Raw genomic sequence first — 56,747 nt, forward strand, 5'->3', positions numbered from 1 at the left:
CGGCCGCTCTTCCCAGCCCAGCTCGATGTAGCACTCGTCGGAGGCCACGATCGCGCCCCGCTCGCGCGCCCAGGCGACGACCTTGCGGAGATGCTCGGCGGGCAGCACGCGGCCCGTCGGGTTCGACGGGGAGTTCACCCAGACCAGCGGCACCCGCTCGGGGCCGAGCCCCAGCAGGCCGTCGGAGGTGTACGGCGTGGCGCCCGCGAGCCGCGCGCCGACGTCGTAGGTGGGGTAGGCGAGGGAAGGGATGACCACGCGGTCGCCCTGCCCGAGGCCGAGCAGCGTGGGCAGCCAGGCGACCAGCTCCTTGGAGCCGATCGTCGGCAGGACGTCGGCGGGGTCGACCGTGACGCCGAGGCGGCGGTCCAGCCAGCCGGCGACCGCGCGGCGGAGCCGCTCGGTGCCATGGGTGAGGGGGTATCCAGGGCTGTCGGCCGCGCCCGCGAGCGCCTCCTGGACCACGGCGGGCACCGGGTCGACGGGAGTGCCGACCGAGAGGTCGACGATGCCGTCCGGGTGCGCGAGCGCCCGTTCCTTGTACGGCACCAGCCGGTCCCACGGGAAGTCGGGCAGCCCGATCATCGATTACCCCCAGGGTCGATCTTGAATGTCGACGTCCGAGCATGACGGCGGCCGGTACCGCGACCAGGCGGTCACGGTACCCGGCGGCCTCTCGTTGCCACGAACGGCCACGAACGGAAGGTCAGTGCTCCTCGGCCTGCGGCGGGAGCGCGGCCACGATCGGGTGATCCTTGTCGATCTTGCCGACCTTGGAGGCACCGCCGGGCGAGCCGAGGTCGTCGAAGAACTCGACGTTCGCCTTGTAGAAATCCTTCCACTGGTCGGGCGTGTCGTCCTCGTAGAAGATCGCCTCGACCGGGCAGACGGGTTCGCACGCGCCGCAGTCCACGCACTCGTCTGGGTGGATGTAGAGCATGCGGTTGCCCTCGTAGATGCAATCGACGGGGCATTCTTCGATGCACGCCTTGTCCAGGACATCAACGCAAGGCTGCGCGATGACGTAGGTCACCTCGGGCTCCTTCTTCTCCGCGCCTTCGCACGACTCGTCCGCGGGTTGCTAGACCTAGTATTGCCGTGCTGGCCACATGTCTGAAACGGGAGGGGGGCGAACCGCGTGACACCGCACTTTGGCGGAAGGCTGGTGATCGCCGTCTCCCCCTCTGACGTGGGCCGCAGGGTCACCGTCCGGCGCCGCGACCCCGACGGCTTCCGCGACACCGTAGGCGTCCTCGAGTCCTGGGAGGGGGGCCTGCTCCAGGTCCGCAAGCGCGACGGCACACTGGTAGCCGTCCGCGAGGAGACCGTGGTCGCCGCCAAGGTGGTCCCAGAGCGCTGACCCGGGCCCCGCCCCGGCCTCCCGCCGCTCCGGCCCGCTCGCCCGGACCCGCACCCCTGCTGTGCTGTGCTGTGCCAACGCTGGCCCAAACATCCGCGTGCCTCCTCGACGCGGGAGGATATGACGCTGAGTATTCGTTTCGTGACATCACGCGCCGCAGTCGCCACAGTGATCCTCGCCACAGCCGTGGCCGGGTGCTCATCCTCGACCACCACCGACAAGAAGCCGCCTCCGGTCAACCCGCGGGCCGCGAGCCTGGCCCAAGGGTTCGGCACGATGGACCGGCTCGTCGAGGCCGCGAGACGAGAAGGCGCCCTGAACCTCGTCGGGATCCCGCGCGACTGGGTGAACTACGGCGCCGTCATGGACCGCTTCTCCGGCGAGTACGGGGTGCGGATCAACGTGACCGAGCCGGGCGCGAGCAGCCAGCGCGAGATCGACCTGGCGAAGTCCGCCAAGCCCGGCCAGGCGCCGGATGTGTTCGACCTCGGCATGGACGTCGCGATCACCAACGCCCAGCGCTTCGCCCCGTACAAGGTGGCCGCCTGGCAGGACATCCCCGACAACGTCAAGGATCTCAAGGGCCACTGGTACGCCGGCTACGGCGGCTACATGTCCATCGGGTACGACCCGCGCAAGGTCCCCGCCCCGGCGACGTTCACGGACCTGCTCAAGCCCGGGTACGCCGTCGCGCTGCCGGGCGATCCGCTGCAGACCGCGGCCGCGTTCAACGGCGTCATGGCGGCGTCGCTGCAGGACGGCCGGCCGCAGGCCGAGCGGGGGCTCGCCTTGTTCGCGCGGCTGAAGAAGGACGGCCGTTTCAGCCTCCCCTCCCAGGCCAACACCCTGGTCGACTGGGACTACGTGAACGCCGCCAAGGCCGCGCAGACCGCCGGGGACGACAAGCCCGCCTGGAAGGTCGTGGTGCCCGCGAACGCGGCGCTCGCCTCGTACTACGTCCAGGCGATCAACAGGAAGGCCCCGCACCCCGCCGCCGCCCGGCTCTGGCAGGAGTTCCTCTACAGCGACGAGGTCCAGAACCTCTTCCTCAAGGGCTTCGCCCGGCCGGCGCGCATGGAGGCGCTGGAGATGTCGGGCAAGCTCGACAGGCAGGCCGCGGCCAAGCTGCCCCCGGTTCCCCGCACCCCCGTCCTGCTGACGATCCCGCAGACGGACGAGGGCAAGACCTACCTCAAGGCCAACTGGTCGAAATCGATGGGCTGAGCCCACCGGGAGGCAAGCCTCCGGACAGATGTGTCGCTGAGACATCAAGGCTCTAAAGTGTCTGTACTTACGGACACGGGAAGCGATGTCTGAGAATGCGAGCTGATGGCCTTGCGACACGAAACGCCGAGCTTGATGCGGTGGAACGCGCGCGCCTATGACAGCTCGTTCGGCTACGTCTCGGCACACGGAGAGCCGCTGATCGAGCTGCTCGACCCCCGGCCGGACGAGCGCATCCTCGATCTCGGCTGCGGCACCGGAGTGCTGACCGCCGACATCGCGGCCAGGGGCACCACCGTGCTCGGCATGGACGGCTCGGCCGCGATGATCGAGGTCGCGGTCGCCCACCACCCCGGGCTGGACTTCATGGTCGGCGACGGGGCGAACTTCGGCGTCCCCGTGCCCTACGACGCGGTGTTCTCCAACGCCGCCCTGCACTGGATGGGCCGCGACCCCGACGCGGTGATCCACTGCGTGCGCATGGCCCTGACCCCCGGGGGCCGTTTCGTCGCCGAGATGGGCGGCGCCGGCAACTGCGCCGCGCTCACCTCCGCGATGCTCACCGCCTGGCGGGAGTACGGGCTGCCCGAGCCGGAGCTGCCGTGGTACTTCCCCTCCCCCGCCGAGTACGCGCTCCGCCTGGAGAAGGGCGGGTTCACCGTGCGGCTGCTCGAGTACTTCGACCGGCCGACCCCCCTCGACGAGTGCCCCAACGGCGCGGCCGACTGGGTCCGGATGTTCGCGGGCTCCCTGCTCGACGGGGTGCCGCCCGCCACCGTGGAGCCGTTACTGAGAAGGCTCAACGAGCTGGCCGCCCCGGCGTTACGCCGGGAATCGGGGTGGATGGCCGACTACGTGAGGCTGCGATTCGCGGCTGTGCGGGCCTAAGGGCCGTCTACGATCGAGCGATTTGCCAGACTATGGTCTGGTCAACGGAATCACCGGAGAGGAAACGGGATGAACTTCTGCCTGAGTGATCTCGTGCCTCCGCTTCGTTGGAGTGACGCGACCGGGTTCTCGCAGCTACGCGACGCGCCCGGCCTGCCGGACGCCTGGTGGCGGTCCGTGCCGCTCAGCCGGGTCTTCGCCGTGCTCGGCCCCGAGGCCCTCGGTGAGCTCATCACGGAGCTGGCGACCGAGCACTGGCCGGCCGCGGCCGTGGGCGACGTCCTGCCCGCCCTGCACGTCATGGACCCCGACGAGGCCGACGAACCGCAGGTCTCGATCGCCCTCGATCGCGTCGGCTCGTGGTTCGGGCTGCTGTCGCTGACCGGCCGCGAGCTCGCCGACCAGCCGTTCATCCGCGCCAAGCCGGTCTTGACCGCGCTGTTCACGGCGGTGTTCGCCCGGCTGGCCCCGGCCGGCGACCAGAGCGCCCACCCCGAGACCGCCGCCGGAGCCTCCGCGGCCGCCGCCGAGCAGCAGACGCCCGTCAAGGCCGAATCGCCCGCGCCCGCCGGCGAGCCGCAGGCGCCGGCCGCGCGCCGCGGCGCCGCGGCGAACCCCCCGCAGGCGGATCCGCTCCCCGTGCGACCCGCCGCGCCGCCGCTGCCCAAGAGGCGCACCTCGAGGATCGACAACAGCGACCCCCTCGGCCTCGCCGCGGCGCGCCTGACCGCGGCGGCCCTGGAACAGCAGGCGTCCAGGGAGTCCTCCAGCGGCTCGCGGGACCGCGCCTCCCTGTTCACGCCGCCACCGCGCACCGAGCGCCCCTTCCCAGCGGCCTCCGACGGCCCCGTACCAGGCCCGGACATCCCCGCCCTAGGGAAACCCGACCTCCCCGGCCTCGGCACGCCGAACGGCTCCGGCACGACGGACGGTTTCGGCACGACGGACGGTTTCGGCCGCGGCAGACCGGAGATTCCCGGCCTGGCCAAGGACGCCCCCGCCTTCGGTCCCGACGACGCCGGGTTCGCGCCCGCTGCCCGCCCTTTCGTGCCCGAGCCGGAGCCGTTCGACGCGGCCTCCTTCCCGGCCGAGCCGGGGCCGTTCACCCCGGACGCCGGGCCGTTCGGCCCCGACGCCGCCCTCACCCCCGACACGGGGCCGTTCGGCGCCTCCCCCGGCCCGCACGGCACCGGCCCGCGCCCCATCGTGGCCGACCCCCTGGGAGCCACCGGCGGGCCTTCCGAGGCGGCGCCGGACGCCGCCCGGGACCCGGAAGGCACTGACCCCGGCGAAGGGGCGGAGACCCCGGCGGGCGTGGGCACCGGCACCGACGACCTCGGCACCGGCCGCACCGAGAGGGACATGGCCTCGCTCATCGACGCGGCGTTCGCCGACCTGGACGACAAGACCTGGGCGGTGGCGCAGAACCACGTGTTCACCGACGCCCCCGCCGCCCCCGAGGAACTGGCCAAGCTGTTCGCCGTCCCCGCCGAGGACATCGTCGCCCTGGAGGAGGAGCTGCGCGCGCGGCTCACCGCCTGGCTGGAGAGCGCCGAGGCCGCGCCCTACACCCAGCACCTGGAGAAGCTCCCCGGCACGCTCGGCGTCGCGGCCCCCAAGTCGCGCCTGATGACCGCCGCCGAGTGGCACACCAAGGAGCTGCGCTCGCTGGACGTCCCCGCCTGGCAGTTCGTGCTCGCCACGCTTCCCGGTTACACCGTCCAGGACGACTGGCTGGTCGAGGGGGACATCGCCGACCTGCGCGAGCAGACCTGCGCCCTGATACTCAACGCCGACCGGCCGCCGACGGTGGCCCGCGCGCTGGAACTGGTCTCGACCCTCGGCATCCACCCGGAGGTCGCCAAGGAGTGGCTGGAGAACGTCCCGCAGCTCCGCATCCAGAGCACCAAGAAGGGCGGCGGCAAGAAGGACCCGGCCGGCGAGACGGCGGAGGCCGCGCCCGGCGAAGCCGACGCGTCCACGCCGACCGGCCAGCTCAAGGACGTGTCCATGACCCGAAGATGCTTCCGGCATCCGGACGGCCTGTGGTGGCTCAGGGTCGACATCGCCCCCGAGCAGCTCACCGGCGGGGAGTGCCCGCTGCCCAGCGGGTTCGCGGCCTACCTCGGGATGGCCCCCGGCGACAGCCACACGGTGATGAGCGCCGCCGGCGAGGTCACGCTGAGCTGGCAGGCCCGTCCGGTCATCGAGTCGCTGGGGCAGCTGCTCCACGACATGGGCGCCCAGCCGGGAGCCCACCTGTTCCTGACCGTCGCCGAGGAGGACAAGGTCCTGCGGGCCAGGCTGGTGCCGGCGGCGACCGGCGACCTCGACAAGAGCGCCGCGGCGCTGCGGCTGGCCGGGCACACCGCCAAGGGCAAGGCCGAGTCGCTGGAGGAGACGATCCGCGTGCTGGCGACCCGCATCGGCATGACGGGCCCGGTCGGCCTGCCCGAACTGATGAACAGGCTGCGCGAGCGTGGGGACCGCGACCTGCTGTCCCTGATGGTCTGACGGTAGCCGCATGCCCCGGCTCGCGATCGCCCCTGAGGTCCCAAGGGACCTCGGCGCACTGGCCCAGCCCGTGCGCCGGGACGTCGTGACCGCCATGCGCCGGTTCCTGCAGAACACCACCTCCGCCCCGCATCCCGAACGGGTGCGCAACACCCGGGACTCCCGGGTCGCGACGCTGCGGCTCTCGGACCGCCACCGCGGGGTGGTGGTGCGCCAGCGGGACGTGTTCTGGATGCTGACCGTGCTGCCGGACGCCGAGGCCTGGTCGTACGCGCAACGGCACCGGTTCGCGGTCAACGCCGCCATCGGGATCGCCGAGGTCTGGAACGCCGAGGCCCTCGAACGGGTGGAGCCCGCGCTGCGCCGGTCCGCCGACTCGACCGAGGAACGGCTGTTCGCCCACGTCTGCGACACCGACCTGATCGCACTCGGCATCGACGTCCAGCTCATCCCGCTGGTGCGCCTCATCACGACCGACGCGAACCTCGACGCGCTCGAACCGCTGCTGCCCGAGAGCCAGTTCGCGCCGCTGTCGGTGCTGGGCCAGGGCGGGTCGATGGCCGAGGCGTGGCGGGCGCTGGACTCGCGGGTGGCCGTCCCGGTGACGGAGGTGGACGTCACCGACCTGCCCGCCGCCCTGAAACGGACCCCCGACCGGGCGGCCTTCGTGCCCGACCCGAGCACGCTCGACCGGATCCTCGCCAAGCCGCACTGGTGCACGTTCCTCTACCCGACCCAGTACCGGCTCAGCCATCAGGCGGGTTTCGAGGGACCGGTGCTGGTCACCGGCGGCGCCGGGACCGGCAAGACCCTGGTGGCCCTGCACCGCGCCGCGCACCTCGCGCGGGCCGGCGACGGCAGGGTCCTGCTGGTGACCTTCTCCCAGGGTGTGGCGGCCGACGTTGCGGCGAAGCTCGACCTGCTGGTCGACGAGGAGGAGGTGCGCGGGCGCATCGAGGTGGGCAACGTCGAGCGCCTCGCCCACCGCATCGTCTCCGAGGCGGAGGGCCGGACTCCGCTGCTGGTCGGCGCTCCCGACCTCGCCACGCTGTGGCAGGAGGCGTCGGAGATCTCCGGCGACCTGCACAGCGCGGCGTTCCTGCTGCGCGAGTGGGAGCAGGTCATCCTGGCGCAGAACCTGTGCACCGTGCAGGAGTACCTGGCGGCCGAGCGTCCCGGCCGCAGCGTGGAGCTCGGCCACGACGAGCGCACCGCCGTCTGGAAGGCCATCGAGCACGTGACCGAGCAGCTGCGCGCCTCCGGCAGGCGCACGCTGCTCCAGCTCGCCTCCCGGGCCTCCACGCTGCTCGGCCGGACCACCGGCGACCTGCTCGGCGACAACGCGCCCCTGCGGGAGCCGTACCGGCACATCGTGGTGGACGAGGCCCAGGACCTGCACCCGGCTCAGTGGCGGCTGCTGCGGGCCGCCGTGCCGCCCGGGCCCGACGACCTCTTCATCGTCGGCGACCCCCACCAGCGCGTCTTCGACACCCGGGTGGCGCTCAGCACGCTCGGCATCAAGACCGAGAGCCAGCGCCTGTCGATCTCCCATCGCCTGCCGCAGGACATCCTGTCGTGGGCGGTGCGGCTGCGCGGCGGCGGGCCGGTCGACGGCCTGGTGGACGGCATCACCGAGCTGGTGGGCTATCGTGCCACGCATCCCGGCGACCGCCCGGCGGTGCGGGAGTACACCTCCCGCGCGGCGGAGCTGGCCGGCCTGGTGACCCAGGTCACGGGGTGGCTGGAGGAGGAGGGTGTGGCGGCCGAGGACATCGCCGTGGCCGCCCGCACGGGCGAGCTGGTCAAGGGCGCCAAGGCGGCGCTCGGAGCGTCGGGCGCGGGTATGCGGGTCACCACCTTCCACGGGCTGAAAGGTCTTGAGTTCCGCCGGGTCGCCCTCGTCGGCGTGGCCGACGGCGTCGTGCCCGCGCCGGACACGCTCACCCCCGCCGCCGAGGATCCGACGGCACGCGCGCACGACCTGCAACGGGAACGGGGGCTGCTCTACATGGCCTGCACACGGGCCGCCGAGCGGCTCTACGTGTCCTACTCCGGCCGGGCAAGTCCCTTCCTGCCGCCGTGACCCAATAACCTGAACTGCGGATAAGAGCGAGTCTCATCCCGACTCAAGCCCCATGCCGGTTGGACCCCCATGAATCTGAGCCTTAGCGACATCGTGCCTCCCCTGCGCTGGACAGCACCCGGCCAGGTCGAGCCGATCGCGAGCGACACCCGTCTCCCGGACGCGTGGTGGCAGGCGCTCCCCCTGGACCGGGCCTGCCTGATCGCCGGAACCGCTCAGGTGGCGGGACGGCTGGCCGATCTGGCCATGGCCTGCTGGGGGCACCTCCCGCTCGGCGACATCCTGCCCCTGCTCCGGATGACCGACCCGGAGAAGAGCCTGCGCACCCCACAGGCCAGGGAGGAGGTGTACGCCCTGTTCGCGAGTGTGCTGTCGCGGCTCCTCGCGTCCGACACCGAGCCCGGGCACGACGCCGTCGCCGCGCCCGTCCCGCCCGCGAAGCCTGAGCGGCCGATCCCCGAGCTGATCGACGAGATCTTCGCCGCGCTCGACGACCGGCAGCGGGCCATCGCCAAGGACCGCGTCTACGCCGAGCGGCGGGTGACGCTCGACGAGCTCGCACAGCGGTTCTCGGTCACCCGCGAGCGCATCCGGCAGATCGAGCGCGACCTGCGCGACCACGTCCAGGCGCGGCTCGCCACCCCCGACGCGACCCCGCTGGCCGCCCACCTGGCGTGGCTGCGTGGCCGGCTCGGCTCGGCCGTGCCCATCGAGGACCTGGCGGCGGCGGTGCCCTGGCACCGCACGGAGCTGCTGACGCTGGGCGTGCCGACGTGGCGGTTCATCCGCACTCTGCTGACCGGGTACGACCAGGTCGACGGCTGGCTGGTGGCCGGAGGCGCCGACGAGCTGAAGGAGAAGACCCGTCAGCTCTTCACCGACGGCCCGGTGAAGCTTCCCGAGGCCGTCACGATGGTGGCCCAGCTCGGCATCCGGGAGGACGTCGCCGAACGCTGGCTCGCCTCCGTACCGCACCTGCGCATCCTCGAGGGACACGTCGTCCCCTGGCCGCGCAGCGTGAACGAGAAGGCCGAGGCCGTGCTCGCCGTCGCCGAGAGCCCGCTCAGCCCCGAGGAGATCCAGACCCGCATCGGCGAGGACTACAGCCTGGTCGGCATCCGCAACCAGCTCACCGCCGACGACCGCTTCCTGCGGGTCGACAGGAACAGGTACGGGCTGTCGCGCTGGGGCGGCGAGGAGTACATCGGCATCCGCGAGATGATCGTGCGCGAGATCGAGCGGGCGGGCGGCGAGGCGTCGGTGAACAGCATCGTCGCCAACCTGACCACCCGCTACGAGGTCAGCGAGAGCTCGGTGCGCGCGTACGCGGGCGGGCCGGGGTTCGAGCGCACCCAGCGGGGATGGATCCGCGTCGCCGCGCCCGAGCAGGCCGAGCCGTACCAGCCGCGCCGGGACGTTTCCATGACCCGCCGGTCCTTCCGCAGCCGCGACGGGCGCTGGTGGCACCGCGTCGACGTCAACGCCGAGCATCTGAGAGGTTCGGGGTCCCCGCTGCCCACCGGCTTCGCCGCGCACCTCGGCATGGCACCCGGCGGGTCGCTCACCACCTCTACTCCATCGGGTGACGTCGTGATCAGCTGGCACAACCAGCCGACGATGGGGTCGATCAGGCCCGTGCTCGCCGACTACAACGCCGGCGAGGGCGACTCGATCTTCCTGACCGTGTCGGACGGCGGCGAGCTGCTGACCCGCTACCTGCCGCAGGCCGCCCCTGGGCTGCCGCCGATCAACATGGCGCTGCACCTCATCGGGTACACCGCGCCGGTCGCCTCGGAGGCGGAGGCGCTGCGCCTGATCGGAGGGCGCGTCGGCCTGCCGGAGGGGGCCTCGCGCGAGGAGATCCTGACCCGGCTGCGCGAGCGCGGCGACCGCGACATCCTCGCCTTCCTCGATCCCGAGGTGGCCTGAGGAGTCGCCGGGCTCGGACGGGCGCTGATCCATCGCCTAAGCTCGGTGGCATGTTGCGGCTGTATGACACCCGGTCCAGGCAGCTCGAAGCCATCGTTCCCGCGAACGGGCGCGTCGTGCGCTTGTACGCCTGCGGGCCGACCGTCTACCGCTACGCCCACGTGGGCAACCTCAGGTCCTACCTGCTGCCCGACCTGATCCGGCGGGTGCTCGAGCAGAGCCGCGTCCGGTCGGTGATCTGCCAGAACATCACCGACGTCGGCCACCTCGTGGACGACGACGAGATCGACCCCTCGGGCGAGGACAAGGTCCTGCAGCAGGCCCGCCGCGAGGGGCGCTCGGCGCTGGAGATCGCCCGGTTCTACGAGGACGCCTTCCGCCGCGACCTGTCCACCCTGAACGTGCGCACCCCGGAGTACACCCCGCGCGCCTCCGAGAGCATCGACCTGATGATCGAGCTGATCGCGAAGCTCATCGAGATGGGTCACGCGTACGCCGTGGAGGACGGCTCGGTGTTCTTCGACGCCCGGAGCTTCCCCTCCTACGGGGAAATTTCAGGAAACCGGCTGGACGCGCTGAAGCCCGGCCACCGGGTCGAGGGTGTGGACCCCCGCAAGCGCTTCCACGCCGACTGGGCGCTCTGGAAGGGCGCCGAGCGCGAGATGACCTGGGAGACCCCCTGGGGCCGCGGCTTCCCCGGCTGGCACATCGAGTGCTCCGCCATGTCGCTGCGCTTCCTCGGCGAGCACATCGACATCCACACCGGCGGCAAGGACCTGCGCTTCCCCCACCACGAGGACGAGCGGGCCCAGTCCAACGCGTCGGCCGGCCACGACGTCGTCAAGCACTGGGTCCACGGCGAGCACCTGCTGTTCGACGGCCGCAAGATGGCCAAGTCCACCGGCAACGTCCTCCTGCTCTCCGACGTCAAGGACGCCGGCCTCGACCCCCTCGCGGTCCGGCTCGCGTTCCTCGAACACCGCTACCGCCAGCAGATGAACCTCACCTGGGACACCCTCCAGGCGGCCGACCGCACGCTCCGCCGCTGGCGGCAGCGCGTCGCCGAATGGGCCGAGTCCCCCAGCCGCCCGATCGCCGCCGAGTACGCCGCCCGCGCCCGGGCCGCGTTCGACGACGACCTCGACACGCCCGCCGCGCTGCGCGTCGTGCGCGAGCTCGAGCGGGACGAGACGGTGGACCCGGGCTCGCGCTTCGAGACGTTCCTGCACCTGGACCACGTCCTCGGCCTGGACCTCTCGATCGACATCGGCAAGCCTCCGGCCGTCCCGGTCCTCCCGCCCGGCGCCACCGAGCTCCTGGAGGCCCGCGCCAAGGCCCGCGATGCCAAGGACTGGCCCACCTCCGATCGCCTCCGCGACGAACTGGCCACCCTCGGCGTCAAGGTCACCGACACCCCCGACGGCCAAACCTGGTCCTGAACGGCGCTCCTGAGTGCTAGGTGGCCGCCAGCGCCTGTGTGGGGGACAGGCGGGAGGCGCGGATCGCCGGGTACAGCCCGGCCAGAGCGCCGATGGCCAGCGTGGCGGCCAGGCCGCCGAGCACCGCCCATGACGGCACGACGACCGGCCAGCCCTGCGACAGCGCGTAACCCGCGCTGACCCCGCTGCCCAGCAGCGCGCCGCCCACCCCGCCCAGCGCCGACAGCAGCAGCGACTCGGCCAGGAACTGGGTGCGGATCTGACCGCGCCTGGCGCCCAGGGAGCGGCGCAACCCGATCTCGGCTCGCCGCTCCAGCACCGAGATGACCATCGTGTTGGCCACCCCGACCCCGCCGACGAGCAACGCGACCGCGCCCAGGCCGAGCAGCAGCCCGGTGAAGGCCGCGCCCGCGGCCTGCTTGGCGGCCAGCGCGTCGGAGGGACGCGAGACCTCCACCTCGTTGGCCGCCTGCGGGTTGGCGGTGGCGCCCAGCACCGAGCGGATCGCCTCCACCTCGGATTCCAGCGAGCGGGTGTAGACGGTGGTGGCGTGCCCGTCGAACCCCAGCACGGACTCGGCCGCGGGCCAGCCGACCAGGGCGGCGCCGTCCAGTTCGGGTGCCAGCGGCGCCGGGTCGAGGATCCCGACGACGGTGAACCAGCGCCCGCCGATCAGGACCTGCCGCTCAGGACCCGCCTGCGCGATGCCCAGGCGCTCGGCCGCGGCCGAGCCGAGGACGGTCGCGGGGTAGGCGGCGGTCGCCTCGTTCAGCCAGGCGCCGCTGCGCACCTGGCCGCCGACGGCCGCGATCAGGTCGGTGCGGGCGGCGTAGGCGGCGAGCCCGTTGGTCTGCGCCTCGGGGATCTTGTTCGTGCGGTACACCTTGGCGCCGTCGACCAGGCCGATCGCCGAGACCGACTGCACTCCGCCGATCCTGGCGACCATGTCCTCGGCCTCGGTGGGCAGCTGCGCCTGCTCGCCCAGCATGGTGGTGCCGGGCGAGACGGTGAGCAGGTTGGTGCCCAGCGTGGCCAGGGTGCGGTCGAGTCCGGCCTGGGAGGAGGCCGACAGGCCGACCACGGCCACCATCGCCGCGATGCCGATGGCGATGCCCAGCGCCGACAGGAAGGCCCGCATCGGGCGGGTGCGCAGGCCCACCGCGCCGACCTCGAGCACGTCGCCCGGCCACATCCTGGCCGGGTGCAGCTCCCCGGCGGCCACACCGGCCGTGGCGGCCATTCAGCCCACCCCCGAGACGGCGGGCTCGACCACCAGGCCGTCGCGCATCCGCACCTGCCGCGGCAGCCCCGCGGCGATCTCCAGGTCGTGCGTGATGATCACCACGGTGGTGCCGGCGGCGTGCAGGTCCCGCAGCAGCCGCATCACGCCCTGACCCGAGGCGGTGTCCAGGGCGCCGGTCGGCTCGTCGGCCAGCAGCAGCGAAGGCTCGCCCGCCACGGCGCGCGCGACCGCGACCCGCTGGCGCTCGCCGCCCGACAGCTCGTGCGGCTCGTGGTCCATGCGGTGGGCCAGCCCCACCCGCTCCAGCGCCGCGGCCGCGCGACGGCGGCGCTCGCGTGGACGCAGCCCCGAGTACAGGAGCCCGTCTGCGACGTTGCGCAGCGCGCTCGTGCCGGCGGCCAGGTGGAACTGCTGGAAGACGAAGCCGATCCGGCCGGCCCGCAGCGCCGACAGCTTGGCATCCGGCAGCCTGCCCACGTCGTGACCTTCGATGTGCACGCTGCCGGAGGTCGGCAGGTCCAGGGTGCCCAGCAGGTTCAGCATGGTCGACTTGCCCGACCCCGAAGGGCCCACGATCGCCACCAGCTCGCCGCGTTCGATGTCCAGCGTGACACCGGCCAGGGCGGCCACCCCGCCGGGGTAGATCTTGCGCACGTCCCTCAAGGAGATCATCTGGGCATCCCCACCTTCATGCCCTCGGAGATCCCCGCACCGGAGACCTCCACCCGGCCTGAGGCGAACAGGCCCGTCTTGACCGGTACGTACGCCGAGGTCGCGCCATTGATCACCTCCACGCCGAAGCCGCCCTCGCGCAGCGCCACCAGCGCGGCGACCGGCACGGTCAGCACGTTCTCGCGCCTGCCCGCGGTGAAGGCGACGTCCACCGCGGCCAGGGCGTAGGTCTCGGCGGCCTTCTGCGCCTTCTTGCCGCGCAGCTCCACCACCACCTCGACCTTCGTCGACGGGTCGCCGCCGCCGGCGGCGGGCTCGATCATGGTGGAGACCTCCTTGATGCGGCCCTGCAGGGTGGTGTCGTCGGGCAGCGTCACGCTCACCTTGCCGCCCTTCCTGGCCAGCCGCTGGTCGGCGGCGTCCAGGTAGGCGGTGACCGCTTTGGCGGTGCCGGTGTAGGACAGCACCTTGCGCCCCGGCCCCGTCAGGTCGCCGTTCCCCGCCGCCAAGGTGTCCACGCGGATGGCGCCGGGGGCGAAGATGACCCGGCCGAGCTCCACGACACCGCTCTCCTCCAGGTCGTGGTCCTCCTGCCACTGCCTGACCGCCTCGGCGGTGCCGTAGGTGTATTCCTCATCGACGGTGAAACCGCTGTAGCCGAGCGCCTTCAGGTTCTTCTCCAGTTGCTTGACGTCGGTGCCCTCGACGCCGGTGCGCAGCGTGCGGTAGGCGGGCAGCGTGCCGTACATCAGCGTCACCGGCTTGTCGTCGACCTCGAAGACCGCGTGGCCGCGGGTGATGCGCGCGCCGGTGTCCGGCACGCGGGTCAGCGTGCCGGGCAGGCGGCTGGTGGCGGCGGTGGAGGGGCCGTAGCCGAGGCTGCCGTCGGCGCTCTGGGCGTCGGTGAGGGTCTGCTTGATCACATCGGCGCTCTTGGGTGGCAGCCGGGTGGCCGCCGCGCCACCGGCCGGGGAGCCGCCGCCCAGGCCGAGAGTGGCCACGGCCGCCGCGCCACCGCCGCTCACCACGAGCAGCGCGAGCGCGATACGCCGCCCGCGGCGCCTTCGCCTGCGCGGACGCGCCTGCTCGGCCTCCCCGCTCTGCTGTGCCGTCACTGGCCTGCTCCGGCGGACAGGAGGGCCTGGCACGCCTCCTGCGCCTTCTGGAAGTCCGGGTCGTCGGCGATCTTGCCGTCGATCTTGATGCCGCGCTGACCGGGCGCAGGGTCGGCGAAGGACTCCACGCCGTTCTCGCGCATGCACGCGGCGAACTTGCGGCCGTTCTCGGCCATCTTGGCGTCCTTCTCGGGGGAGGCGTTGGCCTGCGGGTCGTACTGGCGGCAGGCCTCCATGGCCTTGTTCACCGTCGCCTCGCTCACACCACTGCCCTTGTCGAACTTGAGCATGACGCCCTTGCCGGGCTTCGGGTCCTCCACCTGCACGCCGTTCTCGCGCATGCACTGGGCGAACTTCACCCCCATCTCATCCTGACTCAGGCTCGCCGAGGGGGCGGCGCCCGCACCGCCCTTGCCGTCGCCGGCCGAGGCCACCTTCGCCCCCGTTCCGGCCTGCGCGCCGCATCCGGTCAGAGCGAGCGCCAGGATCAGCGGTAGAGCCATCTTTCGCATCATGTCGTCTCCTCCAGGCAAGGCCGGAACCGTTCCGGCCCTGTCGAAGCTGATGCAACCCGGCCGCGCGTTTCCGTGGCGTTTCCATCAACGATCACTAACGCCGAGGAAACGCCCCGACCGGTCACCATTACCCGTGAAGCGAGAGGAACGGTGACAGATGCGGGTACTGGTGGTGGAGGACGAGCCGACGCTCGCCGGCGCGATCGCCGAATGGCTGCGCGCCGAAGCGCACGCCGTCGACGTCGCCCACGACGGCGCGGCGGCACTGCAGCGCACGAGCGTCAACGACTATGACGTCGTCATCCTGGACCGCGACCTGCCCGCCGTCCACGGCGACCAGGTCTGCCGCGAACTGGTCGAGACGGCCTCGACGGCCCGCGTGATCATGCTCACCGCCGCCGCCGGGATCATCGACCGCGTCAGCGGCCTGTCCATCGGCGCCGACGACTACCTCACCAAACCCTTCGCCTTCCCCGAACTGGCCGCCCGCGTCCAGGCCCTGGGCAGGCGCTCGCGCCCGGCCGCGCCGCCGGTGCTGCGCCGCGCCGGCATCACCCTGGACCCCGCACGCCGCGAGGTCTTCCGCGACGGCCGCTACGTGCCGCTGTCGAAGAAGGAGTTCGCCGTCCTGGTCGAACTGCTGCGCGCCGATGGGGCCGCCGTCTCGGCCGAGCACCTGCTGGAGAAGGCGTGGGACGAGCACGCCGACCCCTTCACCGGCGCCGTACGGCTGGCCGTGCTCAAGCTGCGCCGCAAACTCGGAGAACCACAGGTCGTCGAGACCGTCACAGGAGTGGGATACCGGATCGCGTGAGAAAGCCCAGACTGCTGCCGCGCCGCATCACCCTGCGCGCCCGCCTGACCCTCATCTACGGCGGCCTGTTCCTGATCGCGGGGATGGTGCTGCTGGCCACCACCTACGCCCTGTTCAACCAGCAGCTCGGGTCCAAGACCAAGGTCCTGGCTCGCACGAGCCCCGCCGGCGAGTCGACGTACATCGTGGACGGCGACCCCGCCAGCCTGTCCTCCATCGCCGACGCCGAGAAATGGATGAGCCGGCAGCAGGCCACGCTGCACGAGGCCGCGACCACCTCCCTGCTCACCCTGGGCGGCCTCGCGCTGCTCGTCGTGGGCGGCGCGGCGGCCGGTTTCGGCTGGCTGGTCACCGGACGGGTACTGGCCCCGCTGCACCTGGTCACCGACACCGCCCGCAGGATCGCCGCGGCCCCCGCGGCAGGGCGGGGCCTGCACGAGCGCATCGCCCTCAAGGGCCCCGACGACGAGGTCAAGGACCTGGCCGACACCTTCGACACCATGGTGGAACGGCTGGATCACTCCTTCGACGGCCAGCGCCACTTCGTCGCCAGCGCCTCCCACGAGCTGCGCACCCCGCTGACCGTCGGCCGCGCCCTGGTCGAGCTGGCCATGCACCGGAAATCCGCCTCCGAGGACGTCAAACAGCTGGGCGAGAGCCTCCTGGAGATCAACTCCGGGCACGAGCGGCTGATCAGCGGCCTCCTGCTCCTGGCCGGCTCGGAGAAGGAGATCACCGAACGGCTCCCCGTCGACCTGGCCGACGTGGTCGGCCACGTGGTCGCCCAGAGCGCCACCGAGGCCGAACAGGCGGGGGTGATCGTGAAGGAGCAGGCGGGCGAGGCCTTCACCCTGGGTGACGCGCTGCTGCTGGAACGACTGGTGCACAATCTGGTGGAGAACGCCGTCAGGCACAACGTCGAGGACGGCGGCTGGGTGAGCGTCCTCAGCCGCACCCGCGCCGACGCCACCGTAGAGGTGGAGGTGAGCAACACCGGGCCCGTGGTGCCGCCGTATGAGATCCCTTCACTGTTCGAGCCGTTTCGCCGCCTGGGCGCCGAACGGCTCATCACCAAAGGCGCCGGCCTGGGCCTGTCCATCGTGCGTTCGGTCGTCCGAGCCCACGACGGTCACATCGACGCCCGCCCGCGCGAAGGCGGCGGCCTCACCGTGACCGTCACCCTGCCGGCCTGCGACCCCTTCTAGTCGCGCCGCCGGTGCCACGCCGTAGCACTTTGCTGGACACCAACATCCTCATCCTGCGTGCCGGAATCGACCCCGACGAACTGCCGGACGAGATGATGATCAGCGCTATCACCACGGCCGAGTTGTCGGTCGGCGTGCTGGCGGCCACCGGCGCGCAGGAACTCGCCCAGCGAATGAAGATCCTGCAGACCGCCGAAGCCGAGTTCGACCCTCTGCCGTTCGATGACACCGCCGCCCGCGAGTACGGTCAGTTGTGGACCGCGGTCATCGCGTCCGGTCGCAAACCCCGTCCGCGCACAGCGGATTTGATGATCGCCTGCGTGGCCATCGCGAACCGGCTTCCCCTCTACACCTGCAACCCCAAGGATTTCAAAGGCTTGGACCACCTGCTCACCGTGGTCCCCGTAACACGGCCACGATGAGACGTCCCCGTCCGGCCCCAGGGGGTGGCCCGGCGGGCCGCCACGTCAGCGGGTGGCGGTACCGCTCATTTCCTCCAGCGGACCTCAGGCGCGACGGCGCGGGAGGCGGACGGTGAGGAGCTTGGCGCGGGGGGCGACGCGTTCGGCGAGGGCGAAGAGGGCCTCGGTGCGGGAGCGGTCCGCGTCCAGGTGGGTGAAGAGGTTCACCCCCAGGTAGAACGTGATGGACGCGTAGGCGAGGTCGCGCGGCGGCAGGAGCTTGGCGAGCGGCGAGCCGCCGATGACGCGCTCGAGGGTCTGCTCGATGAACGCGATCCACGGCTCGGCCCTCTTGACGATCTCCTCGCGTAGCTGCGGGCGGGCGATGCCGGCGCCGACCAGTTCGGAGAAGAGCGTGATGTGCCCGCCTTCGAGGTCGGCGCGGTAGATCTCGGTCGCCACCTCCACGAGCTCCTCCAGCGTGCGCGCCTTGTCCACGGCCGCCTGGTAGGCCGCCATCCGCTGTTCCGACGAGCGGTCGAGCGCGGCGAGCAGGAGCGGGTCGACGCCGCCGAAATGGTAGAAGACCAGCGCCGAGTTGACCTCCGCGGCCCTGGCTATCGTGCGCGCGCTCGTGCCGGCGTAGCCCTCGGCGCGAATCGTGCGCGCCGCCGCCTCGATGAGGCGTTCCCGCGTCTCCGCGCCCGGTTGCTTCGTCATGCACACCCCTCTTGCGTCGCCATGCCCGCTCATCATACGGTTTAATCGCTCGATTAAACCGCTCGATGAAGGGGGCCGCATGGAACCGGACGAGGGACACCAGAGGCGATCGCGGCGAATCCTGGCAGGCGTGCTCGCGGCCCTGTTCGCGGCGATGCTGGCGTACAAGGTGCTCCACACCGGGGAGCTGGAGCAGACGGCGGTGTTCTACGTGGGCATCCCCGCCGTCATCGCCATCACCATCGCGCTCACCACGCGGCCCCGATCGGCCACCGGCCTGATCATGGCGACCATCACCATCGGGCTCGCCCTCGCCGGCCCGCTGCTCGGCGAGGGCATCGTCTGCCTGCTCTTCGCCGCGCCGGTCTTCTACGCCTCCGGCCTGGCCTTCGGGCTGCTGATCGATTGGAGCCGCCGGCACCGGGGTGGCATGAGCGTGATCATCGTGCCGCTGCTGCTGCTCACCGCCGCCGAAGGCGCCACCGATGCCACGTCGCTGCCCCGAGGTGAGGCGGTGACCGCGACCCGGGCGACCGGCGCGGCGGACGTCGGGCGGGCCCTGGCCACGCCGCCCGCGTTCGCCGCGTTCGGCTCACCCCTCCTGCGGATGGGCTTTCCCCGGCCGCTCTCGGCGCGAGGCGAAGGGCTCCAGGTCGGCGCCGTCCGCGAGATCACCTTCACCCCGCGCCGCTCCCTCGGCATCGGGGCCGTGCCCGAGCCGCGCTCGATGACCCTCCGGGTGAAGGAGAGCGCGCCGGGCCGGGTGGTGTTCCAGGTGGTACGGGACACCACGCTGGCGCGCTGGCTCGACCTGCGGGAAGCCGAGTTCACCTGGACCCCCGCGCGGCTGAGCGTCACCCTGCGCTACCGCAGGACCTTCGACCCCGCCTGGTACTTCGGCCCCCTCCAGAGGTACGCGACCGGCCAGGCCGCCGCCTACCTCGCGGAGACCTTCACCCGATGAGGCTGGACGCGGGGATCATCCGGGCCGTGGCGCTCATGGGGCCGGTGGCCGTGCTGCTGGTGGCGGCCCGGGTGCGGCGGCCGGGCGAGTCCCGGGTCGCCGCCGCCATCCTCGCCACCGCGTGGAACCTCCTGGTCCTCGCCGTGGTGAACGTCGTCGCACTCCGCGCCGGCTGGTGGACCTTCCACGCGGAAGGCGGTCTGCTGGCCGGCGTCCCGGCCGACCTGCTGCTCGGGTGGGCGGTGCTGTGGGGCGCGTGCCCCGCGCTGGCCGCTCCGCGCGCGCCCGTCCCGCTCACCGCGGCCCTGCCGGCCTGGCTCGACCTGGCGCTCATGCCGCGGGCCGAGCCGGTCGTCGTACTGGGCTCGCACTGGTGGGCCGGGGAGGCGGCGGCGATCGCCTTCGCCCTGGTACCGGGCCTCCTGCTCGCCCGATGGACCGAGGAACGGCGCCTGCTCCCGGCCAGGGCCGCGTTCCAGGTCGTGCTGGCGGGCGGGCTCGGTCTCGTGGCGCCGGTGGCGCTGACGGGAGTGTGGCGGCAGCCCGGCTGGATGCTCGCCCTCGCGGCCCAGGCGCTCGCCGCTCCGATGGTGTTCGGGCTCGCGGCGGTGCGCGAGTTCGCCGTCGTGGGACGGGGCACACCGTTGCCGTACGACGCGCCGGTCCGGCTGGTGACGGGCGGGCCCTACGCCTACGTGCGCAACCCGATGCAGGTCGCGATGACGGCCGGGTACCTCCTGCTGGCCCCGCTGGACCCGGCCTTCCTCGCGGCGGCCGCCGTCACCTTCGCCTACGGGGCCGGACTGGCGGCCTGGCATGAGGGCGAGCAGCTCGAACGGCGGTTCGGCGGCGCGTGGCACGACTACCGGCGCCGGGTACGCCCCTGGCTGCCGCGCCTGCGCCCCGCCATGTCGCCCGGCATGCCCCCCGCGTCGCTGTACGTGGCCGCGACCTGCGGGCAGTGCCGGCAGGTGGGCGCGTGGATGGTGCGGCACGCGCCGGTGGCGCTCCAGGTGGTCCCCGCCGAGAGCCATCCCTGTGGCCTGCGGCGCATCACCTACGAGCGCGAGGACGGCGTCCGCACCCAGGGGGTCGCCGCGGTCGCCCACGCGCTGACCCACATCCACCTCGGCTGGGCACTGGCCGGCTGGCTGCTCCTGCTGCCGGGCATCGGGTCGTTCGCCCAACTCTGCCTGGACGCTCTCGGCGCGGGACCGCGCACGTACCCGACCACCCGCGCCTAGACCCCGCTAACGCCGAGAGCTGCTCGGCCCGGTGATGAGGGAGACCGCGAGCGCGGCCAGGCAGAGGAGTCCGGCCGGCCGCCGCCGGTGCGGACGCGGTCGAACGTGCCTCCTCTCAGCCGGTGAGAACACGGCTCAGCAGTACCTCGTCTCAGCCGGTGAGGATGCGGGTCTCGCCGATGGCGAGGTCCCAGAGGTCGGCGCGGGCGCGTCCGGAGGCGATCCAGGCCGCGCGGGCCTCCTGTACCGGGGCCATCAGCGGCTCGCCGGACAGCACGAACGTCCCCCAGTGCATGGTCGCCATCCGCTGCGCACCCACGTCGGCGCACGCCTGGACGGCCTCGGCCGGGTCGACGTGCGAGACGTGCATGAACCAGCGCGGCTCGTAGGCGCCCACCGGCATCAGCGCCAGGTCGATGCCCGGGTAGCGGTCGCCGATCTGCTTGAAGCGGTCGCCGTAGGCGGTGTCGCCGGCGAAGTAGATCCGCTGGTCCGGCGACGTCAGCACCCAGCCGCCCCACAGCGACTTGCAGGTGTCGAACAGCGTCCTGCGGCTCCAGTGGTGCGCCGGCACGAAATCGAAGCTCACATCGCCGATGCGGGCGCTCTCCCACCAGTCCAGCTCGGTGACGTTCGTGAACCCCTTCTTGGTGAACCAGCTCGCCAGGTTCGCGGGGACGAACACCGGCGTGTGCTTGGGCAGCCGGCGCATCGTGGGGGCGTCAAGATGGTCGTAGTGGTTGTGGCTGATCACGACGGCGTCGATCGGCGGCAGGTCGCTCCACGCGACCCCCGGCGGGGTGAGCCGCTGGCGCACGCCGGGGATCTTGCGTGACCACACCGGGTCCGTCAGCACGGTCAGGCCGCCGATGCGCAGCACGTACGTCGCGTGGCCCACCCAGGTGACGGCCGCGTCCTCCGTGGCGACCGGGGGCAGACCGGCTCGGAGTACGGGGATCTGGTCGGCGTCGCCGATGTCCGGGCGGAACCCGCCATGCCAGGTGACGCTCACGATCTCGCGGAAGTCGGGTAGCGGGCAGGTCAGGCGGTCCTTGAAGTCGGCGGGAAAGGTGCGCTCGCGTGGCGGCGTGACGGGCTCGCGTGATGGGGTGACCGGCTCGCGTGACGGCGGGACCGGAAAGACCTCGGGGCTGACGGTTCGCGACATTCGACCCTCCTGTTCGTCGCCGAGTGGAGGCGGGTTGTTCCAAATGGGGATCGGATCACCACTCTCCTGTCATGATCCCCCGTGGGCGAAAAACATGCCTCAGCCGTGCGAGGTATCCGTCACGTCCTCCCTGATGCCTAGGGCGCTCCACGAACGTTCACCGGGCCCCCGCCGTACGGCGGCGCCGGCATCGCCGCACCCCCTCTCTCACCGTCAAGGCGCCGGCGGTCGCCACCCGAGCGCCGAAGGACGGCGGTCCTTACTCCAGGGTGCGCCTTCGCCATCGGGCGGGGTGCCTCGGGTATCCCCCCTCGTCCAGATCGGCCAGGCGTTCGAACACGTTCCAGGAGGCGTAATGGCCGCACAGGACGAAGGAGACCGCGACGGCGAGCACGTACAGGATCAGCATGGGAAGGCCGACGCAGAAGGCGTACTGGGTGGCGTGCCGGGACTCGTGCCTGAGGAGGGCTCCGGTCAGATACCCCTCCTCGTGGGCCGTCAGGACGACGTTGCCCACCGTGAAGGCCCCGGCGACCGGGAAGGGGATGCGGTATCCGTGCGCGTACAGCAGGCCGTGCTCGCCGCGCCGCACCCGGGCCCGCCCGGCCACGGCGATGAGCAGGCCGAGCGGCGTCGACAGGTTGACGTAGTTGATGACCTGTCTCGCCCGGTAACGGCCGCGCATGCCTCGATTGTCGCTCAGGGCGGCCACTTTATGCGGACGTACCACCCGATATGTTCATCGGGCGTGCCTTGCCGTACGAGCCCTGGTGCAGCAGCCAGGAGCCCGACGAGGGAATGAGCAGGACGGCGGTCACCAGGGCCAGCGCCCCGCACCCGAGGTACCAGTAACCGGCCGCGTTGGCCGCGACGATCAGATCGCCCTCGGGCCGCATGACCGAGAACAGCAGCGCCGCGAGCATCCAGCCCATGCCGGGGACGAAGGCGCCCAGCTTGCTGCCCATGAGCCGCCCCGCGCCGTACAGCAGCCCGAACAGGACGAGCGAGAGGACGATCGGGATGGGCCGCACGGCGTCGCCCACGGCCCAGGAGTGTGAAAGCCCCGACACGACGCCGAACACGACGCCGAGGACGAAGAGCAGCCCGTAGGCCGCGCCGGTGGTCACCGGGCCGGCCTCGTGCCGTACAGGGGCCTCGACCTGCTCTTCTTCCATAATGGCCAAGGCTAGCCGATGCCCGCGAAGAGATCGTCTTCGCGGTCGCCCGGCTCGCCGAGCCCGCCGGCCTCCGCCGGCAGGACACGCCCGGCCGGCCCGCGCGCACCGGCCTTGAGGATGAAGTGCTCGATGCCGATGGACTCCTCGCCCATGCGCTGGGAGATCACGAACCACGGCGCGGTGAGGTCGATCTGGGAGCGGTGCGCCCGCATGGCCTCCAGCTTGGCGGCGGCGTGCGCCCGGGCGTCGATCTCGGCGGTGATCTCGGCGTCGGCCGAGCCGAAGGGCAGGTCGTCCAGCGTCTCCTCGGTGAAGAAGTCGAAGTCGGAGTCGCGCATCACCTCGGCGACGCGCCGCATCGCCGACTTCGGCATGGTCGTCATGTAGAACTTGGCGATCTGCCACGGCTCGCCCTCGCCGAACGAGGAGTCGGAGGCCAGCTCGAAGGCCCGCCAGGCGACGCGGTGGGCCTGGATGTGGTCGGGGTGACCGTAGAAGCCGTTCTCGTCGTAGGTCACGAGCACCTGCGGCCGGACCTCACGGATGATCTTCACCAGCTCGCCGGCCGCCTCGTCGAGGTCGGCGCGCCAGAAACAGCCGGGGTGGTCGTTCGTGGAGACGCCCATCATGCCGGAGTCGCGCCAACGGCCGGCCCCGCCGAGGAACCGGTGGTCGTCGACTCCCAGCGCCTTGCAGGCGGCCTCGAGCTCGTCGATGCGGTGCTCGCCGAGGCGATCTTCCTTGTCCGCGGCGAGGTGTGCCAGGTCGGGGACGACGATCTCGCCCTCTTCGCCGAGGGTGCAGGTGACGAGCGTGACATGGGCGCCTTCGGCGGCATATTTGGCCATCGTGGCGCCCGTGCCGCTGGTCTCGTCATCGGGGTGGGCGTGCACGAGCAGCAAACGACGATCGGTCATGCCGTCGAGACTAACCTCGCGCGCCGACAGAAACGGCGGGCTCCCGTGCCGGCCTGGCAGGATGAGGGCATGAGTGAGAGCTTTCCGCGCCTTTACGCAAGGACCCGCCGCTTCACCCTGGGGGTGCCCCGCGGGTTCACCATCTCCCCTGACGGCGGTCGCGTCGCCTTCCTGCGCAGCAGGTCCGGCACCGACCCGGTGACCTGCCTGTGGGAGCTCGACCTCACCTCGGGCGCCGAGCGCCTGCTCGTCGACCCCACCGCCCTCGGCGCCGCCGACGAGGACCTGCCCGCCGAGGAGCGGGCGCGCCGCGAGCGGGCCAGGGAGCAGGCGGGCGGCGTCGTCGCCTACGCCACGGACGCCGCCGTGTCGAGCGCCGTGTTCGCGCTGTCGGGCGGGCTCTACCTGGCCGACCTGAGATCAGGGGCCGTGCGGCGCCTGGAGACCCCCGGGCCGGTGATCGACCCGCGCCTCTCCCCCGACGGCGCCAAGGTCGCGTACGTCACGGGCGGCGCCCTGCACGTCCAGGACGTCGCGACAGGCGCCGACCGCGCGCTGGCCGCCCCCGATGCCGAGGGGGTGACCTACGGCCTGGCGGAGTTCATCGCCGCCGAGGAGCTCGAGCGCATGCGCGGATACTGGTGGTCCCCGGACGGCACGGCGTTGCTCGCCGAGCGGGCCGACGAGTCCCCCGTCCAGATCTGGCACATCGCCGACCCGGCGAACCCGTCCCGTACCCCGGCCGCGGTGGCCTATCCCGCCGCCGGCACGCCCAACGCCACCGTGGAGCTGTTGGTCCTCGGGCTGGACGGCTCGCGCGTGCCCGTCCCGTTCGACGACGAATACCTGGTGACCGCCTCCTGGGACCGGCACGGCCTCGCGATCGTCACCATGCCCCGCGACCAGAAGGCCGTCCGGCTCCGCACCGTCGACCCGGCCACCGGCGCGACCGAGCTCGCGCGCGAGGACACCGACGCGGCATGGACCGACGTCGTCGGCGGGGTCCCGGCCCGGCTGTCCGACGGCACTCTCGTGTGGGTGGCCGACGCCGAGGGCGGCCGGCGCCTGATCATCGGGGACGCCCCGGTCACCCCACCGACCCTCCAGGTCCGCGACGTGGTGGACGTCGACGGCGACACCGTGCTGTTCCGCGCGAGCACCGAGCCCACCGAGATCCACCTGTGGACGTGGTCGGCCGGAGCCATCTCCCCGGTCACCGCCGAGCCCGGCGTCCACAACGGCCGGCTGTCCGCCGGCACCCTGCTGATCACCAGCCAGACCCTCGACGGCCCCGGCACCACCGTCCAGGTGCGGCGCGGCGACACGCGCCTGCACATCGGGTCGCTGGCCGAGCGGCCGAAGCTGGAGCCCCGGGTCTCGCTGGTCCGTACGGGCGAGCGCGAGCTGGCGACCGCCGTGCTGCTGCCGAGCGGGCACGTGCCCGGTTCCCGGCGGCTGCCCGTCCTCATGGACCCCTACGGCGGGCCGCACGCCCAGCGCGTGCTGGCCTCCGGCCGCGGGTTCCTGGAGTCCCAGTGGTTCGCCGACCAGGGCTTCGCCGTGATCGTGGCGGACGGCCGGGGCACCCCGGGCCGGGGCCCCGCCTTCGAGCGCGAGGTGCTCCACGACCTCGCCACGCCCGCGCTGGAAGACCAGGTCGACGCGCTGAGGGGCGCCGCCCAGCTCTACCCCGACGACCTCGACCTGAGCCGGGTGGCCATCAAGGGCTGGTCGTTCGGCGGCTTCCTCGCGGCCCTCGCCGTCCTGCGCAGGCCCGACGTGTTCCACGCGGCCATCGCCGGCGCCCCGGTCACCGACTGGCGGCTCTACGACACCGCCTACACCGAGCGCTACCTCGGCCACCCCGGCGAGCGTCCCGACGTGTACGACCGGTCCTCGCTGATGGCCGACGCCGAGAAGCTCGAGCGGGCGCTGCTGCTGATCCACGGCCTCGCCGACGACAACGTGGTGGCGGCGCACACCTTGCGCCTGTCCTCGGCGCTCGTCGCCGCCGGACGGCCCCACACCGTGCTGCCCCTATCGGGCGTCACCCACATGACCCCGCAGGAGATCGTCGCCGAGAACCTCCTGCTCCTCCAGGTCGACTTCCTCAAAAGATCCCTCCCCGCATAACCCACCCCGCCCCACCTTCCCAAACGGCCGCCCTCCCCGGGCGGCCCCTCCGCTCCGGAAGGCTGTCTTCCCACGTAGACCGGCCGCCCCTCCCCCCGGGCGGCCGGCCCCTCACCCTCCGCCTCGGGGGGTGTTACGCACTGGGCGCCGCGACGGCGAGACGGGGTGCGGCGATGCCGGCGCCCCCGTACGCCGAGCAACTCGGCGAGCGTCCGTGGATCGGGATGGCGGGTCAGCGGGAGGTGCCGTGCCAGCTGTCCCAGAGGGCGGCGTAGGCGCCTCCCGCGGCGACCAGCTCGTCGTGCGAGCCCAGCTCGCTGATCCGGCCGTCCTCGACGACGGCGACCCGGTCAGCGTCGTGCGCGGTGTAGAGCCGGTGCGCGATGGCGATCACCGTACGCCCCTCGAGCACGGCCGCGAGCGACCGCTCCAGGTGGCGCGCGGCGCGCGGGTCGATCAGCGAGGTGGCCTCGTCGAGCACCAGCGTGTGCGGGTCGGCGAGCACCAGCCGGGCCAGCGCGACCTGCTGGGCCTGCGCGGGCGACACCGCGACGCCGCCCGAACCGACCTGCGTGTCCAGGCCGTCCGGCAGCGCCTCGACCCATTCCTTGGCGTCCACGGCCGCGAGCGCGTTCTCGACCTCTGCGTCGCCGGCGCCCGGCCGCCCGATGAGCACGTTGTCGCGCAGCGTGCCGCGGAACACGTGGTGTTCCTGGGTGACCAGGGCGACGTGCCCGCGCAGCTCGTCCAGCGGCAGCTCGACGAGCGGGACGCCGCCGACCCGCACCTCACCGGTGCGCGGCCCGTGGATGCCGGCGAGCAGGCGGCCCAGCGTCGACTTGCCCGCGCCGGACGGGCCCACCATCGCGAGCCGCTCGCCGGGAGACACCTCCAGTGAGACGCCGTGCAGCACGTCGTGGCCCTCGCGGTAGGCGTACCGCACGTCGTCGGCCACCATGCTCTCGCCGTCGGGCCGCTCGGCGCCCGGGTCGCGGTCGTCGGGCACGTTGGCCACGCCGAGCAGCCGCGCCATGGACGCCCCGCCGACCTGCAGCTCGTCCACCCAGGACAGCAGCCGGTCGAGGGGGTCGATGAGCTGCTGCACGTAGAGGGTGGCCGCGGTGACCTGGGCGAGCGACACCCAGTCCTCCAGGTAGAACAGGCCGCCCGCGAGCAGCGTCGCGACGATGGGCAGCACGTAACCGAACTCCACCGCCGGGAACCACACGGTGCGCAGGCCCAGGGTGTAGCGCTCGGCCGCCCAGGAACGCGCGATGTCCCGGTCGGTGCGCAGGTGCCGGCGGTGCTGCAGGCCGAACGCCTCGACGGTCCTCGCGCCCTCGACGGTCTCGCTCAGCCCTTCGGTCATGTCGGCGTACGCGGCGTTCTCGCGCAGGTAGCCGTCCCTGGCCCGCTTGAGGTACCACCGGGTGGAAAACCACAGCAGTGGCACGGCGACCAGGGAGGGCAGCATGAGCAGCGGCCCCGCCAGGGCGAGCGCGCCGAGCACGAAGGCCCCGGCCACCAGGGCGATCAGCGTCTCGGGCACGGCGTGCCGCACCGTGCGGGACAGCGCGTCGACATCGCGCGAGGTACGGGTGATCAGGTCGCCCGAGCCCGCGCGCTCCACGGTCGACAGCGGCAGTGCGAGGACGCGGTCGACGAACTCCTCCCGCAGCTCGGCGAGGACCTTCTCACCGAGCTTGGCCGAGACGTAGACGGCGTAGCGGATCAGAACCGCCTGCACGGCGATGAAGCCGGCGATGGCCAGCACGACGGTGTCGACGCTGATGCCGCTGCCGTCGCGCACGCCCTGGACCAGCTCGCCGAGCAGCCTCGGCCCGGCGAGCCCGGCGACGGCGGCGAGGCCGTGCAGGCTCAGGGCGAGCGCGAGGCGGCGGGGATACTTCAATGTCAGCCGCCGGGCATAGGCCCGGACCTGCGCCTGGTCGGCGACGGGCAGGATCTGCCTCTGCGCGCTCACCTTCAGTCCTCCCCACGGGTCACGGTCGCGGTGTAGTGCGGGTCGGACGCCAGCAGGGCACGGTGGGCGCCCTCGGCGCGTACGCGGCCGTCCTCCACGAAGATCACGGTGTCCGCCCGGTCGAGCACGAGCGGGCTGGTCGTGTAGACCAGCGTCGTACGGCCGAGGCGGGCCTTGCCGAGCCGTTCGGCGATGCGCGCCTCGGTGTGGGCGTCGACGGCGCTCGTCGGGTCGACCAGGATCAGCACCTCGGGGTCGGCGACCAGGGCGCGCACGAGGCGAAGGCGCTGCTGCTGGCCGCCGGAGAACTCCCTGCCGGACTCGGCCACGTAGGAGTCGAGGCCGTCGGGGAGCGCGTCGATGATGTCCTCGGCGCACGCGGTGTGCAGCGCCTGGCGCAGGTCGTCGTCCGGCGCGCCGCCGGTGACCTCGTCCTGCGAGCCGCGTCCGGCGATGCCGTCCTGGGAGGCGGGCCCGGTCGTCTCGTCCTGGGAGGCGGACCCGGTCGTCTCGTCCCGCGAGGCGGCGCCGGCGACGTCGAGTTGGTCGCGCAGCGGCCCGCTGAACAGCTTGGCCTCGTTGTCCGCCACCAGGATGCGGCGCCTGACCTCGTCCAGCGGCAGGTCTGACAGCCGCACGCTCCCGAAGGTGACGTCCGACTCGACGTAGCGGCCGAGCCGGTCGGCGAGGGCGGTGGCGTCCTCGGGGACCGCGCAGGCCAGGGCGGTGAACCGTCCCTGCCGCAGGGTGACGCCGGAGGCGGCGTCCACCAGGTCGCCCCCTTCGGTGGCGGCCGTGCCCGTGCTCGGCACCTCCGGCTCCAGCGACAGGATGCGGACGACCCTGCGGGCGGCCACGTGGCCCTTGGTGAGCTTGTCGGCCGATTCGGTGAGCGTGCGCAGCGGGCCGACCAGGAACAGCGCGTACCCGTACAGGGACACGAGCTGGCCGACCGTGATCGTGCCGTCCATCGCGTAGTGCGCGCCCCGCCAGGTGACGAAGACGATCAGCATGCCGGGCAGCAGGAGCTGGGCGCCCTCCAGGGAGGCGTCGACGGAGGCCACCCGCACGCCGGCGGTCCTGACCTTCTGGGACTCCTCGCGGTAGCGGTCGGCGAAGACGCGCTCTCCGCCGATGCCGCGGAGCACGCGGAGACCGGCGACGATGTCGGAGGCCCGGGTGGCCAGGTCGCCCTGCAGGTCGCGCTGCCGGTGCTGGCGGCGGTGCAGCGGTCTGAGCAGCGGGGCGACCGCCACGGTCATCAACGGCACGCCGATCAGCACGATCAGGCCGAGCTGCGGCGAGGTGACGAGCAGGATGACCGTGACCGTCCCGATGGCGACGATCGAGCCGACGCCGCGCAGCAGGATGTCCATGGCGTTGCCGATGTGGGCGATGTCGGAGTTGCCGACGCTGATCACCTCGCCGGTGGACAGCAGTTTCGGCAGCGTGGCGCCGAGCCGGGTGGCCTGCCGGACGGTGACCTGCACCGTGCGGTAGGCGGCGCTCAGCCAGTTCCAGACGGCCATGCGATGGCGCATGACGCCGCCGAAGGCGGTGATGACGCCGAGCCCGAGCAGGATCGCCGACCAGCGGATCAGGCCTTGCGTGTCGCGGGCTGTGAGGCTGTCGATGGCCTTGCCGAGGGCGGCGGGGACCAGTGCCTGTCCCAGCCACCACAGGATGGCGAAGCCGATGCCGACGAGCATTGGGCCCGCCTGGCCACGGGCGACCCACCACAGGTACCGGATCGGGCTGCGGGCATCGGGAACGCCGGGATCGGCGATTGGCAGGGAGCGCATGGCCCCCTCAGGCTGGCAGCCCCGGACCCGCCGCGGCAATCGATTTTCCGGCCGCCCGCGCCGCTACCAGCGAGAACACCGACGAACGACCACGGATCCGCAAACATCTTTCATGATCTGCCGTCAACTAGGGTTGACACGATCCGAGCTGTCAACTTATATTGACGGCTATGAGCAACACGGCACAGCTGGCCTCGGACGCCGGCAGCCGCGATCCGGCCGTGGGCCTCCGGGCCGTACGGGCGCTGCGGACGCTGGTCGAACGACTCGAGGCACTCCAGGTGGACAACGCGCGCGAGCAGGGGTGGACCTGGCAGGAGATCGCGGTCCTGCTCGGCGTGAGCAGGCAGGCCGTTCACAAGAAGTACGCGGGCGGCCGCGGATTGCTAAGGCGGGAGAAGTAAGCATGTTCGAGCGGTTCCATGAGGACGCACGCCAGACGGTCGTGCTCGCCCAAGAAGAGACCCGGCTGTTCGACCACGACCACATCGGCACCGAGCACCTCCTGCTCGCGCTGCTCCGGCAGCCGGACACGGTGGCCGCACGCGTCCTGGCCCGGCACGGGCTCGACCACGACGGGATGGGGGACGCGATCGCCCGGGCCCTCGCCTCGGTGCCGGGCGACGATCTGGACGCCGACGCGCTGGAGGCGATCGGCATCGACCTCGACGCCATCCGCGAGAAGGTCGAAGCCGCTTTCGGGCCGGGCGCACTCGACCGGGACCCCCGCTCCCGGCGCCGCCCGTGGCGCCTGGGCGGTCACGTCCCGTTCACCGGACGGGCCAAGAAGGTGCTGGAACTGTCCCTGCGCGAGGCTCTCCACCTCAAGCACAACTACATCGGCAACGGCCACATCCTGCTCGGCCTGCTGCGGGAGGGCCACGGCCTGGCCGCCCGCGTTCTCGCCGACGCCGGCGTCGACTTCGACACCCTACGCCGAGAGATCCGTACCGAACTCGGGTGACAAGGAATGCGCTCGGGCGGGCCAGGCGGGAATGCCTCGGCGCGGGCCGGCGACCAATGTGCGGCGCGTTATGGATTCTGCGAGTCAGCCGGTTCCGTCGGGGCCGCCATGCGGGCGGCGGCGGCGGGCGGCATCACCGCAGGTCAACCCCGGCCGGTCCACCACGCAGGGCCCGCCGCCCGCCCTCAGCGCAGGGGAAGCATGCCGGTCACCGGCATGAGGTCGTCGGACCGCGAGACCTCGTCAAGACGCACGACCGCCTCTGGAGGAAGGTCGAGGCCGAATCCGGCCAGGTTCCCCTCGAGCTGGGCGACGGTGCGCGGGCCGATGATCACGGAGGTCACGCCCGGTCGCTCGCGCACCCAGGCCAGGGCCACGGCCGCCGACGTGGTACCGAGCTCGGCCGCGACCTTGCCGACCTCGGCCGCGACCGCGAGGGTGCGCGCGTTCAGCAGATCCTCGACCCAGGCACGCGCCGACGGCGCCGGCAGGACAAGCAGCCGGCCGAGCCTGCTGTCGTCGCCGGGCCGGACGCCCGCCGCGTACCGGCCGGCCAGGACGCCGCCGCCGAGCGGTGACCAGACCAGGGCGCCGAGACCGTGCCGCTCGCAGGCGGGCAGGATCTCGGCCTCGATGCCGCGCCTGATCAGCGAGTACTGGGGCTGCAGACTGATGAACGGAGTCCCGCCGGCCCGCTCGGCCGCCCACTGCGCTTCGACGATCTGGCTCGCCGTGAAGTTGGAACACCCGATGTACCGCACCTTGCCGGAGCGGACGAAGCCGTCCAGCGTCGCCATGGTCTCCTCGATCGGAGTGGCGGCGTCCCAGGCATGGCACTGGTAGAGGTCGATGTAGTCGGTCCCGAGGCGGCGCAGACTCGCCTCCAGCGCCCTGGCCAGGTGCACCCGCGACAGTCCCCGATCGTTGGGGCCCGGCCCCTGCGGGAAGAACGCCTTGGTCGCGATCACCACGACCTCACGCCTTCCCCTGATCGCCCGGCCGACGATCTCCTCGGACTGACCGTCGGAGTAGTTGCCCGCAGTGTCGATGAAGTTGCCATCGGCGCCGAGGAAGGCGTCGACGATGCGGACGCCCTCGGCCTCGTCGCAGCTCGCCACACCGGCGCTGCCGAAGTTCATGGTTCCGAGGCACGCCTGGGACACCTTCAGGCCCGAGCGGCCCATTGTCGTGTACGTCATCGGTGCGTCGCCCTTCCGTCGAGATACAATCGGAACACAGGTTCCGGATCCCGACGATACGGAACACATGTTCCGTATGTCAACGTGGCGATGGTGAGACGAATGGGTGACACGAAGCCCTTGCGCGCGGATGCCCAGCGAAACAGGGCACGTGTCCTGGAAGCGGCCGAGAAGGTCCTCGCACGAGATGGGTTGTCCGCGTCGATGAGAGCGGTCGCCCAGGAGGCCGGCGTGGGCCTCGGCACGATCTACCGGCACTTCCCCACCCAGGAGGCCCTCTATCAGGCGATCATCCTGGACCGGCTGAGCAGGCTGGTCAGCGAGGCGGAAGCGCTGTCGAGCACGCGCGACGCGGGGTCGGCGTTCTTCGCCTTCCTCACCCGTGTCGTCGAGGTTTCGACGGAGAAGAGGACGCTGGCCGACGCCCTCACCGAGGCCGGGGTCGACGCCAAGCACGGGACGTCGGACGTCAGCCGGGACCTCCGCGGCACCATCGAGTCCCTGCTCGGCTCCGCCCAGCGCGCCAGAGCGGTCCGCGACGACCTGCGCATGCCGGAGCTGCTCGCGCTGCTCGGCGCCGCGTGCATGGCGTCCGAACGCGGCCAGTGGGACGACGGGCTGCGCACCCGGGCGCTGGCCATCTTGTTCGACGGCTTCCGCCCCGAACGCACATAGAGCACCAGGCAGGGGCGGCGTGCCCCAGTGGGCACGGACGTGGCGGGACGCGCGGCGACGGGGCAAAGGCCGGGGTGGGAGATGCGGCCGGTCGTGCCGGGCGAGTTGGCGCCTCGGCGGCGGCGTTGAGGCCTGGAATGTGCGGCGCTTGAATTCTTACCCGATCTGCCGGTCCCATCGGATCGTAATCCGGACGGCGACGGTTCATCTCGGCTGGATGCCGCTTCTCTCACACGCGATGCTCGGCGTGGATCATGCCTTGGTCCGGGATTCGAGATTTCAGTTGTGCCTGGTGCGCCGGTTCGTTTCGACGGTTGTCCAGATACGTTGCTTCGTTTCGGAGATGTTCATTTATTTCGACTTTCCGGCTTAGTCCCAGGTGGTGCCGGCGGCGCGGCTGTAACCGTCCCAGGTGGTGCCGGCCGAGCGGGAGAAGTCTGGACGGCTGTGCGCCCTTTGATCACGGCTTACCGAGCGTTGGCGATTACAGGCGCGAGCAACTATGTTGTGCCCTCGCCGCTAGTTGCATACGCGGCATATAGACGAGACCGATCGGAAGGATCAGCATGCCTCTCGGCCTGCTCGCCCTGGCCATAGGGGGTTTCGGCATCGGGCTCACCGAGTTCGTCATCGCCGGCCTGCTTCCCGACGTCGCCCGCGACTTCGGTGTCACCGAGGCCGCCGCGGGGTGGCTCATCTCCGGCTACGCGCTCAGCGTCGCGGCCGGCGCCATCGGCCTCACGGCCGCCACCACGCGGCTGGACCGCAAACACGTGCTACTCGGACTGATGGTGCTCTTCATCATCGGCAACCTGCTGTCCGCGCTCGCCCCGAGCTACCAGGTGATGATGCTCGGACGCGTCATCGCGGCGCTGTGCCACGGCGCGTTCTTCGGAATCGGCTCCGTGGTGGCCGCCGACATGGTGGCGCCCGACAAGCGAGCCGGTGCGATCGCCATGATGTTCGCGGGACTCACCACCGCCAACGTCCTCGGCGTACCGTCCGGCACCCTGCTCGGCCAGCAGTTCGGCTGGCGCTCGACCTTCTGGGCCATCACCTTCATCGGCGTCATCGCGCTGATCGGCGTGGCGACGCTCGTCTCCGGCCAAAGGCCGGCCGGCGCCGTGGCCCGGGACGGCGGGCTGCGTGGCGAACTGGCCGCCTTCGCCCACCCGCAGGTGTGGCTGTCCCTGGGCGTCACGATCCTCGGCTTCGGCGGCATGTTCGGCGCCTTCACCTACATCGCCTACACCTTGACGGAGGTCAGCGGGTTCACCGCCGCGTCCGTGCCGTGGCTGCTCGTGCTGTTCGGCTCCGGCCTGTTCATCGGGAACTACGTCGGCGGCAAGGCGGCCGACAAGTCCGTGCCGGTGACGCTGATCACCGTCCTCCTCGTGCTCACGGCCGTCCTCGGCGTGTTCGCCCTGACCGCGCACAGCCAGGTGATGACGACGATCTCCCTGATCCTGATGGGCGCCTTCGGTTTCGCCACCGTGCCAGGCCTCCAGATGCGGATCATGCACTACGCGGACCGGGCGCCTACTCTGGCCTCGGGTGCGAACATCGCCGCCTTCAACGTCGGCAACGCCCTCGGTGCCTGGATCGGCGGCCTGACGCTCACCGCCGGCCTCGGATACACCGCCCCCATCTGGGCCGGTGCCGCCCTGACCGTCGCCGGACTCGCCGTGCTCCTGGCCGCCACCAGGCTCGCCTCGCAGCAGGCCAAGCGGACCTCCCTTCCCCCAGACCGCCGAGACCCTCATCGTCTGACCCCTCGGGATGCCCCGGCCCGCTGAGCACGACAGGCACCGGACGTCGGGAGCCGCGGACGGTGGGCGTGGGATGTGGCGGAGGACGTGGCGTGGAGGGTGGCGCGGGATGTGGCGGAGCATCGCGATGGCGGTCGGCCGCTGGACGGGCGATCCGCTGGGCCTGGCCGGGCGTCAATGGCTCGGTGCCGGCCTGGACGTCGCGAATTCATGTCATTTCGTGGCCGCGAGCCGGGTTTGATCTGGATTCCGGGAATGTGCGGCGCTTCGTCGCTTGATGCTTCGCCGATGCCGTCGGGGGCGATATCCGGATGGCGACGGTCTCGATCGGCTGAGCGGCGCTTTCACGTGCTGTCGGGCTGGCGCTTTTCCTGATCAGGACTATGATTTAGAGGGCTACTGGTTTCGCATTCGGCTTACCGTTCTTCTTCGTCAGTCCCCGGTGGTGCCGGCGGCGCGGCTGTAACCGTCCCAGGTGGTGCCGGCCGAGCGGGAGAAGGAGTCCCAGGTGGTGCCGGCGGAACGGAGGGAGGTGACCGGGGAGAAAGTGGTGTTCGACATTTCTTCGTCTCTTTTCTGGAGGGCTTCTTGTTTGTCCTTGCACAAACAACTCTCCGGCATTCCAGGCCCTCGAACCAGACGAATGGACGGCAGCAAGCTGCACGCCCGTGACCACTTCCTGCCACTTAAAGACGGCGATATCGCCGGGGCGACCACGACCGGCATCACCGCAGGTCAGGGGCTGGTCCGGGTCAGCGGTCCGAAGGAGCGGGGGGCCACGGAAACCCGGTGCGCCGTCTACCTGGACGCCGGCTTTCCTTCCGGGACCCGCGGCTAACATTGCGCTGGAGATCGACGACCCGGAGGTCGCCATGGTGGACGACGCCGACCTGAAGCACCTGCGCCGGTGCGTGGAGCTGGCCAGGGAGTCCCTGGAGGAGGGCGACGAGCCCTTCGGCTCCGTGCTGGTCGCCGCGGACGGGACCGTCCTGGGCGAGGACCACAATCGGGTCGCCTCCGGCGACAGCACCCGGCATCCGGAGTTCGAGCTGGCACGGTGGGCCGCACTCAACATGACTCCTGAGGAGCGGGCCGCCGCGACCGTCTACACCTCAGGGGAGCACTGTCCCATGTGCGCCGCCGCGCACGGCTGGGTCGGCCTCGGCCGCATCGTGTACGTGTGCTCGTCTACGCAACTGGTGAGCTGGCTCGCCGAGCTGGGAGTCCCCGCGCCTCCCGTGCGACCACTGCCGATCCGGGAGGTCGTCCCGGACCTCGTGGTGGAGGGCCCCATCCCCGGTCTCGCGGAAGAGGTACGCGAGCTGCATCGCCGGTTCCACGGCCGCGATCTCACGGACGGGCCGGAGAACCCCGGTCGGAGCTGACGGCCGGCGCGGCGGAAGGCCCATGCCCGTGGAAGGCCGGAGGCCTGTGAGGGCCGTATGCGGCGGGTGTGGGGAGCGTGTTCCCCGGATGCGGATCCGATCGGCCGGGCCGGGCGAGAATGCCGCGGGATTGGCCTGGATTCCTGGAATGTGCGGCGCTTTCGGTGATTCGATGCTCAGCCGATGTGGTCGGGGCCGGAATCCGGATGGCGACGCTTCGTTCGGCTGGACCGCGCTGCTTCTATACGTGCTTCGAGCTGGGATCGAGTTCCGATTGAACAGATGGCCGGATGGTTTGATTCGATTGAGTTGCTTGGTGCAGTTCGAGCTGGTCGAGTTTCTAGTCCCAGGTGGTGCCGGCGGCGCGGCTGTAGCCGTCCCAGGTGGTGCCGGCCGAGCGGGAGAACGAGTCCCAGGTGGTGCCGGCGGAACGGAGGGAGGTGACCGAAGAGAAGGTGGTGTTCGACATTTCTTCGTCTCTTTTCTGGAGGGCTTCGTGTTCGTCCTTGCACAAACAACTCTCCGGCCTTCCAAGCCCTCGAACCAGACGAATGGACGGCAGCAAGCTGCACGCCCGTGACCACTTCCTGCCACCCTTATAGGAGACATCTCGCCCCGGCCCTCGAGGCCGTACATAACCCCAGGTCAAAACGTGGATCGACCTGCCGTACGGGCGCGCGTGGCGCCCGTGCGACAGGAAGCTGACGCCGCCATTCATGGGATGCGCGGCGCGGCGAAACGCCGCAGGCCGGCGGATCGGATCAGGGCAGGAGCAGGACGCGGCCGAGCACCGATCGTTCCTCGAACAGCCGGTGCGCCTCGGCGAGCTTCGATGCTCCGCTTTGATGCGGCGCTTCGATGCTCCGCCGGCGGAGGATCACGGTCTCCGGCGGTGTTCGACCACCTGGTCGCCCTTGCCGGGATACACCATGACCAGCAGGTGCTGCGGCGTCCACCCCTTCGAGTCCGGCAGGCGATAGTGCACCCGGACGCGGTAGTGGCCCTTGCCGCGGAACGCCAGGTTGGGCAGGTCGCTCTCCCCCGCCATCGGATCCATGAGCTCGATCTGCCCCGTCGGGCTCTCGTAGCCGACCTCCACCACGTGGTCCCAGCCTTTGACCTCCACCGGAGGCCTCTTCCGGTACGTCTCGGCGGTCAGGCAGATGTCGAAGTCGGAATGGCTGAGGATCATCAGGTGGCCTGGCAGGGACGCGACGAGTCCGTTGCGCTGCGCGACGCTGAGCAGCGGATCATCGATCGCGTCCTCCGATTCGAAGGACTCCAGCACGCCGTAGTCGGTCCACGTGCGCTCACGCGCCACCCGCACCGGCCTGACCAGGGGCCGATGCCGGGAGGTGTCGCAGACCTTCTGGTTCGCCGCCTCCTGCGCCTCGTACTCGGCCTCCTCGGCCTCGTACCGCGCCTTGACGTCCACGGCGGCCCTGGGGCAGATGGGCGCGATCTCGTGCGGCGAGATGTCCCGGCGCGGGTAGGCCTCGCACATGGCACGCCCGTACGCGAGCAGATCGCGGTCGGAGATGTCCGCGAACCCTCCCGTGCTTCGCACACCGCAGAGGAACGCCCGGCTTCCGGCGCGGTCCCATATGGGAGAACCGCCTTCCGATGGGCACCTGGAGGCAGGGGTGATGACACCGGCCATGAGGTCGCCGGCGGGCAGGATCGCCAGTACGCCGAGCGCCGCGGCGGCCGCCAGCCCTCGTCTGAACCCGCGGGACCGGAGGACCCGGATGAGGAACCGGCGGACCCGGTGCTTGGGGGTCCGCACCGCCGCCAGCACGCAGAGTGCGGCGACGAAGGGCGCGACGACCGGGCCGAGGAAGAACACCACTCCGTCGGGGCCGCCCCACGTCTCGAGGCATCCCCGATCGATCGCCATGTCCACGATGAAGCCCAGTGGTCCGATGCCGTACAGGACCAGCAGCGACGCCGCGAGGACACGGGAGCACACCCGGCCGATCAGAGGACGCCCGAGTCTGGTGAGGATCCAGTGCGCGAGAAAGGCGACCACGACGGCGGGCACGCCGCCGTACCACACGAGCGGCATCCAGTCCGTCACCAGTCCCAGCAACCACGCCGACTCGAAATAGGCGTCCTTTCCTGGGCAGAACATGTAAAAGCCGAAGAACGCGAAGCCGCGTGCGGTGAGAGTGAAGTTGTAGATCATCCCGGCCGACGACGCCAGCAGGGCACCGGCCCACCATGAACGCGATCTCCACGACATGAGCCGACACCGTAGCGCCCTCCACCGACAACCGTCAGCGCCTGCCCACCGCCCCTTCCGATCACCCGGAGCGCGTCCAGCGCGGAGGCGAGGACCATTTTCGATCAGGTCGACTTCAGGTGGCCGCGGTGGTCGAAGAGCCAGATCAGGTGAGCGAAGTGGGGCGGCGTCTCATTGGCCGGGGAGTACTCGGACCTCGGCGCCGGGCAGGGTGGTCCACCAGTGGTCGTAGCGGCGGTAGGGCTGGGGGCCGCGGTCGGCGAGGAGTGCCACCAGCGACCGGGCCTCCGCGGCGAGTCCTTCCCAGGCCTCGGCCGGCAGGTGGTGGAAGGCGGTCGCTTCGATTCCTCCCTCGACCGGGCGCCACACGCCGGCGACGTACCCATCGACCAGGAGGGTCGGCAGCACGTCGCCGTTCGACCGGGTCACGAGCTTGCGGTAGTCGGGCGGGATGACGCGGCTCCGGTCGGCGTAGGCCAGCAGGATGCTGTCCCACATGGCCATCAGTCTGGGCGGGGCCGGCGTGTCCTCGGCGGGGCGCGGGCCACCGGGGACGTCGAACAGCCTCGTGCCATCGGGCCCTTCCAGCTCCTCCAGTACGCCGGAGAGGGCGCTCAGGGCGTCCCGGGCCCTGGAGCGCTGGACCAAGGCGAACTGCGCCACGTCCGCCACCGATGCGGGGCCGAATCCCTCCAGGTAGCGCTGGACCAATGTCCGCAGGTGCTGGTCTGCGATGTCTTTCCCCCCAGACGCCGGCGGCGTGCCCGCTGCGACGTACGACGGCCGCGTACCGAACGACCACGGCCCGCCTGTGGGGGCGTGCAGCAGCGGCGCGTACGACCGCAACGCCCACCACACGCCCTTCGGGGGGACTCCGAGCCGCGCGTCGAGCCATGCCTCGACCTCGGCCACGGTGCGGGGCCGGCCGGCGAATTCCAGCAGCTCCGGGAGTACGGCGTCGGCGTCGGCGGCGCGGAGCCCGCTCACCGTGAAGCGACGGTCGCCGAGCCTCGCGCCTCGCAGCGTCGGCTGCATGGCGGCGTGCATGGCTGGATGGTCGTCCGCGTGCACCACATGCAGCGTGATCCGCATCAGCGTCGCCTTGACCAGCTTGTGTTCGGCGAAGGCGGCGTCGAGGTCGGCCGGATCGAAGGCGGTGAGACGGTTCCACAACGCGAGGTACGGCGAGGCGGCCTGCTGCGCCTGCAAGGCGACCACGCGCCTGGCCGCGTCGATGACGCCGAGTCGCTGCCGCCGGAGAAGCAGCTGCCGGGCGAGCGTGGCGCGATTGAGCCCCTGTGCGGTGATCCTCATGGTGCGCCGGAGCTCTCATCCACTGCGGAACCTCCGGATGGGCAGCGAGCGGTCACTGCCGCAAGTTACACCGTCGCGGCCCGAGCCGCGGGCGAGGAGTGTCGCCGGCGGCCCGGGCCCGGGGTCAATTGGCCGCCTTGAGGTAGTCGCGGTTCATCTGGGAGATGACGTCCAGCGAGATGCCCTTGGGGCACACGGCGGTGCATTCGCCGGTGTTGGTGCAGCCGCCGAAGCCTTCGAGGTCCATCTGCTCGACCATCGCCACGACGCGGGAGTCGCGCTCGGGCTGGCCCTGCGGGAGCAGGCCCAGGTGGGTGATCTTCGCCGCGGTGAACAGCGAGGCCGATCCGTTCGGGCAGGCCGCGACGCAGGCGCCGCATCCGATGCAGGTGGCGGCGTCGAACGCGTCGTCGGCGTTCTCCTTCTTCACCGGGATGCTGTGCGCGTCCGGCGCCGAGCCCGCGGGCACGGAGATGAAGCCGCCGGCCTGGATGATGCGGTCGAAGGCGCCGCGATCGACGACCAGGTCCTTGACGACGGGGAACGGCGCGGCGCGCCACGGCTCGATGGTGACGGTGTCGCCGTCCTTGAAGTGGCGCATGTGGAGCTGGCAGGTGGTGGTGGCCCGCTGCTCGCCGTGGGCGACGCCGTTGATGACCATGCCGCACATGCCGCAGATGCCCTCGCGGCAGTCGTGGTCGAACGCGACGGGGTCGTCTCCTTCGAGGATGAGCCGCTCGTTGAGGACGTCCAGCATCTCCAGGAAGGACATGTCCGGCGACACATCCTCAACCTGATAAGTCACCATCCGTCCGCTGTCGGCGGGACCGTTCTGCCGCCAGACCTTGAGGGTGAGGTTCATGGTTCGCTTACCGCTCCTCGTCCGCCGCGCGGACCGCTCGCTCATTGGGGGCCACAGGGCGCGAGGCGCTCACTTGTAGCTCCGCTGGGTCATGTGGACGTACTCGTAGTCGAGCTCTTCCTTGTGCAGCACGGGAGTGCCCTCGGGGCTGTGCTCCCAGGCCGCCACGTACGCGAAGTTCTCGTCGTCGCGCAGCGCCTCGCCGTCCTCGGTCTGCGACTCGGCGCGGAAGTGGCCGCCGCAGGACTCGGTGCGGTGCAGCGCGTCCAGGCACATCAGCTCGGCGAGGTCGAAGAAGTCCGCGACCCGGCCGGCCCGCTCCAGCGCCTGGTTGAGACCTTCCTCCTCACCGGGAACCTTGACGTTGTTCCAGAACTCCTCGCGCAGCTCGGGGATGCGCTCCAGAGCCTTGCGCAGGCTCTCCTCGGTGCGCTCCATGCCGCAGTACTCCCACATGATCTTGCCGAGCTCGCGGTGGTAGGAGTCCGCGGTGCGGTTGCCACTGGTCGACAGCAGGCGGCCGATCTTGCCGGTGACCTGGCCGAGCGCCTCGTCGACGGCCTCCTGCTCGACCTCGCCGAAGGGCCCGTTCGCCAGGTAGTCGCCGATCGTCGTGGGCAGCACGAAGTAGCCGTCCGCGAGTCCCTGCATCAGCGCGGAGGCGCCGAGGCGGTTGGCGCCGTGGTCGGAGAAGTTGGCCTCGCCGATCACGAACAGGCCCGGGATCGTGGACTGCAGGTCGTAGTCGACCCACAGCCCGCCCATCGTGTAGTGGACGGCCGGGTAGATGCGCATGGGCCGGACGTAGGGGTCCTCGCCGGTGATGCGCTCGTACATCTCGAAGAGGTTGCCGTACTTCTTCTCGACGGCGTCGCGGCCGAGGCGGCCGATCGCGTCGGCGAAGTCGAGGTACACGCCAAGGCCGCCGGGCCCGACGCCGCGGCCCTCGTCGCAGACGTTCTTGGCGGCGCGGGAGGCGATGTCGCGCGGCACCAGGTTCCCGAAGGCCGGGTAGATGCGCTCAAGGTAGTAGTCGCGCTCGTGCTCGGGGATGTCCCCCGGCGCCCGGTCGTCGCCCTTGCGCAGCGGCACCCACACCCGGCCGTCGTTGCGCAGCGACTCCGACATCAGCGTCAGCTTCGACTGGTGGTCGCCGCTGACCGGGATGCAGGTCGGGTGGATCTGGGTGTAGCAGGGGTTGCCGAAGTACGCCCCGCGCCGGTGCGCCCGCCAGATCGCCGTGGTGTTGCAGCCCTTGGCGTTGGTGGACAGGAAGAACACGTTGCCGTACCCGCCGGTGGCGAGCACGACGGCGTCGGCGAGGTGCGTCTCGATCTCGCCGGTCACCAGGTCGCGGACGATCACGCCGCGCGCCCGGCCGTCGCTGATGACCAGGTCGAGCATCTCGTGGCGGGTGTGCATCTCGACGGTCCCGGCCGCGATCTGGCGCTCCAGGGCCTGGTACGCGCCCAGCAGGAGCTGCTGACCCGTCTGCCCGCGCGCGTAGAACGTACGGGAAACCTGGGCGCCGCCGAAGGAACGGGTGTCGAGCAGGCCGCCGTACTCGCGGGCGAACGGCACGCCCTGGGCCACCGCCTGGTCGATGATGTTCACGCTGACCTGGGCGAGCCGGTAGACGTTGGACTCGCGGGCGCGGAAGTCGCCGCCCTTGACGGTGTCGTAGAACAGCCGGTGGATCGAGTCGCCGTCGCCGCGGTAGTTCTTGGCCGCGTTGATCCCGCCCTGCGCGGCGATGGAGTGGGCGCGCCGGGGCGAGTCCTGGTAGCAGAACGACTTGACCTTGTACCCCAGCTCGCCGAGGGTCGCGGCGGCCGAGCCGCCGGCCAGGCCGGTGCCGACCACGATGATGTTGAGCTTGCGCTTGTTCGCCGGGTTGACCAGCTTGGCGGAGAAGCGGCGCTTGTCCCAGCGATCCTCGATCGGCCCCTCGGGAGCCTTGGTGTCGCGGATCGGTTCGCCGACCGTGTAGTTCACTTGACTGCTCCGATCATCACGGCGAGGGGGACGGCGAGAAAGCCCAGGACGAGCAGGGTGGACAGGACGGCGGCCCCGACGTTGAGCAGGTGGCGCGCGCGCCCGTTCGCAAGGCCGAGCGTCTGGAAGGCGCTCCACAGGCCGTGGCGCAGATGCAGCCCGACCATCACCAGGGCGACGACGTAGAAGGCGGTCACCCACCAGCGCGAGGGGTCGAAGCCCGCCACGACCCGGTCGTAGGGGGTGGCGTCGTAGCCCTTCGGGTTGACCGCCCCGAAGGTGAGGTCGAGCAGGTGCCAGACGACGAAGAGCACGATGATGACGCCGCCGTAGCGCATGGTGTGCACGACGTAGCCGTTGGCCTGCGACTTCCTGCGGGCCGCGTACTTAACCGGCCGGGCCTTGGCCGCGCGGCGGGCCAGCGAGACCGCCGACCACATGTGCGCGATGACGGCGAGCGCGAGCACGATCTCGGTGAGCGTGAGCATCGTCCGGGCGGGCAGCGCGGGCTCGCCGACGGTGCGCAGCCACTCCGCGTAGGAGTTGAAGGTCCCCTCACCGAGGAAGATCTTGAGGTTGCCCACCATGTGACCGATGAGGAAGAGGACCAGCACGGCGCCGCTGACGGCCATCACGGCCTTCTTGCCGTTGGACGACCGCAGGAAGCCGGAGAGCCCCTGCCGGCCGGGCCGCTTCGGGGTCTTTTGAGCCTTGGGAGGTGTAGTGCGCGGCGTCACCACCGCGGTGGCTGCGCCTCGGTCTATCGTCGATGTCACAGCTGCCGACGCTAGGCATGGGAGCCTTCACGCGTCCAAGTCATGAAAGGCCTGGTTTCGATAGCCAGACGCTATGCCCCATGGCTCGGCGGGCGCGTCGTAACGGCGGCGGTGCGCCGATGCGAGCAATCTCACAGGCCCGGCGGCGGTCGCCCGCCACGGAACGCCACGATCGCGCACGTACAGTGTGGAACGTGCAGCTACAGCAACTGGCTTCCTTCGTGGCTGTGGCCGAGACCTCGCACTTCACGCACGCGGCCGAGCGCATGCGGCTCGCCCAGCCGTCCCTCAGCAAGCAGATCAAAGCGCTCGAGACCGAGCTCGGCGCTCCTCTGTTCAGCCGCGCCAGGGGCAACGTGACGCTCACTCCCGCGGGCGAGGCGCTGCTCCCGCTGGCCCGCCGCATGCTGGCCGACGCCGACACCGCCCGCCGGGAGGTCGCCGAACTGGCGGGGCTGCGCCGGGGCCGGGTGCGGCTCGGCGCGACGCCGTCCCTCTGCGCCGGGCTGCTGGCCGATGCCCTGGCCCGCTTCCACCGCGACTATCCCGGCATCGATCTGCTCGTCGAGGAGGGCGGGTCCCGCGATCTGGTCCGCGACCTCGCCCGGGGGCAGCTCGACCTGGCTTTGATCATCCTGCCGCTGCACAGCAGCGACCCCTCGCTGGTCACCGAGGAGATCCTGAAGGAGAACCTCGTGGTCGCCTCCCCGTCCGGTGCGCGGGCGCGCAAGCCGTACGTTCGCATCGAGGAACTGCGCGGGCGCCCGCTGGTGATGTTCCGCCGGGGGTACGACCTGCGCGAGGCGACACTGAGCGCCTGCCGCCAGGCGGGGTTCGAACCGCGGTTCGCGGTGGAGGGCGGTGAGATGGACGCCGTGCTCCGGTTCGTGGAGGCGGGGCTGGGTGTGGCGGTGGTGCCGTCGATGGTGCTGGACGGGCGCCCGGGCCTGGCGGGCACTCCGCTGGCGCCGCCGGGGCTTCGCCGGACGATAGCCCTCGCCCATCGCAAGGACGTCGAACCCAGCCGGGCCGCTCAGGCCTTTCGCGCTACGCTTCTCTCTTATCTGTCGCACGCCGCCGAGGAGGGATCGCTGCCGCAGGGCGTTGTTCTGGCCGATCTTCCGGCCGGATGACAACCGGGGATTACCGTCAGCACGTTTATGACATTTCGTATTGTTTATAGCCCCCAGGCAGGGTTTTGTACTTCCATGCGTCGGGACGACTTTCGCTATATGGTGCAGGACAACAGGCAAGGTCAACCATCACTTCACAAGAGGAACCAGTGACCGCGCTCTCGTCCGGCATGCCGGCGGCGCCCACCGAGATGCAGACGATCCTCCTCATCGAGGACGACGCGGGTGACGCGTTTCTGGTAGAGGAGCTGCTGGCCGGGGCGCCGACGCCCCCGAAGATCATCTGGGCGCGCACCCTGGAGGAGAGCCGCGACCGGCTCACCGACGAGGTGCAGTGCGTGGTGGTCGACCTCTCGCTGCCCGACGCCACCGGTCTCGAAGCCCTGCGCCAGGTGCTCACGATGGCTCCCAACACCGCCGTCCTGGTGCTCACCGGCCTCAACGACGCCCACGTCGGCGTCGAGGCCGTCGCCGCCGGCGCGCAGGACTACCTGGTCAAGCAGGACGTCGACGAGCGCCTGCTCGCCCGTGCCATCAGCTACGCCATCGAACGCAAGCGGGCCGACCTCGCCCAGCGCAAGCTCGCCGACGCCCAGCACCTCAGCCGCGAGAACGCCCGCCTGGAGCACGGCCTGCTGCCCGTCCCGATGCTGAAGAAGGAGCTCGAGCGCGACGGGCTGCAGCACCAGGCGCGCTACCTCCCCGGCCGCAGGCAGGCCCTGCTCGCCGGCGACTTCTGGGACACCGTGCAGACCCCCGACGGCGCGGTGCACGTGGTCATCGGCGACGTGTGCGGCCACGGCCCCGACGAGGCGGCGCTGGGCGTCGCCCTGCGCATCGCCTGGCGCACGCTCGTGCTCGCCGGGCACACCGGCAACGAGCTGCTGACCACGCTCGAGGCCGTGCTGCGCAACGAGCGCAAGTCGCCTGAGATCTTCACCACCATGTGCACGGTGACGATCAACCCGGCGCTGTGCCAGGCCAGGCTCCACGTGGTCGGGCACCCGCCGCCGTTGTTGGTGCGCGGCGGGGTGCGCGGGGGCGTCCTCGACATCGTCCCCGACACCCCCTCCGGACCGCCGCTCGGCATCTTCACCGATGTCGAGTGGGCCACGATCGACCTGGACCTCGGCGAGGACTGGTCGATGCTCCTCTACACCGACGGCCTGATCGAGGCGACGGTGGGCGGCGGGCCCGACCTGCTGGGCACCGAGGGGCTGATCCGCCTCATCCGCGAGCAGGGTGAGATCGACCTCGACAGGATCATCACCTCGGTGCGGGAGATGCACAAGAACGCGCTCAACGACGACCTGGCCGCCGTGCTGGTGGGCCGGAGGCCGCCACCTTGACCGACCTCGCGCCCCTGCCCCCGCCCGCGCCGCCGAGCGGAGTGGGGCGCCTTCCGCTGGCACGATGGTTCGCCATGGCCGGGACGGTGGCCGCGCTGGCCTTCGCGCTCGGGGCGGCCGTGACCATCATGACGGTGGACCACCTGCGCGTCATCCGCGAGTCCGTCGTGGACGTGGTCGACCCGGCGGTGTTACAGACCCTGGAGATCTCCACGGCCCTGTCCACCCAGGAGAGCTCCATTCGCGCGTACGGGCGCACGAACGAGGACCAGTACCTCCAGGACTACCGGAAGGGCCTCCAGGCGGAGTCGGAGTCGACGGCGCGGCTCACCGTGCTCGCGGGCCGCATGGGGAACGCGACGGCGCGCGCCGACCTCGCTCGCCTGACCCAGGCGTCGGCGGCCTGGCGGCGCGACTACGCCGACGTCGTGATCGCCAAGGTCCCCGAGCTGAAGACGGAGACCGCCACCGCCTACGCCCCGATCAACGCGCAGCGCTTCACCGCCGTACGGGACGCGCTCGCCGCGCTGCAGGACGATCTCGGCATGCTGCACGACCAGGGCAGCGCCCGCATCGACGCGGGCTGGCGGACGTTCTACATCGTGCTGGCCGTGCTGGCGCTGGTCTTCGTCGGCGCCGCGCTGGCCTTCACGCTCATCATCAGGTACATCGTGCTGCGGCCGATATCGCAGCTCACACAACAGGTGAGGGCCGTGGCCCAGGGCGAATTCGACCGCGTGCTGCAGGTCCAGCGGCCGGCCGAGCTGGCGGAGCTGTCCGGCCGGGTCGACGCCATGCGGGGGCGCATGCTGCGCGAGTGGCGCCGCGCCGCCGACGCCCAGCGGCTGCTGTCGGACCAGGCGGCCGAGCTGCGCCGCTCCAACGCCGAGCTCGAGCAGTTCGCCTACGTCGCGAGCCACGACCTGCAGGAGCCGCTGCGCAAGGTCGCGAGCTTCACGCAGATGCTGGACCAGCGGTACGGCGACCAGCTCGACGAACGGGCGAAGCAGTACGTCACCTTCGCCGTTGACGGCGCCAAACGCATGCAGTTGCTCATCAATGATCTTCTCAACCTTTCCCGCGTGGGCCGCGTGGGCGGCGAGAAGGCTCCCACGGACATGGAGAAGGTCCTGGAGACCGCCGTAGGAAACGTGGCGGCGCAGATCGAGGACACCGACGCCGTCGTCACCCACGACGCGCTGCCTACGGTCTACGGCAACCGCGTGCTGCTCACCCAGCTCTTCCAGAACCTCATTGGCAATGCCTTGAAGTTCCGTTCCGAGCGGCCGCCCCGCATCCACATCTCCGCCCGGCAGCAGAGCGATATGTGGGAGTTCGCCTGCACGGACAACGGCATCGGCATCGACAGCAAGTACGCTGATCGAATCTTCCTGATATTTCAGCGCCTGCACCCACGAGACGTATATCCCGGAACCGGCATCGGCCTGGCACTATGCAGAAAGATCGTCGAGTACCACGGCGGCAAGATCCAACTGGAGGACCCCGACCCCGACCGGCCGGGCACCACCTTCCGCTGGAGCTTGCCCGCGAATACTGGAGAACAGCATGGATGACTACCGCTTCATCGACGTCCTTCTCGTCGAGGACGACCCTGGAGACGTCCTGCTGACCCGAGAGGCGTTCGAGCACAACAAGGTGCAGAACAAGCTGCACGTCGTCAGCGACGGCGAGCAGGCGATGGCCTTCCTGCGCCAGGAGGGCGAGTACGCCGAGGCGCCCCGGCCCGACCTGGTCCTGCTGGACCTCAACCTGCCCCGCAAGGACGGCAGGGAGGTGCTGGAGGACATCAAGGGCGACGCCGACCTGCGCAGCATCCCGGTGGTGGTGCTCACGACCTCCGAGGCCGAGGAGGACATCCTGCGCAGCTACCACTTGCACGCCAACGCGTACGTGGCCAAGCCGGTGGACTTCGACCAGTTCATCAAGGTGGTCCGCCAGATCGACGACTTCTTCGTGACCGTAGTGAAATTGCCAAGAACCGGTCAGCGCCAGTAGGCCTGACTGGGACGTGACGGGAATCACACCAGGTCAGTCGAAAAAGTGAGTGACCCTTCTCACACAGAGGGTTCTCGCCGTCGTAACGTAGACCCCCACCGGCACGCGCGCGGCTGTGTTACCGGCGCGGACCACAACGCGCGCGGCACCCAGCCAAACGTGAAAGCCCGGACCCCGCACCTGATGAGGCGAGGGGGTCCGCGGGAGGTGGAGAGTTCTCCGATGACCCAGACCACGGCCGGCCGGCCGACCAATGACCCGGCGCAAAGGAAGCAGCGAGCCCAGATCAAGGCACGCACCCTGCGCACGGACCGATGGTGGTTGGCCCCGGCCATCACATTCGCGGCACTCGCGTCGTTCCTTGTCTACGGACTCTGGGCGATCTTCGACAAGAGCTACTTCGTCGAGCCGTATATCGCCCCATTCTCGTCGCCCTGTCTGGCGACGTCCTGTCCCGAGGGCGCGCGGTTCCTCGGGCTCGCCCCCTTCGGCGACTGGTGGACGCTGCCGCCCGGCATATTGATCCTCGGCCTGCCGGCCGGGTTCCGTCTCACCTGTTATTACTACCGCAAGGGTTACTACCGCGCGTTCTGGCTCTCGCCGCCGGCCTGCGCCGTGGCCGAGCCGCACAAGAAGTACACCGGTGAGACCCGCCTGCCGCTGATCATGCAGAACATCCACCGCTACTTCTTCTACGGTGCCGTCCTCATCGCCCTGGTGCTCACCTGGGACGCGGTCCTCGCGCTGCGGGACGAGAATGGGAACTGGGGCCATGTCGGCCTCGGGACGATCATCTTGTGGATCAACGTCGTGCTGATCTGGGCGTACACGCTGAGCTGCCACTCCTGCCGCCACATCACGGCCGGCCGGCTCAACCACTTCTCCAAGCACCCGCTGCGCTACAAGATGTGGACCTTCGTCTCCAAGCTCAACTCACGGCACATGCTCCTGGCCTGGCTTTCCATGTACTCCGTCATGATCGCCGACCTCTACGTGCGCCTCGTCGCCAAGGGCATCGTCAACTTCCCGTTCGCGTAAGGATCACCAGTGGATATCGAGCGTCACGAATACGACGTCGTCGTCATCGGAGCGGGCGGCGCCGGTCTCCGGGCGGCAATCGAGGCCCGGCAGCAGGGCAAGCGAACGGCCATCGTCTGCAAGTCGCTGTTCGGCAAGGCCCACACCGTCATGGCCGAAGGCGGGGCGGCGGCGGCCATGGGCAACGTCAACCCCGCCGACAACTGGATGGTGCACTTCCGCGACACCATGCGCGGCGGCAAGTTCCTGAACAACTGGCGCATGGCCGAGCTGCACGCCAAGGAGGCTCCGGACCGTGTCTGGGAGCTGGAGGCCTGGGGCGCGCTGTTCGACCGCACCAAGGACGGCAAGATCAGCCAGCGCAACTTCGGCGGCCACGAGTACCCCCGTCTCGCCCACGTCGGCGACCGCACGGGCCTGGAGCTCATCCGCACCCTCCAGCAGAGGGTCGTCGCCCTCCAGCAGGAGGACGAGAAGCTGCACGGCGACGCCGAGGCCTACATCAAGGTCTTCGCCGAGTGCACGATCACCCAGTTGCTGAAGGGCGGCCCCGGCCCGGAGGCCCCCATCAGCGGCGCCTTCGGCTACTGGCGCGAGACCGGCCGCCTGATCTGCTTCGACGCCCCCGCGGTCGTCCTGGCCACCGGCGGCATCGGCAAGTCCTACACGGTGACCTCCAACTCCTGGGAGTACACCGGCGACGGGCACGCGCTCGCGCTGCTCGCCGGAGCCAAGCTGATCAACATGGAGTTCATCCAGTTCCACCCGACCGGCATGGTGTGGCCGCCGTCGGTGCGCGGCATCCTCGTCACCGAGTCCGTACGCGGCGACGGCGGGGTCCTGCGCAACTCCGAGGGCAAGCGGTTCATGTTCGACTACATCCCAGAGGTGTTCAAGGACAAGTACGCCACCACCGAGGAGGAGGCGGACCGCTGGTACAACGACCAGGCCAACAACCGCCGTCCTCCGGAGCTGCTGCCGCGTGACGAGGTCGCCCGGGCGATCAACTCCGAGGTGAAGGCCGGGCGCGACTCCCCGCACGGCGGCGTGTTCCTGGACGTGTCGAGCCGGCTCCCCGCCGCCGAGATCGTCAAGCGGCTGCCGTCGATGCACCACCAGTTCAAGGAGCTGGCCGACGTCGACATCACGGCCGAGCCCATGGAGGTCGGCCCGACCTGCCACTACATCATGGGCGGCGTGGAGGTCGACGCCGACACCGGCGCGTCCTCGGTGCCCGGGCTGTTCGCGGCCGGCGAGGTCTCCGGCGGCATGCACGGCTCCAACCGGCTCGGCGGCAACTCGCTGTCCGACCTGCTGGTGTTCGGCCGCCGGGCGGGCGCGGGCGCGGCCCAGTACATCGACGGCCTCGCTGCCCGGCCGGCCACCCCGGCCGAGACGCTCAAGACCGCCGAGATCGAGGCCATGGCCCCCCTCTCGCGGACGGGCGGCGAGAACCCGTACGAGGTCCACCACGAGCTCCAGCGCACCATGAACGAGCTCGTCGGCATCATCCGCAAGGCCGAGGAGGTCAAGGAGGCCCTGGAGGTCGTGGAGAAGCTCAAGGAGCGTGCCACCAACGCGGGCGCGCCCGGCGGGCGCATCTACAACCCCGGCTGGCACCTCGCCATCGACCTGCGCAACATGCTGCTGGTCTCCGAGTGCGTCGCCCGCGCGGCCCTGATCCGCGAGGAGAGCCGGGGTGGGCACACCCGCGACGACTTCCCGGGGATGTCCCCCGAGTGGCGCAGCAAGCTGCTGCGGTGCGGGGTCAGCCCCGACGGTCAGGTCACCGTCGAGGAGAAGGCGCAGCCTTCCATGCGCGACGACCTGATCAAGCTGTTCGACCGGGCGGAGCTCAGTAAGTACGTCACCGCCGAGGAACTGGCGGACTACGACGCGCTCGTTAAGGAGTCCTGATGGGTTACAAGGCCAAGTTCCGCATCTGGCGCGGCGAAGGCGGCGAGGGCAAGCTCGAGGACTTCGTCGTGGAGGTCAACGAGGGCGAGGTCGTCCTCGACGTCATCCACCGGTTGCAGGCCACGCAGACGCCCGACCTCGCGGTCCGGTGGAACTGCAAGGCCGGCAAGTGCGGCTCCTGCTCGATGGAGATCAACGGCAAGCCGCGGCTGGGCTGCATGACGCGGATGTCGACCTTCGAGGAGGAGGAGACGATCACCGTGACCCCGATGCGGACGTTCCCCGTCATCAAGGACCTGGTCACGGACGTGTCGTTCAACTACCAGAAGGCGCGGGAGATCCCGTCCTTCACCCCGCCCGAGGGCGTCAAGCCCGGCGAGTACCGCATGCAGCAGATCGACGTCGAGCGGTCCCAGGAGTTCCGCAAGTGCATCGAGTGCTTCATGTGCAACAACGTGTGCCACGTGATCCGTGACCACGAGGAGAACAAGGCGGCGTTCGCCGGTCCGCGGTTCCTCATGCGCATCGCCGAGCTCGACATGCATCCCTACGATGTGGCCGACCGCAAGGATTCCGCGCAGGAGGAGCACGGGCTCGGCTACTGCAACATCACCAAGTGCTGCACCGAGGTCTGCCCCGAGCACATCAAGATCACTGACAACGCGCTGATCCCGATGAAGGAGCGCGTGGTCGACCGGAAGTACGACCCGCTGGTCTGGCTCGGCAACAAGATCTTCAAGCGCACCGGCTCCTCCGGTTCCACCCCTTCGAAAACCGCCTGACGAGGCCCACCAGCCCGAGCCCACCCTCGGGCTGGTCCCTCTCCTCTGCCGGGACCTGACGAGGCCCACCCGCCGCGGGCCGGCTTCTCCCCTGCCGGGAAACCTGACGAGACCCACCCACCAGCCCGAGCCCACCCCGGGCAGGTCCCTCTCCCCTACCAGGAGACCAGACGAGACCCACCCACCGCGGGCCGGCTGCTCCCCCTGCCGGGGACGTGACGAGACCCACCCACCAGCCCGAGCCCACCCCGGGCAGGTCCCTCTCCCCTACCAGGAGACCAGACGAGACCCACCCACCGCGGGCCGGCTGCTCCCCCTGCCAGGGACGTGACGAGACCCACCCACCAACCCGAGCCCACCCCGGGCTGGTCCTTCTCCTCTGCCGGGGATGAGCTGGGTTTTCAGGCGCCGGTACGGCGGGGCGTGGGGCGGCGAAGTCGGCGCCACGGTACGGCGGGCTACGTGGGGGACGTTCCCTGACGCTCGGCCCTGCCGGTCAGGAGGGGTCGCGGCGGAAGCGGCCGAGAACACCGCGGCGCGGCTTGCCGTCCTCAGCCGCCGGGGGCAGCGGGCCCTGCAATGTGGCGCCGGGCCATGCGCCGTCGACCGGCGTCCCTGATGCCGGCTCACCCAGGCTCGGCGCTCCCGGCATCGGGTCCCTGGCGACAGGCGTCCCCGCGAGCGGCTCTCCGGGCATCGGCCGCGGCCCTACGGCCGGGAAGGTCTCGGTGGCGTCCGAGAGCCCACCATCCGACGGCCCACCGGAGTGCTCCTGCGCCTCCGCGCGGGTCCATGGCTCGGCCGGCAGGGCGATCTGCCCGGCGAGCCCCTGCTCGTACCCGTAACCGGCAGCGCCCTGCTCGTGCGGCGAGCCGTACCCCTGCGGGCTCTGGGCCCCGTACCCCTGCTGGTCGTACGAAGCGCCGTACCCCTGCTGGTCGTACGGAGCGGCGCCGTAGGCCTGCGGGTCCTGCCCGTACCCGGGCGGGAGCGAGGAGCCCGGCGCCGGCACGTTCGGGTATCCCTGTACCGGCACGAAGCTGATGATGGGCGCGTACGCCGTGCCCCCGTGGTAGATCGGGTAGCCCGGCATGGGCAAGCCGCCCGGCGGGACGTCGTCACCGCGGTGCCTGCCCGGCGAGCGGGGCCCCGCCTTGCGGATCGCCGCCGCGTGCGCCACCCGCCGGATCCGGCCCTCGAAGATCAGTACGCCGAGCATCACCAGGACGGCAAGCAGCACGCCGGGGATGGCGAGCTTCCGGCTGAGGGTGAGCTGGTCGTACTCGGGGGAGGCGTTGCGGATCTCGATGGGCACCGATTCGGGCGTCGGGTCGTCGAAGGACGACGAAGCCGCCTCGGTCGACTCCGAGGGCGACGGGGTCGGCGTCGGAGACGCCAGCGCGAGCGACACCAGCGGATCGGGCGCCGGGCTCTCCGACGGAAGCGGCGTCGTGGGCAGGATCGGCGGGTTCGACGGGATCGCCGGCGCGCTCGTGGGCGGGGCGACGCTTGCCGGCGGCTGGACGGGAGCGGTCTTCGTCGCCGTCGGCTTGGGCGCCTTCGTCGCCGTCGGCTTCGGGGTGATCGTCTTGGTGCGGGTGACCGTCGGGTCGGGGCTCTCCGTGATCGTCACCGTCACGGTCGGGTCCGGCCCGTCCGGCTCGGCCCCGGGATCGTCGGTCATGGACGGGTCGACCGGCTCCACCTGAGTGGGGTCGGCCATGGAGACCTGCGCCGCGTTCGCCCGGGGCGCCGTCATGGGGGCGGTGGCGAGCAGGACGACGCCCGTCAGCCCTAACGAGCCCACCACTGCGGACACGGCCGTCATACGCACGCGTCCGCTCACCCTTGCTGCCCTCCGCCTGGCTACCCTGCCGATCAACTAAGGGAAATACTAGACCGGCAAAAGTAACAGTAAAGGGCGTTTAACGACAGAGCTCCTTCGAGTCGTCCGATTTTCTGGAAGCGCGCCTGCGCCGGAGCTTCATCTGCAGCCACAGCGCCGACAGCAAGACCGCCACCGCGGCCCCCGCGGCGGGCAGGCCACGAACCATCTGCAACTCATCCCGCTCGCCGTCGGCCATCAGATCGTGCCTGGCCGGACGGATGTCCTGCGGCAGCGGCGCGCCCACCGAGGCTCCCTGGGGGACGGTCGCGACCGCCGCCCCGGGCTGGGACGCCTCGGCCTGACCCGCGCCGGCCGCCTGAGAACCACCGGCGGCGCCCTGCCCCTGAGCCTCACCCTGACCCGTGACCGCACCCTGCCCCTGGAAGGAGGGCGCGGCCTGGACCTGCCCGGGTGCCGCCATCGGGCCGGCTCCCGGAGCCAGGAGCGGGCTGGGACCATGCCCGGAACCCGAACCCGGATCGTGCCCGGGCTCCAGGGCGGGCGCCGGCGTGGCCGGCGGCATCGCGGCGGGCATCTGCAGGCCCACGTCCATCAGGGACGCCGCCTGAGGGATCTGGACCGGCGGCTGGACCGGCATCGGCATGGGAACGTCGGCTCCCCGCGGATGGGAGCCGCGCGTGGGGTGAGCGGGGATGCCGGGCGCCGGGTGCGGGATCACCGGCGACGCGGTCACCCGCCCCGGCAGGTGCCGCTCTCCCCGGGCGACCGCCCGGGGAGAGACGAGAGCGGGCCGGAACGACGCCCGCACGAGGCCCGAAGCGGGCCGCCCGCCGGAGATCTCCCGCAGGGTGTCCGAGATGGGCTGGCCTGCGGACAGCCGCCGCATGAAGTCCGGGACGGAGCGCCCGGCGGAGAACGGCTTCCCTACGGCCTCCGGCTCCTGCCCGCCCTTGACCTTCGACGACGCGGCGTTCGGCGCGGCACCGCCTTCCGCCGGCCCGCCGGCGCCCGTACCGGTGACGGCGGGAACCTTCGGACCGGCAGGCGCCGTCTGACCGCCGGCGCCGGGAGCCTTGGGACCGGCAGGGGCTTCCTGACCGCCGGCCGCGGGAGCCTTCGGACCGGTCGCGGCAGGGGCTCCGTGGCCCTGCGGCACGGCCGCGGGCTTGGTGGACGCCTTGCCGAGTTCGTCGGCGGCGGCGCTCGCGTTGCCGTTGGCGGTGTCGCCGGTGCCGAGGGTGTCGGTCACACCGTTGCCGTTGGTGGTCGCGACGACGGGAGTGCCGTCGGTGTCGGTGGTGCCGATGCCGGTGCCGATGCCGGTGCCGATGGTGCCGATGCCGAGGGTGTCGTCGTCATCGGTGTCGTCGTCGGTGGTCGTACCGAAGGGATGCGTACCGGTGAGGACACCCGTGCTGTCGCTGTCGTCGGTGTCATCGGTGTCGTCGCCCGACCGCGAGTGCGCCACGGGAAGCAGCGCGTCCTTCCCGGGCGCCGAGCCCTGCGCACGGTCATGGGCCGGGGTCTGCGCCGACGCGGCCCCATCGGCCCCAGGGGCCTTCATGCCGGACGTCGCGCCGTCCGGCCGCACCTGCTCCGATCGCGGTGCGACGACCGCGCCGGAAGCCTCACCCGGCGCCCCCGCAGCTGAGGCGGGCCGGTCGCCGCCGGACCCCTGCGCGGGCCGGACCTGGGAGGAACCCGACACCTCCACGTCGGTGGAGAAGAGGGTGCCGGTCCCCTTCTGGTCGATGTAAAGCCTGACGTCCGCCATGCGGCGGATCCACTGGACGCCGCCAGGGGCGCGCATGTGGGAGACGGCGGTGATGCCGATCTCCTCGGCCTCCTGCGGAACCGTCACCGCGACGTCGACGTCCTTGGTTCCCGCGAGCTTGCCGAAGTCGCACACCTGGAAGAGCGCGGCCGGTTTGGCCGGCGTGCGGGCGGCGTCCTCGCACCCGACCGAGGAGAGCGCGTCGTGCGGAGTGGTGGCCACCGCCACCCGCGCGCGCCCGGCCTGGCCGTCGAGGCGGACGCGGAAGTGCAGCACGTCACCTGCGCGGATCGGCCCCGCCTGGCCACTCGGATGGCCTGCCATCAGGCGCACGCTGAGGCGGGCGCCCTTCGCTGAATCAGGCGGATCCACCGACCCGCGATCCGCCGCGCTTGCGATCAGAGGCGAAGCACCGCCTCCCAGAACCAGAGCTCCGGCGCCTACCACGGACGCCACTCGGGCACGTTGCCACCAACCGGCCACTACAGATCCCCGTCCCCCGATACGGTGCGCGACAAACTCGTCACGCTCTGTAGTTGTTATCTCACGCCCCGCTGGTGTTCAACCCTCCGGGATCAGTTCTTGTACGACCCGGACGATCGGCAGGTCGGCGGGCAGCCAGGGGATGTCGAACAGCTCGTCAGGGGCCAGCCAGCGGAGCGCCAAATGCTCGTGCGGGTGCGGAACACCCGAGATGAGCCGCGCCAGCCAGACGCGCATGATGTACCCGGGGCTGAGCGGCCAGTCGCCGCCGATCCTGTCCCCCACCGCGATCCCGACACCGAGCTCTTCCCGGCACTCCCGGATCAGCGCCTCGTGATCGCTCTCCCCGGGATCGACCTTGCCGCCGGGGAACTCCCACCCGCCGGCCACGGCGGGAGGGTCGGCACGCTGGGCGGCCAGAAGCCTGCCCCCTTCGACGATGGCCGCCGCCACAACAATTGTGTCCATGCCGGTAAAGCTTGACATCCTCCTCGGCACCAAGGCTAGGTGAGGCCGAGGCGTTTGAGCTGGGCCAGGACGTCGGGGTTCTGGAGGGGACGGGTGTAGCCGACGATATTGGGGCGGTCGCGGTAGGTGGTGACCTTGATCGGACCGCAGAGGGTGCACCGGGCCTCGACCATCTTGCCCGGAGAGACGACCATGCCGACATGCCCCGGACTGCCGGCGGAGGTGCCGGGGCCCGCGTTGAAGAACACCAGGTCTCCGGCCTGCTCGGAGCCCTTCTCGATCTTCACGCCGAACGGCCACTGGCCGAACGTGGTGCGCGGGATGGACAGCCCGGCCGCCCGGTAGGCCATGTAGATGATGCCCGAGCAGTCGAACCCTTCGGGTCCGGTGCCGCCCCAGCGGTACGGCTTGCCGCGCTGGGCCAGGGCGTAGGTGAGGATCTTGCGCACGATGTCGGTCGGCGCGGCCTCCACGATCGGCGCGTCGCACTCCGGATCGGCCTCGGGGGGCAGGTCGAGCGTCCCGTCCGTGGCGTAGCGCCTGGCGATCTCCAGCACCTGCTCGACGTACCACATGGCGTGGTTGTAGACGAAGAGGGCGCGTTTGAGGTCGCCGGGAGCGCCGTTGCGCTTGAGCATCTTCGCCGCGCCGAGGATCGCGTCGGCGGGGTTGTAGATGTCCCCATAGCCATCGCCGTCGCCGTCCGAGGCGTACCCGTTGAACTTCGACGGGATCTTGACCTTGGCCTTGCCGCCCCACGTGCTGATCAGGAACTGCATGGGGCCCGCGGCGCCCGCGTAGTTCGTCCCGCTCTTGACGCCGGCCAGGGTGGAGCGGCCATGGTCGGTCTCGCGCTTGCCCACGGCCGCCAGCACGGTCCACTGGACGCCGATCTTCTTGCCCCACTTCTTGTAGAGCTGTAGATAGTCGGAGGGAATGTCGGACTGGGCGGTGGTGGAGACGTTCGTGACGTTCATGACCGCGCTGTCCTCGCAGTCGGCGGTCATGCCGCTGCCGCCACCGAGGAACGAGGGGAACGTGCTCATGAGCATGGGCGCCATGACCAGCGTCACCAGCACGACTCCGGCCAGCCCGACGATCAGCGCGATGCGGACGCGGGAGGTCATCCGGTGGCCCCGCCGCCGGTGTCCCCGTCCTGACCCGCGTCCGCGCGCTGCAGGTCGAAGACCCGCCACTCCGTGCCCACCTGGGTGAGCGTGATCGCGTAGTCGGCGCTTCGCTCCT

The 56,747-nt window shown here is 71.0% G+C and carries 51 protein-coding genes and 1 pseudogene (2 of these 52 only partly in view); 26 read left to right on the forward strand and 26 right to left on the reverse strand.

Annotation, left to right across the window (positions count from 1 at the left end):
• Positions 1–585 carry the 5' portion of a succinyldiaminopimelate transaminase gene (gene dapC / locus MYF83_RS28075; RefSeq protein WP_248963726.1) on the reverse strand. It extends 495 nt beyond the left edge of the window, so only the first 585 of its 1,080 coding nucleotides appear in the window; it begins with the start codon at positions 583–585; the stop codon falls past the left edge of the window.
• 121 nt (positions 586–706) lie between these two features.
• Positions 707–1,033 (reverse strand): ferredoxin, encoded by a 327-nt coding sequence (gene fdxA / locus MYF83_RS28080; protein WP_248963727.1) that lies wholly within the window; start codon positions 1,031–1,033, stop codon positions 707–709.
• Positions 1,034–1,138: 105 nt separating this feature from the next.
• Between fdxA and MYF83_RS28085 the strand changes: the two genes are divergently transcribed.
• The 7 genes from MYF83_RS28085 (at position 1,139) to cysS (ending at position 11,437) form a co-directional block, all read left to right on the forward strand.
• Positions 1,139–1,360 (forward strand): putative acetyltransferase, encoded by a 222-nt coding sequence (locus MYF83_RS28085; RefSeq protein WP_308201512.1) that lies wholly within the window; start codon positions 1,139–1,141, stop codon positions 1,358–1,360.
• 141 nt (positions 1,361–1,501) lie between these two features.
• On the forward strand, positions 1,502–2,584 hold the full coding sequence (locus tag MYF83_RS28090; protein ID WP_248963728.1) for an ABC transporter substrate-binding protein: 1,083 nt from the start codon (positions 1,502–1,504) through the stop codon (positions 2,582–2,584).
• A 105-nt stretch (positions 2,585–2,689) separates the two neighbouring features.
• Entirely contained in the window at positions 2,690–3,472 is a 783-nt protein-coding gene (locus tag MYF83_RS28095; RefSeq protein ID WP_248963729.1) for a class I SAM-dependent methyltransferase, read from the forward strand.
• Between the two features lie 69 nt (positions 3,473–3,541).
• Positions 3,542–5,986: a hypothetical protein gene (locus MYF83_RS28100; protein WP_248963730.1), complete on the forward strand. Its 2,445-nt coding sequence runs from the start codon at positions 3,542–3,544 to the stop codon at positions 5,984–5,986.
• Positions 5,987–5,996: 10 nt separating this feature from the next.
• Positions 5,997–8,069: a UvrD-helicase domain-containing protein gene (locus MYF83_RS28105; protein ID WP_248963731.1), complete on the forward strand. Its 2,073-nt coding sequence runs from the start codon at positions 5,997–5,999 to the stop codon at positions 8,067–8,069.
• 69 nt (positions 8,070–8,138) lie between these two features.
• Positions 8,139–9,998 (forward strand): sigma factor-like helix-turn-helix DNA-binding protein, encoded by a 1,860-nt coding sequence (locus MYF83_RS28110; RefSeq protein WP_248963732.1) that lies wholly within the window; start codon positions 8,139–8,141, stop codon positions 9,996–9,998.
• A gap of 50 nt (positions 9,999–10,048) precedes the next feature.
• A complete protein-coding gene (gene cysS / locus MYF83_RS28115; protein WP_248963733.1) occupies positions 10,049–11,437 on the forward strand; it encodes a cysteine--tRNA ligase in 1,389 nt (462 codons plus the stop codon).
• Between the two features lie 16 nt (positions 11,438–11,453).
• Here cysS and MYF83_RS28120 read toward each other — a convergent pair whose 3' ends face one another.
• The 4 genes from MYF83_RS28120 to MYF83_RS28135 are packed head-to-tail and all read right to left on the reverse strand — an operon-like array spanning position 11,454 to position 14,982.
• Positions 11,454–12,677: an ABC transporter permease gene (locus MYF83_RS28120; RefSeq protein ID WP_248963734.1), complete on the reverse strand. Its 1,224-nt coding sequence runs from the start codon at positions 12,675–12,677 to the stop codon at positions 11,454–11,456.
• Positions 12,678–13,352 (reverse strand): ABC transporter ATP-binding protein, encoded by a 675-nt coding sequence (locus MYF83_RS28125; RefSeq protein ID WP_248963735.1) that lies wholly within the window; start codon positions 13,350–13,352, stop codon positions 12,678–12,680. It lies immediately after the preceding gene.
• Positions 13,349–14,467: a peptidoglycan-binding protein gene (locus tag MYF83_RS28130; protein WP_248963736.1), complete on the reverse strand. Its 1,119-nt coding sequence runs from the start codon at positions 14,465–14,467 to the stop codon at positions 13,349–13,351. Before MYF83_RS28130 ends, MYF83_RS28125 begins: the two co-directional genes overlap by 4 nt.
• Positions 14,464–14,982 carry a hypothetical protein gene (locus tag MYF83_RS28135; RefSeq protein ID WP_248963737.1) on the reverse strand — a complete coding sequence of 173 codons (519 nt, stop codon included), beginning with the start codon at positions 14,980–14,982 and terminating at the stop codon, positions 14,464–14,466. The genes MYF83_RS28130 and MYF83_RS28135 overlap by 4 nt, the downstream gene beginning before the upstream one ends.
• A 157-nt stretch (positions 14,983–15,139) precedes the next feature.
• Between MYF83_RS28135 and MYF83_RS28140 the strand changes: the two genes are divergently transcribed.
• From MYF83_RS28140 to MYF83_RS28150, 3 genes are read left to right on the forward strand one after another with little or no spacing between them, the layout of a single operon-like run.
• Positions 15,140–15,796 (forward strand): response regulator transcription factor, encoded by a 657-nt coding sequence (locus tag MYF83_RS28140; RefSeq protein WP_248963738.1) that lies wholly within the window; start codon positions 15,140–15,142, stop codon positions 15,794–15,796.
• Entirely contained in the window at positions 15,793–17,001 is a 1,209-nt protein-coding gene (locus MYF83_RS28145) for a sensor histidine kinase (RefSeq protein WP_248963739.1), read from the forward strand. Before MYF83_RS28140 ends, MYF83_RS28145 begins: the two co-directional genes overlap by 4 nt.
• Before the next feature lie 29 nt (positions 17,002–17,030).
• Positions 17,031–17,423 (forward strand): type II toxin-antitoxin system VapC family toxin, encoded by a 393-nt coding sequence (locus MYF83_RS28150; RefSeq protein WP_248963740.1) that lies wholly within the window; start codon positions 17,031–17,033, stop codon positions 17,421–17,423.
• 84 nt (positions 17,424–17,507) lie between these two features.
• Here MYF83_RS28150 and MYF83_RS28155 read toward each other — a convergent pair whose 3' ends face one another.
• A complete protein-coding gene (locus MYF83_RS28155) occupies positions 17,508–18,122 on the reverse strand; it encodes a TetR/AcrR family transcriptional regulator (RefSeq protein ID WP_248963741.1) in 615 nt (204 codons plus the stop codon).
• A gap of 79 nt (positions 18,123–18,201) precedes the next feature.
• Here MYF83_RS28155 and MYF83_RS28160 point away from each other — a divergent pair, with 79 nt between their 5' ends.
• Both MYF83_RS28160 and MYF83_RS28165 read left to right on the forward strand, forming a co-directional pair.
• Positions 18,202–19,086, forward strand: coding sequence for a hypothetical protein (locus MYF83_RS28160; RefSeq protein ID WP_248963742.1), 885 nt, complete (start codon positions 18,202–18,204; stop codon positions 19,084–19,086).
• Positions 19,083–20,330, forward strand: a complete 1,248-nt coding sequence (locus MYF83_RS28165; protein WP_248963743.1) for a methyltransferase family protein — start codon at positions 19,083–19,085, stop codon at positions 20,328–20,330. Before MYF83_RS28160 ends, MYF83_RS28165 begins: the two co-directional genes overlap by 4 nt.
• A gap of 151 nt (positions 20,331–20,481) precedes the next feature.
• On the opposite strand, the gene MYF83_RS28170 is transcribed toward MYF83_RS28165, so the two are convergent.
• The 4 genes from MYF83_RS28170 to mshB all read right to left on the reverse strand — a co-directional run bounded on the left by MYF83_RS28170 (position 20,482) and on the right by mshB (position 23,593).
• Positions 20,482–21,498, reverse strand: a complete 1,017-nt coding sequence (locus MYF83_RS28170; RefSeq protein ID WP_248963744.1) for an MBL fold metallo-hydrolase — start codon at positions 21,496–21,498, stop codon at positions 20,482–20,484.
• A 259-nt stretch (positions 21,499–21,757) separates the two neighbouring features.
• Positions 21,758–22,183 carry a hypothetical protein gene (locus MYF83_RS28175; RefSeq protein WP_248963745.1) on the reverse strand — a complete coding sequence of 142 codons (426 nt, stop codon included), beginning with the start codon at positions 22,181–22,183 and terminating at the stop codon, positions 21,758–21,760.
• Between the two features lie 28 nt (positions 22,184–22,211).
• On the reverse strand, positions 22,212–22,673 hold the full coding sequence (locus MYF83_RS28180) for a DUF6113 family protein (RefSeq protein WP_248963782.1): 462 nt from the start codon (positions 22,671–22,673) through the stop codon (positions 22,212–22,214).
• A gap of 11 nt (positions 22,674–22,684) precedes the next feature.
• On the reverse strand, positions 22,685–23,593 hold the full coding sequence (gene mshB, locus MYF83_RS28185; protein ID WP_248963746.1) for an N-acetyl-1-D-myo-inositol-2-amino-2-deoxy-alpha-D-glucopyranoside deacetylase: 909 nt from the start codon (positions 23,591–23,593) through the stop codon (positions 22,685–22,687).
• 69 nt (positions 23,594–23,662) lie between these two features.
• On the opposite strand from mshB, the gene MYF83_RS28190 reads away from it, so the two are divergent.
• Positions 23,663–25,726, forward strand: coding sequence for a S9 family peptidase (locus MYF83_RS28190; RefSeq protein ID WP_248963747.1), 2,064 nt, complete (start codon positions 23,663–23,665; stop codon positions 25,724–25,726).
• A gap of 232 nt (positions 25,727–25,958) precedes the next feature.
• On the opposite strand, the gene MYF83_RS28195 is transcribed toward MYF83_RS28190, so the two are convergent.
• Together MYF83_RS28195 and MYF83_RS28200 are read right to left on the reverse strand one after the other, a co-directional pair.
• Positions 25,959–27,710: an ABC transporter ATP-binding protein gene (locus MYF83_RS28195; protein WP_248963748.1), complete on the reverse strand. Its 1,752-nt coding sequence runs from the start codon at positions 27,708–27,710 to the stop codon at positions 25,959–25,961.
• A 2-nt stretch (positions 27,711–27,712) separates the two neighbouring features.
• A complete protein-coding gene (locus MYF83_RS28200; RefSeq protein ID WP_248963749.1) occupies positions 27,713–29,512 on the reverse strand; it encodes an ABC transporter ATP-binding protein in 1,800 nt (599 codons plus the stop codon).
• 170 nt (positions 29,513–29,682) lie between these two features.
• Between MYF83_RS28200 and MYF83_RS28205 the strand changes: the two genes are divergently transcribed.
• Both MYF83_RS28205 and MYF83_RS28210 read left to right on the forward strand, forming a co-directional pair.
• Positions 29,683–29,916: a helix-turn-helix domain-containing protein gene (locus MYF83_RS28205; RefSeq protein WP_248963750.1), complete on the forward strand. Its 234-nt coding sequence runs from the start codon at positions 29,683–29,685 to the stop codon at positions 29,914–29,916.
• Positions 29,917–29,918: 2 nt separating this feature from the next.
• Positions 29,919–30,458, forward strand: a pseudogene (locus tag MYF83_RS28210) (Clp protease N-terminal domain-containing protein); the annotation flags it as partial.
• Between the two features lie 203 nt (positions 30,459–30,661).
• Here MYF83_RS28210 and MYF83_RS28215 read toward each other — a convergent pair.
• A complete protein-coding gene (locus MYF83_RS28215) occupies positions 30,662–31,675 on the reverse strand; it encodes an aldo/keto reductase (protein WP_248963751.1) in 1,014 nt (337 codons plus the stop codon).
• A gap of 102 nt (positions 31,676–31,777) precedes the next feature.
• Here MYF83_RS28215 and MYF83_RS28220 point away from each other — a divergent pair, with 102 nt between their 5' ends.
• Together MYF83_RS28220 and MYF83_RS28225 are read left to right on the forward strand one after the other, a co-directional pair.
• The gene (locus MYF83_RS28220) at positions 31,778–32,350 is read left to right on the forward strand and encodes a TetR/AcrR family transcriptional regulator (protein WP_279340141.1); all 573 of its coding nucleotides are present in this window, start codon (positions 31,778–31,780) and stop codon (positions 32,348–32,350) included.
• 566 nt (positions 32,351–32,916) lie between these two features.
• The gene (locus MYF83_RS28225; protein ID WP_248963753.1) at positions 32,917–34,146 is read left to right on the forward strand and encodes an MFS transporter; all 1,230 of its coding nucleotides are present in this window, start codon (positions 32,917–32,919) and stop codon (positions 34,144–34,146) included.
• 405 nt (positions 34,147–34,551) lie between these two features.
• On the opposite strand, the gene MYF83_RS43090 is transcribed toward MYF83_RS28225, so the two are convergent.
• Entirely contained in the window at positions 34,552–34,680 is a 129-nt protein-coding gene (locus MYF83_RS43090) for a hypothetical protein (protein ID WP_279340142.1), read from the reverse strand.
• Between the two features lie 82 nt (positions 34,681–34,762).
• On the opposite strand from MYF83_RS43090, the gene MYF83_RS28230 reads away from it, so the two are divergent.
• Positions 34,763–34,957 (forward strand): hypothetical protein, encoded by a 195-nt coding sequence (locus tag MYF83_RS28230; protein ID WP_248963754.1) that lies wholly within the window; start codon positions 34,763–34,765, stop codon positions 34,955–34,957.
• 34 nt (positions 34,958–34,991) lie between these two features.
• Positions 34,992–35,504: a nucleoside deaminase gene (locus MYF83_RS28235; protein ID WP_248963755.1), complete on the forward strand. Its 513-nt coding sequence runs from the start codon at positions 34,992–34,994 to the stop codon at positions 35,502–35,504.
• A gap of 340 nt (positions 35,505–35,844) precedes the next feature.
• Here MYF83_RS28235 and MYF83_RS43095 read toward each other — a convergent pair whose 3' ends face one another.
• The 6 genes from MYF83_RS43095 to MYF83_RS28260 all read right to left on the reverse strand — a co-directional run bounded on the left by MYF83_RS43095 (position 35,845) and on the right by MYF83_RS28260 (position 42,549).
• On the reverse strand, positions 35,845–35,973 hold the full coding sequence (locus MYF83_RS43095; protein ID WP_279340143.1) for a hypothetical protein: 129 nt from the start codon (positions 35,971–35,973) through the stop codon (positions 35,845–35,847).
• 408 nt (positions 35,974–36,381) lie between these two features.
• Positions 36,382–37,746, reverse strand: a complete 1,365-nt coding sequence (locus tag MYF83_RS28240) for a hypothetical protein (RefSeq protein ID WP_248963756.1) — start codon at positions 37,744–37,746, stop codon at positions 36,382–36,384.
• 171 nt (positions 37,747–37,917) lie between these two features.
• The gene (locus MYF83_RS28245; RefSeq protein WP_248963757.1) at positions 37,918–39,060 is read right to left on the reverse strand and encodes a winged helix DNA-binding domain-containing protein; all 1,143 of its coding nucleotides are present in this window, start codon (positions 39,058–39,060) and stop codon (positions 37,918–37,920) included.
• A 124-nt stretch (positions 39,061–39,184) separates the two neighbouring features.
• Positions 39,185–39,922, reverse strand: coding sequence for a succinate dehydrogenase/fumarate reductase iron-sulfur subunit (locus MYF83_RS28250; protein ID WP_248963758.1), 738 nt, complete (start codon positions 39,920–39,922; stop codon positions 39,185–39,187).
• 69 nt (positions 39,923–39,991) lie between these two features.
• Positions 39,992–41,917, reverse strand: coding sequence for a fumarate reductase/succinate dehydrogenase flavoprotein subunit (locus MYF83_RS28255; protein ID WP_248963759.1), 1,926 nt, complete (start codon positions 41,915–41,917; stop codon positions 39,992–39,994).
• A complete protein-coding gene (locus MYF83_RS28260) occupies positions 41,914–42,549 on the reverse strand; it encodes a succinate dehydrogenase cytochrome b subunit (protein ID WP_248963760.1) in 636 nt (211 codons plus the stop codon). The genes MYF83_RS28255 and MYF83_RS28260 overlap by 4 nt, the downstream gene beginning before the upstream one ends.
• A gap of 338 nt (positions 42,550–42,887) precedes the next feature.
• Here MYF83_RS28260 and MYF83_RS28265 point away from each other — a divergent pair, with 338 nt between their 5' ends.
• The 7 genes from MYF83_RS28265 to MYF83_RS28295 all read left to right on the forward strand — a co-directional run bounded on the left by MYF83_RS28265 (position 42,888) and on the right by MYF83_RS28295 (position 50,928).
• A complete protein-coding gene (locus tag MYF83_RS28265) occupies positions 42,888–43,826 on the forward strand; it encodes a LysR family transcriptional regulator (RefSeq protein WP_248963761.1) in 939 nt (312 codons plus the stop codon).
• A 149-nt stretch (positions 43,827–43,975) separates the two neighbouring features.
• Positions 43,976–45,175 carry a PP2C family protein-serine/threonine phosphatase gene (locus MYF83_RS28270; protein WP_248963762.1) on the forward strand — a complete coding sequence of 400 codons (1,200 nt, stop codon included), beginning with the start codon at positions 43,976–43,978 and terminating at the stop codon, positions 45,173–45,175.
• On the forward strand, positions 45,172–46,749 hold the full coding sequence (locus tag MYF83_RS28275; protein ID WP_248963763.1) for a sensor histidine kinase: 1,578 nt from the start codon (positions 45,172–45,174) through the stop codon (positions 46,747–46,749). Before MYF83_RS28270 ends, MYF83_RS28275 begins: the two co-directional genes overlap by 4 nt.
• Positions 46,742–47,191: a response regulator gene (locus MYF83_RS28280; RefSeq protein WP_248963764.1), complete on the forward strand. Its 450-nt coding sequence runs from the start codon at positions 46,742–46,744 to the stop codon at positions 47,189–47,191. The genes MYF83_RS28275 and MYF83_RS28280 overlap by 8 nt, the downstream gene beginning before the upstream one ends.
• A 222-nt stretch (positions 47,192–47,413) precedes the next feature.
• The gene (gene sdhC, locus MYF83_RS28285) at positions 47,414–48,229 is read left to right on the forward strand and encodes a succinate dehydrogenase subunit SdhC (protein WP_248963765.1); all 816 of its coding nucleotides are present in this window, start codon (positions 47,414–47,416) and stop codon (positions 48,227–48,229) included.
• A 9-nt stretch (positions 48,230–48,238) separates the two neighbouring features.
• Positions 48,239–50,146: a fumarate reductase/succinate dehydrogenase flavoprotein subunit gene (locus tag MYF83_RS28290; RefSeq protein WP_248963766.1), complete on the forward strand. Its 1,908-nt coding sequence runs from the start codon at positions 48,239–48,241 to the stop codon at positions 50,144–50,146.
• Entirely contained in the window at positions 50,146–50,928 is a 783-nt protein-coding gene (locus MYF83_RS28295; RefSeq protein ID WP_248963767.1) for a succinate dehydrogenase/fumarate reductase iron-sulfur subunit, read from the forward strand. Before MYF83_RS28290 ends, MYF83_RS28295 begins: the two co-directional genes overlap by 1 nt.
• Positions 50,929–51,424: 496 nt before the next feature.
• Here the strand turns inward: MYF83_RS28295 and MYF83_RS28300 are convergent, their stop codons facing one another.
• The 5 genes from MYF83_RS28300 to MYF83_RS28320 all read right to left on the reverse strand — a co-directional run.
• Positions 51,425–52,762 (reverse strand): hypothetical protein, encoded by a 1,338-nt coding sequence (locus MYF83_RS28300; RefSeq protein ID WP_248963768.1) that lies wholly within the window; start codon positions 52,760–52,762, stop codon positions 51,425–51,427.
• A 91-nt stretch (positions 52,763–52,853) separates the two neighbouring features.
• The gene (locus MYF83_RS28305; RefSeq protein ID WP_248963769.1) at positions 52,854–54,875 is read right to left on the reverse strand and encodes a hypothetical protein; all 2,022 of its coding nucleotides are present in this window, start codon (positions 54,873–54,875) and stop codon (positions 52,854–52,856) included.
• Between the two features lie 237 nt (positions 54,876–55,112).
• A complete protein-coding gene (locus MYF83_RS28310) occupies positions 55,113–55,502 on the reverse strand; it encodes a (deoxy)nucleoside triphosphate pyrophosphohydrolase (RefSeq protein WP_248963770.1) in 390 nt (129 codons plus the stop codon).
• A gap of 35 nt (positions 55,503–55,537) precedes the next feature.
• The gene (locus tag MYF83_RS28315) at positions 55,538–56,629 is read right to left on the reverse strand and encodes a C40 family peptidase (RefSeq protein ID WP_248963771.1); all 1,092 of its coding nucleotides are present in this window, start codon (positions 56,627–56,629) and stop codon (positions 55,538–55,540) included.
• Positions 56,626–56,747, reverse strand: the 3' end of a protein-coding gene (locus tag MYF83_RS28320; RefSeq protein ID WP_248963772.1) for a hypothetical protein. 526 nt of this gene lie beyond the right edge of the window; only the last 122 of its 648 coding nucleotides appear in the window; the start codon falls outside the window, past its right edge; its stop codon occupies positions 56,626–56,628. The genes MYF83_RS28315 and MYF83_RS28320 overlap by 4 nt, the downstream gene beginning before the upstream one ends.

It is taken from the genome of Sphaerisporangium perillae (genome assembly GCF_023276435.1).
Lineage (GTDB): Bacteria > Actinomycetota > Actinomycetes > Streptosporangiales > Streptosporangiaceae > Sphaerisporangium > Sphaerisporangium perillae.

Coding starts and splice junctions, on each gene's coding strand:
- MYF83_RS28095 (WP_248963729.1), top strand. CDS start 2,690: ATGGCCTTGCGACACGAAACGCCGAGCTTGATGCGGTGGAACGCGCGC.
- MYF83_RS28100 (WP_248963730.1), top strand. CDS start 3,542: ATGAACTTCTGCCTGAGTGATCTCGTGCCTCCGCTTCGTTGGAGTGAC.
- MYF83_RS28105 (WP_248963731.1), top strand. CDS start 5,997: ATGCCCCGGCTCGCGATCGCCCCTGAGGTCCCAAGGGACCTCGGCGCA.
- MYF83_RS28110 (WP_248963732.1), top strand. CDS start 8,139: ATGAATCTGAGCCTTAGCGACATCGTGCCTCCCCTGCGCTGGACAGCA.
- cysS (WP_248963733.1), top strand. CDS start 10,049: ATGTTGCGGCTGTATGACACCCGGTCCAGGCAGCTCGAAGCCATCGTT.
- MYF83_RS28120 (WP_248963734.1), bottom strand. CDS start 12,677: ATGGCCGCCACGGCCGGTGTGGCCGCCGGGGAGCTGCACCCGGCCAGG.
- MYF83_RS28125 (WP_248963735.1), bottom strand. CDS start 13,352: ATGATCTCCTTGAGGGACGTGCGCAAGATCTACCCCGGCGGGGTGGCC.
- MYF83_RS28135 (WP_248963737.1), bottom strand. CDS start 14,982: ATGATGCGAAAGATGGCTCTACCGCTGATCCTGGCGCTCGCTCTGACC.
- MYF83_RS28140 (WP_248963738.1), top strand. CDS start 15,140: ATGCGGGTACTGGTGGTGGAGGACGAGCCGACGCTCGCCGGCGCGATC.
- MYF83_RS28155 (WP_248963741.1), bottom strand. CDS start 18,122: ATGACGAAGCAACCGGGCGCGGAGACGCGGGAACGCCTCATCGAGGCG.
- MYF83_RS28160 (WP_248963742.1), top strand. CDS start 18,202: ATGGAACCGGACGAGGGACACCAGAGGCGATCGCGGCGAATCCTGGCA.
- MYF83_RS28165 (WP_248963743.1), top strand. CDS start 19,083: ATGAGGCTGGACGCGGGGATCATCCGGGCCGTGGCGCTCATGGGGCCG.
- MYF83_RS28170 (WP_248963744.1), bottom strand. CDS start 21,498: ATGTCGCGAACCGTCAGCCCCGAGGTCTTTCCGGTCCCGCCGTCACGC.
- MYF83_RS28175 (WP_248963745.1), bottom strand. CDS start 22,183: ATGCGCGGCCGTTACCGGGCGAGACAGGTCATCAACTACGTCAACCTG.
- MYF83_RS28180 (WP_248963782.1), bottom strand. CDS start 22,673: ATGGAAGAAGAGCAGGTCGAGGCCCCTGTACGGCACGAGGCCGGCCCG.
- mshB (WP_248963746.1), bottom strand. CDS start 23,593: ATGACCGATCGTCGTTTGCTGCTCGTGCACGCCCACCCCGATGACGAG.
- MYF83_RS28190 (WP_248963747.1), top strand. CDS start 23,663: ATGAGTGAGAGCTTTCCGCGCCTTTACGCAAGGACCCGCCGCTTCACC.
- MYF83_RS28200 (WP_248963749.1), bottom strand. CDS start 29,512: ATGCGCTCCCTGCCAATCGCCGATCCCGGCGTTCCCGATGCCCGCAGC.
- MYF83_RS28205 (WP_248963750.1), top strand. CDS start 29,683: ATGAGCAACACGGCACAGCTGGCCTCGGACGCCGGCAGCCGCGATCCG.
- MYF83_RS28215 (WP_248963751.1), bottom strand. CDS start 31,675: ATGACGTACACGACAATGGGCCGCTCGGGCCTGAAGGTGTCCCAGGCG.
- MYF83_RS28220 (WP_279340141.1), top strand. CDS start 31,778: ATGGGTGACACGAAGCCCTTGCGCGCGGATGCCCAGCGAAACAGGGCA.
- MYF83_RS28225 (WP_248963753.1), top strand. CDS start 32,917: ATGCCTCTCGGCCTGCTCGCCCTGGCCATAGGGGGTTTCGGCATCGGG.
- MYF83_RS43090 (WP_279340142.1), bottom strand. CDS start 34,680: ATGTCGAACACCACTTTCTCCCCGGTCACCTCCCTCCGTTCCGCCGGC.
- MYF83_RS28230 (WP_248963754.1), top strand. CDS start 34,763: ATGGACGGCAGCAAGCTGCACGCCCGTGACCACTTCCTGCCACTTAAA.
- MYF83_RS28235 (WP_248963755.1), top strand. CDS start 34,992: ATGGTGGACGACGCCGACCTGAAGCACCTGCGCCGGTGCGTGGAGCTG.
- MYF83_RS43095 (WP_279340143.1), bottom strand. CDS start 35,973: ATGTCGAACACCACCTTCTCTTCGGTCACCTCCCTCCGTTCCGCCGGC.
- MYF83_RS28240 (WP_248963756.1), bottom strand. CDS start 37,746: ATGTCGTGGAGATCGCGTTCATGGTGGGCCGGTGCCCTGCTGGCGTCG.
- MYF83_RS28245 (WP_248963757.1), bottom strand. CDS start 39,060: ATGAGGATCACCGCACAGGGGCTCAATCGCGCCACGCTCGCCCGGCAG.
- MYF83_RS28250 (WP_248963758.1), bottom strand. CDS start 39,922: ATGAACCTCACCCTCAAGGTCTGGCGGCAGAACGGTCCCGCCGACAGC.
- MYF83_RS28260 (WP_248963760.1), bottom strand. CDS start 42,549: ATGGCCGTCAGCGGCGCCGTGCTGGTCCTCTTCCTCATCGGTCACATG.
- MYF83_RS28280 (WP_248963764.1), top strand. CDS start 46,742: ATGGATGACTACCGCTTCATCGACGTCCTTCTCGTCGAGGACGACCCT.
- sdhC (WP_248963765.1), top strand. CDS start 47,414: ATGACCCAGACCACGGCCGGCCGGCCGACCAATGACCCGGCGCAAAGG.
- MYF83_RS28295 (WP_248963767.1), top strand. CDS start 50,146: ATGGGTTACAAGGCCAAGTTCCGCATCTGGCGCGGCGAAGGCGGCGAG.
- MYF83_RS28305 (WP_248963769.1), bottom strand. CDS start 54,875: ATGGCAGGCCATCCGAGTGGCCAGGCGGGGCCGATCCGCGCAGGTGAC.
- MYF83_RS28310 (WP_248963770.1), bottom strand. CDS start 55,502: ATGGACACAATTGTTGTGGCGGCGGCCATCGTCGAAGGGGGCAGGCTT.
- MYF83_RS28315 (WP_248963771.1), bottom strand. CDS start 56,629: ATGACCTCCCGCGTCCGCATCGCGCTGATCGTCGGGCTGGCCGGAGTC.